At 71.1% G+C, this 56,149-nt stretch carries 53 protein-coding genes, 1 pseudogene and 1 riboswitch (1 of these 55 cut by a window edge); of the genes and pseudogenes, 36 read left to right on the forward strand and 18 right to left on the reverse strand.

Features of this window, described 5'->3' with window-relative positions; all coding sequences use genetic code 11:
- From IEY79_RS07035 to IEY79_RS07055, 5 genes are all read left to right on the forward strand, one after another.
- Positions 1-449: acyl-CoA carboxylase biotin carboxyl carrier protein subunit (locus IEY79_RS07035; protein ID WP_189106458.1), on the forward strand; the 449-nt coding region annotated here is incomplete at its 5' end.
- 184 nt (positions 450-633) lie between these two features.
- Positions 634-963 (forward strand): TcmI family type II polyketide cyclase, encoded by a 330-nt coding sequence (locus IEY79_RS07040; protein ID WP_189106459.1) that lies wholly within the window; start codon positions 634-636, stop codon positions 961-963.
- Positions 960-2,231, forward strand: coding sequence for a beta-ketoacyl-[acyl-carrier-protein] synthase family protein (locus tag IEY79_RS07045; protein WP_189106460.1), 1,272 nt, complete (start codon positions 960-962; stop codon positions 2,229-2,231). Before IEY79_RS07040 ends, IEY79_RS07045 begins: the two co-directional genes overlap by 4 nt.
- The gene (locus tag IEY79_RS07050; protein WP_189106461.1) at positions 2,228-3,442 is read left to right on the forward strand and encodes a ketosynthase chain-length factor; all 1,215 of its coding nucleotides are present in this window, start codon (positions 2,228-2,230) and stop codon (positions 3,440-3,442) included. The genes IEY79_RS07045 and IEY79_RS07050 overlap by 4 nt, the downstream gene beginning before the upstream one ends.
- 582 nt (positions 3,443-4,024) lie before the next feature.
- Positions 4,025-4,188, forward strand: a riboswitch (cyclic di-AMP (ydaO/yuaA leader).
- 4 nt (positions 4,189-4,192) lie between these two features.
- Positions 4,193-4,942: a transglycosylase SLT domain-containing protein gene (locus tag IEY79_RS07055; protein WP_189106462.1), complete on the forward strand. Its 750-nt coding sequence runs from the start codon at positions 4,193-4,195 to the stop codon at positions 4,940-4,942.
- A 114-nt stretch (positions 4,943-5,056) separates the two neighbouring features.
- Here the strand turns inward: IEY79_RS07055 and IEY79_RS07060 are convergent, their stop codons facing one another.
- The 5 genes from IEY79_RS07060 to IEY79_RS07080 all read right to left on the reverse strand — a co-directional run bounded on the left by IEY79_RS07060 (position 5,057) and on the right by IEY79_RS07080 (position 9,719).
- Entirely contained in the window at positions 5,057-5,974 is a 918-nt protein-coding gene (locus IEY79_RS07060; RefSeq protein ID WP_189106463.1) for an SRPBCC family protein, read from the reverse strand.
- A complete protein-coding gene (locus tag IEY79_RS07065; protein WP_189106464.1) occupies positions 5,971-6,288 on the reverse strand; it encodes an ArsR/SmtB family transcription factor in 318 nt (105 codons plus the stop codon). Before IEY79_RS07065 ends, IEY79_RS07060 begins: the two co-directional genes overlap by 4 nt.
- 37 nt (positions 6,289-6,325) lie before the next feature.
- Positions 6,326-7,171 carry an alpha/beta fold hydrolase gene (locus IEY79_RS07070; RefSeq protein ID WP_189106465.1) on the reverse strand — a complete coding sequence of 282 codons (846 nt, stop codon included), beginning with the start codon at positions 7,169-7,171 and terminating at the stop codon, positions 6,326-6,328.
- A gap of 32 nt (positions 7,172-7,203) precedes the next feature.
- Positions 7,204-8,481 (reverse strand): YeeE/YedE family protein, encoded by a 1,278-nt coding sequence (locus IEY79_RS07075; RefSeq protein WP_189106466.1) that lies wholly within the window; start codon positions 8,479-8,481, stop codon positions 7,204-7,206.
- A 260-nt stretch (positions 8,482-8,741) separates the two neighbouring features.
- Positions 8,742-9,719, reverse strand: coding sequence for an aminoglycoside phosphotransferase family protein (locus IEY79_RS07080; protein ID WP_189106467.1), 978 nt, complete (start codon positions 9,717-9,719; stop codon positions 8,742-8,744).
- 218 nt (positions 9,720-9,937) lie between these two features.
- On the opposite strand from IEY79_RS07080, the gene IEY79_RS07085 reads away from it, so the two are divergent.
- From IEY79_RS07085 to IEY79_RS07095, 3 genes are all read left to right on the forward strand, one after another.
- A complete protein-coding gene (locus IEY79_RS07085; RefSeq protein ID WP_189106468.1) occupies positions 9,938-10,462 on the forward strand; it encodes a hypothetical protein in 525 nt (174 codons plus the stop codon).
- 143 nt (positions 10,463-10,605) lie between these two features.
- Positions 10,606-11,235: a TetR/AcrR family transcriptional regulator gene (locus IEY79_RS07090; RefSeq protein ID WP_189106469.1), complete on the forward strand. Its 630-nt coding sequence runs from the start codon at positions 10,606-10,608 to the stop codon at positions 11,233-11,235.
- Complete coding sequence (locus IEY79_RS07095; RefSeq protein WP_189106470.1) at positions 11,232-12,179, forward strand: NAD-dependent epimerase/dehydratase family protein; 948 nt, start codon at positions 11,232-11,234, stop codon at positions 12,177-12,179. Before IEY79_RS07090 ends, IEY79_RS07095 begins: the two co-directional genes overlap by 4 nt.
- Here the strand turns inward: IEY79_RS07095 and IEY79_RS07100 are convergent.
- A complete protein-coding gene (locus IEY79_RS07100) occupies positions 12,167-12,745 on the reverse strand; it encodes a TetR/AcrR family transcriptional regulator (RefSeq protein WP_229700720.1) in 579 nt (192 codons plus the stop codon). The genes IEY79_RS07095 and IEY79_RS07100 overlap by 13 nt on opposite strands.
- A 175-nt stretch (positions 12,746-12,920) precedes the next feature.
- On the opposite strand from IEY79_RS07100, the gene IEY79_RS07105 reads away from it, so the two are divergent.
- From IEY79_RS07105 to argF, 11 genes are all read left to right on the forward strand, one after another.
- Complete coding sequence (locus tag IEY79_RS07105; protein WP_229700721.1) at positions 12,921-13,868, forward strand: SDR family NAD(P)-dependent oxidoreductase; 948 nt, start codon at positions 12,921-12,923, stop codon at positions 13,866-13,868.
- A gap of 119 nt (positions 13,869-13,987) precedes the next feature.
- Positions 13,988-16,417 (forward strand): ATP-binding cassette domain-containing protein, encoded by a 2,430-nt coding sequence (locus IEY79_RS07110; protein WP_189106471.1) that lies wholly within the window; start codon positions 13,988-13,990, stop codon positions 16,415-16,417.
- Between the two features lie 149 nt (positions 16,418-16,566).
- Positions 16,567-16,971 (forward strand): cell division protein SepF, encoded by a 405-nt coding sequence (locus IEY79_RS07115; RefSeq protein WP_189106472.1) that lies wholly within the window; start codon positions 16,567-16,569, stop codon positions 16,969-16,971.
- A gap of 25 nt (positions 16,972-16,996) precedes the next feature.
- On the forward strand, positions 16,997-17,335 hold the full coding sequence (locus IEY79_RS07120) for a nucleotide pyrophosphohydrolase (protein WP_189106473.1): 339 nt from the start codon (positions 16,997-16,999) through the stop codon (positions 17,333-17,335).
- A gap of 297 nt (positions 17,336-17,632) precedes the next feature.
- Positions 17,633-18,118, forward strand: a complete 486-nt coding sequence (locus tag IEY79_RS07125; protein ID WP_189106474.1) for a DUF6099 family protein — start codon at positions 17,633-17,635, stop codon at positions 18,116-18,118.
- Positions 18,119-18,233: 115 nt separating this feature from the next.
- The gene (locus tag IEY79_RS07130) at positions 18,234-19,184 is read left to right on the forward strand and encodes an LLM class F420-dependent oxidoreductase (protein ID WP_189106475.1); all 951 of its coding nucleotides are present in this window, start codon (positions 18,234-18,236) and stop codon (positions 19,182-19,184) included.
- A 37-nt stretch (positions 19,185-19,221) separates the two neighbouring features.
- Positions 19,222-20,166, forward strand: a complete 945-nt coding sequence (mmuM, locus tag IEY79_RS07135; RefSeq protein ID WP_189106476.1) for a homocysteine S-methyltransferase — start codon at positions 19,222-19,224, stop codon at positions 20,164-20,166.
- Positions 20,167-20,196: 30 nt separating this feature from the next.
- Entirely contained in the window at positions 20,197-21,702 is a 1,506-nt protein-coding gene (locus tag IEY79_RS07140; protein WP_189106477.1) for a 3' terminal RNA ribose 2'-O-methyltransferase Hen1, read from the forward strand.
- Positions 21,699-24,341 (forward strand): polynucleotide kinase-phosphatase, encoded by a 2,643-nt coding sequence (locus tag IEY79_RS07145; RefSeq protein WP_229700722.1) that lies wholly within the window; start codon positions 21,699-21,701, stop codon positions 24,339-24,341. Before IEY79_RS07140 ends, IEY79_RS07145 begins: the two co-directional genes overlap by 4 nt.
- Before the next feature lie 228 nt (positions 24,342-24,569).
- A complete protein-coding gene (locus tag IEY79_RS07150; protein WP_189106478.1) occupies positions 24,570-25,802 on the forward strand; it encodes an arginine deiminase in 1,233 nt (410 codons plus the stop codon).
- Between the two features lie 155 nt (positions 25,803-25,957).
- Positions 25,958-27,007 carry an ornithine carbamoyltransferase gene (gene argF, locus IEY79_RS07155; RefSeq protein WP_189106479.1) on the forward strand — a complete coding sequence of 350 codons (1,050 nt, stop codon included), beginning with the start codon at positions 25,958-25,960 and terminating at the stop codon, positions 27,005-27,007.
- Here argF and IEY79_RS07160 read toward each other — a convergent pair.
- Positions 26,996-27,412 (reverse strand): ATP-binding protein, encoded by a 417-nt coding sequence (locus IEY79_RS07160; RefSeq protein ID WP_229700723.1) that lies wholly within the window; start codon positions 27,410-27,412, stop codon positions 26,996-26,998. The genes argF and IEY79_RS07160 overlap by 12 nt on opposite strands.
- Before the next feature lie 366 nt (positions 27,413-27,778).
- Between IEY79_RS07160 and IEY79_RS07165 the strand changes: the two genes are divergently transcribed.
- Positions 27,779-28,606, forward strand: coding sequence for an enoyl-CoA hydratase family protein (locus IEY79_RS07165; RefSeq protein WP_189106480.1), 828 nt, complete (start codon positions 27,779-27,781; stop codon positions 28,604-28,606).
- Entirely contained in the window at positions 28,591-30,957 is a 2,367-nt protein-coding gene (locus IEY79_RS07170) for a bifunctional salicylyl-CoA 5-hydroxylase/oxidoreductase (RefSeq protein ID WP_229700724.1), read from the forward strand. The genes IEY79_RS07165 and IEY79_RS07170 overlap by 16 nt, the downstream gene beginning before the upstream one ends.
- Here the strand turns inward: IEY79_RS07170 and IEY79_RS07175 are convergent.
- From IEY79_RS07175 to IEY79_RS07185, 3 genes are read right to left on the reverse strand one after another with little or no spacing between them, the layout of a single operon-like run.
- Positions 30,944-31,408, reverse strand: coding sequence for a hypothetical protein (locus tag IEY79_RS07175; RefSeq protein WP_189106481.1), 465 nt, complete (start codon positions 31,406-31,408; stop codon positions 30,944-30,946). The genes IEY79_RS07170 and IEY79_RS07175 overlap by 14 nt on opposite strands.
- 43 nt (positions 31,409-31,451) lie before the next feature.
- The gene (locus IEY79_RS07180; protein ID WP_189106482.1) at positions 31,452-32,282 is read right to left on the reverse strand and encodes a PaaX family transcriptional regulator; all 831 of its coding nucleotides are present in this window, start codon (positions 32,280-32,282) and stop codon (positions 31,452-31,454) included.
- 43 nt (positions 32,283-32,325) lie between these two features.
- On the reverse strand, positions 32,326-33,978 hold the full coding sequence (locus IEY79_RS07185) for an AMP-binding protein (RefSeq protein WP_189106483.1): 1,653 nt from the start codon (positions 33,976-33,978) through the stop codon (positions 32,326-32,328).
- Positions 33,979-34,084: 106 nt separating this feature from the next.
- Between IEY79_RS07185 and IEY79_RS07190 the strand changes: the two genes are divergently transcribed.
- From IEY79_RS07190 to IEY79_RS07210, 5 genes are all read left to right on the forward strand, one after another.
- Entirely contained in the window at positions 34,085-35,206 is a 1,122-nt protein-coding gene (locus IEY79_RS07190) for an acyl-CoA dehydrogenase family protein (protein WP_189106484.1), read from the forward strand.
- Positions 35,203-35,622 (forward strand): RidA family protein, encoded by a 420-nt coding sequence (locus tag IEY79_RS07195; RefSeq protein WP_189106485.1) that lies wholly within the window; start codon positions 35,203-35,205, stop codon positions 35,620-35,622. The genes IEY79_RS07190 and IEY79_RS07195 overlap by 4 nt, the downstream gene beginning before the upstream one ends.
- A 129-nt stretch (positions 35,623-35,751) precedes the next feature.
- Positions 35,752-38,184 (forward strand): glycoside hydrolase family 2 protein, encoded by a 2,433-nt coding sequence (locus tag IEY79_RS07200; RefSeq protein WP_189106486.1) that lies wholly within the window; start codon positions 35,752-35,754, stop codon positions 38,182-38,184.
- Entirely contained in the window at positions 38,181-39,209 is a 1,029-nt protein-coding gene (locus tag IEY79_RS07205) for a LacI family DNA-binding transcriptional regulator (RefSeq protein WP_189106487.1), read from the forward strand. The genes IEY79_RS07200 and IEY79_RS07205 overlap by 4 nt, the downstream gene beginning before the upstream one ends.
- A gap of 62 nt (positions 39,210-39,271) precedes the next feature.
- Positions 39,272-40,273, forward strand: coding sequence for a glycoside hydrolase family 26 protein (locus IEY79_RS07210; protein WP_189106488.1), 1,002 nt, complete (start codon positions 39,272-39,274; stop codon positions 40,271-40,273).
- A gap of 146 nt (positions 40,274-40,419) precedes the next feature.
- On the opposite strand, the gene IEY79_RS07215 is transcribed toward IEY79_RS07210, so the two are convergent.
- Positions 40,420-40,815, reverse strand: coding sequence for a nitroreductase/quinone reductase family protein (locus tag IEY79_RS07215; RefSeq protein ID WP_189106489.1), 396 nt, complete (start codon positions 40,813-40,815; stop codon positions 40,420-40,422).
- Positions 40,816-40,953: 138 nt separating this feature from the next.
- Here IEY79_RS07215 and IEY79_RS07220 point away from each other — a divergent pair, with 138 nt between their 5' ends.
- The 3 genes from IEY79_RS07220 to IEY79_RS07230 all read left to right on the forward strand — a co-directional run bounded on the left by IEY79_RS07220 (position 40,954) and on the right by IEY79_RS07230 (position 43,842).
- Positions 40,954-42,402, forward strand: a complete 1,449-nt coding sequence (locus IEY79_RS07220; RefSeq protein WP_189106490.1) for an ABC transporter permease — start codon at positions 40,954-40,956, stop codon at positions 42,400-42,402.
- Positions 42,403-42,490: 88 nt separating this feature from the next.
- Positions 42,491-43,171 carry an ABC transporter ATP-binding protein gene (locus IEY79_RS07225; RefSeq protein WP_189106491.1) on the forward strand — a complete coding sequence of 227 codons (681 nt, stop codon included), beginning with the start codon at positions 42,491-42,493 and terminating at the stop codon, positions 43,169-43,171.
- A gap of 74 nt (positions 43,172-43,245) precedes the next feature.
- Entirely contained in the window at positions 43,246-43,842 is a 597-nt protein-coding gene (locus tag IEY79_RS07230) for a TetR/AcrR family transcriptional regulator (protein ID WP_189106492.1), read from the forward strand.
- Positions 43,843-43,878: 36 nt separating this feature from the next.
- Here IEY79_RS07230 and IEY79_RS07235 read toward each other — a convergent pair whose 3' ends face one another.
- Positions 43,879-44,964, reverse strand: a complete 1,086-nt coding sequence (locus tag IEY79_RS07235; protein WP_189106493.1) for a serine hydrolase domain-containing protein — start codon at positions 44,962-44,964, stop codon at positions 43,879-43,881.
- A gap of 347 nt (positions 44,965-45,311) precedes the next feature.
- Here IEY79_RS07235 and IEY79_RS07240 point away from each other — a divergent pair, with 347 nt between their 5' ends.
- The 3 genes from IEY79_RS07240 (at position 45,312) to IEY79_RS07250 (ending at position 47,967) form a co-directional block, all read left to right on the forward strand.
- Positions 45,312-46,691 carry a DUF2252 domain-containing protein gene (locus tag IEY79_RS07240; RefSeq protein WP_229700756.1) on the forward strand — a complete coding sequence of 460 codons (1,380 nt, stop codon included), beginning with the start codon at positions 45,312-45,314 and terminating at the stop codon, positions 46,689-46,691.
- Between the two features lie 331 nt (positions 46,692-47,022).
- Positions 47,023-47,604 (forward strand): TMEM165/GDT1 family protein, encoded by a 582-nt coding sequence (locus tag IEY79_RS07245; protein WP_189106495.1) that lies wholly within the window; start codon positions 47,023-47,025, stop codon positions 47,602-47,604.
- A gap of 162 nt (positions 47,605-47,766) precedes the next feature.
- Complete coding sequence (locus tag IEY79_RS07250; protein ID WP_189106496.1) at positions 47,767-47,967, forward strand: ferredoxin; 201 nt, start codon at positions 47,767-47,769, stop codon at positions 47,965-47,967.
- An 88-nt stretch (positions 47,968-48,055) separates the two neighbouring features.
- Here IEY79_RS07250 and IEY79_RS07255 read toward each other — a convergent pair.
- Both IEY79_RS07255 and IEY79_RS07260 read right to left on the reverse strand, forming a co-directional pair.
- Positions 48,056-48,688 (reverse strand): annotated as a pseudogene (locus IEY79_RS07255) (sensor histidine kinase); the annotation flags it as partial.
- A gap of 29 nt (positions 48,689-48,717) precedes the next feature.
- Complete coding sequence (locus IEY79_RS07260) at positions 48,718-49,410, reverse strand: TetR/AcrR family transcriptional regulator (protein ID WP_189106497.1); 693 nt, start codon at positions 49,408-49,410, stop codon at positions 48,718-48,720.
- Between the two features lie 112 nt (positions 49,411-49,522).
- On the opposite strand from IEY79_RS07260, the gene IEY79_RS07265 reads away from it, so the two are divergent.
- A complete protein-coding gene (locus tag IEY79_RS07265; protein WP_189106498.1) occupies positions 49,523-50,899 on the forward strand; it encodes a serine hydrolase domain-containing protein in 1,377 nt (458 codons plus the stop codon).
- An 85-nt stretch (positions 50,900-50,984) separates the two neighbouring features.
- Here IEY79_RS07265 and IEY79_RS07270 read toward each other — a convergent pair whose 3' ends face one another.
- Positions 50,985-52,850, reverse strand: a complete 1,866-nt coding sequence (locus IEY79_RS07270; RefSeq protein WP_189106499.1) for an APC family permease — start codon at positions 52,848-52,850, stop codon at positions 50,985-50,987.
- Positions 52,851-53,061: 211 nt separating this feature from the next.
- On the opposite strand from IEY79_RS07270, the gene IEY79_RS07275 reads away from it, so the two are divergent.
- From IEY79_RS07275 to IEY79_RS07285, 3 genes are all read left to right on the forward strand, one after another.
- Positions 53,062-53,628 carry a hypothetical protein gene (locus tag IEY79_RS07275; RefSeq protein ID WP_229700725.1) on the forward strand — a complete coding sequence of 189 codons (567 nt, stop codon included), beginning with the start codon at positions 53,062-53,064 and terminating at the stop codon, positions 53,626-53,628.
- Positions 53,629-53,678: 50 nt separating this feature from the next.
- The gene (locus IEY79_RS07280; RefSeq protein ID WP_189106500.1) at positions 53,679-54,221 is read left to right on the forward strand and encodes a DUF1707 SHOCT-like domain-containing protein; all 543 of its coding nucleotides are present in this window, start codon (positions 53,679-53,681) and stop codon (positions 54,219-54,221) included.
- Positions 54,222-54,374: 153 nt separating this feature from the next.
- Positions 54,375-54,818 carry an Asp23/Gls24 family envelope stress response protein gene (locus tag IEY79_RS07285; protein ID WP_189106501.1) on the forward strand — a complete coding sequence of 148 codons (444 nt, stop codon included), beginning with the start codon at positions 54,375-54,377 and terminating at the stop codon, positions 54,816-54,818.
- A gap of 15 nt (positions 54,819-54,833) precedes the next feature.
- Here IEY79_RS07285 and IEY79_RS07290 read toward each other — a convergent pair whose 3' ends face one another.
- The 3 genes from IEY79_RS07290 to IEY79_RS07300 all read right to left on the reverse strand — a co-directional run.
- Entirely contained in the window at positions 54,834-55,217 is a 384-nt protein-coding gene (locus IEY79_RS07290) for a gas vesicle protein K (RefSeq protein ID WP_189106502.1), read from the reverse strand.
- A 51-nt stretch (positions 55,218-55,268) separates the two neighbouring features.
- Positions 55,269-55,445, reverse strand: a complete 177-nt coding sequence (locus tag IEY79_RS07295) for a gas vesicle protein (RefSeq protein ID WP_189106788.1) — start codon at positions 55,443-55,445, stop codon at positions 55,269-55,271.
- 104 nt (positions 55,446-55,549) lie between these two features.
- Positions 55,550-56,149, reverse strand: the 3' portion of a protein-coding gene (locus tag IEY79_RS07300; RefSeq protein WP_189106503.1) for a GvpL/GvpF family gas vesicle protein. The gene runs 225 nt beyond the window's last position; 600 of the gene's 825 nt are visible here — the last part of the coding sequence; the start codon falls outside the window, past its right edge; the stop codon is at positions 55,550-55,552.

Below are 56,149 nucleotides of genomic sequence, written 5' to 3' on the forward strand. Positions count from 1 at the left end.
GGATCGAGACCGAGTTCGTCAACACCATCCCCGCCTTCACCACCCCCGGCGACACCGACACCGACGACACCGACGACGGACCCGGACGTGGCACCGTCGTTGTCGAAGTGGGCGGGAGGCGGCTGGAGGTCGTCATCCCCTCCTCACTGGGAATGAGCCTCAGCCGTACGGGAGTCGGCGCCGGCTCACTGCCCAGGCGACGGAGCACCCGGCGCTCCACCGCAGTGGCATCGGGCGACACCCTGGCCTCTCCCATGCAGGGCACGATCGTGAAGGTGGCGGTCGAGGAGGGCCAGCAGGTCGAGGAGGGCGCCCTCGTCGTCGTACTCGAAGCCATGAAGATGGAACAGCCCCTCAACGCCCACCGCTCCGGCACCGTCAAGGGCCTCACCGCCGAGATCGGCGCCTCACTCACCTCGGGCGCCACCATCTGTGAAATCAAGGACTGATCCGCACGGTAGAACCGGTCGGTCGCCGTTAGGAATCCGAATTCTGACGCGATCTGACCATTCCCTGACATCGGCCCCCCTTGAAGCCAACTCCCAAGGCGGAGACCCTTGTTCTGCTGTTCTGTATATTCCGCGCTCAGGGCTCTGCTGCCCGAGCAATTCGGTTGTGGAGGAGAGAAGTCAAATGCACAGCACCCTGATTGTGGCTCGGATGGACCCTGAGTCGAATGTCGATGTCGCGAAGCTCTTCACGAATTTCGACGCCACTGAGATGCCGCACCTCATGGGCACTCGGCGCCGCCAGCTGTTCTCCTACCGGGGCCTCTACTTCCACCTCCAGGACTTCGACGCCGACAACGGCGGCGAGTTGATCGAGCGCGCGAAGACCGACCCGCGCTTCGTCGGCATCAGCGAGGACCTGAAGCCCTTCATCGAGGCGTACGACCCCGCGACGTGGCGCTCACCCGCCGACGCGATGGCCACGCGCTTCTACAACTGGGAGGCGTCCGCGTGAGGGGCCGACGCGTCGTCATCACCGGCATCGAGGTCCTGGCGCCCGGCGGCATCGGGGCGAAGAGCTTCTGGAGCCTGCTGAGCGAGGGCCGCACAGCGACCAGGGGGATCACCTTCTTCGACCCGGCGCCGTTCCGCTCGCGGGTGGCGGCGGAGATCGACTTCGACCCGGAGGAGCACGGCCTGCGTCCGCAGGAGATCCGCCGTATGGACCGGGCCGCGCAGTTCGCCGTCGTCGCCGCGCGCGGCGCCGTCGAGGACAGCGGCATTGAGCTGGACGAGCTCGACCCGTACCGTATCGGCGTCACCATCGGCAGCGCCGTCGGCGCGACGATGGGCCTCGACGACGAGTACCGGGTCGTCAGCGACGGCGGCCGACTCGACCTCGTCGACCACCACTACGCCGTCCCCCACCTCTACAACCATCTGGTGCCCAGCTCCTTCGCGACCGAGGTCGCGTGGGCCGTCGGCGCCGAGGGGCCGAGCACCGTGGTCTCCACGGGCTGCACCTCCGGCATCGACTCGGTCGGCCACGCCGTCGAGCTGATCCGGGAGGGCACCGCCGACGTGGTGATCGCGGGTTCGTCCGACGCCCCCATCTCACCGATCACCATGGCCTGTTTCGACGCGATCAAGGCGACCACACCGCGCCACGACGAGCCGGAGCGCGCCTCGCGTCCCTTCGACAACACCCGTAACGGGTTCGTACTCGGTGAGGGCGCGGCGGTGTTCGTCCTGGAGGAGCTGGAGAGCGCGCGGCGACGGGGGGCGCACATCTACGCGGAGATCGCGGGATACGCCACGCGAAGCAACGCGTACCACATGACCGGTCTGCGCCCCGACGGCCTGGAGATGGCCGAGGCGATCCGGGTCGCGCTCGACGAGGCCCGGATGGATCCGACGGAGATCGACTACATCAACGCCCATGGCTCCGGTACGAAGCAGAACGACAGGCACGAGACCGCCGCGTTCAAGAAGAGCCTCGGCGATCACGCCTACCGGACCCCGGTGAGCTCCATCAAGTCGATGGTCGGGCACTCGCTCGGCGCCATCGGCTCGATCGAGATCGCCGCATCCGCCCTCGCGATGGAGCACAACGTGGTGCCGCCCACCGCGAATCTTCAGACACCGGACCCCGAGTGCGATCTCGACTATGTGCCGGTGACGGCTCGCGACCAGCTGACCGATGCGGTGCTCTCCGTCGGCAGTGGCTTCGGTGGATTCCAGAGCGCGATAGTGCTGGCCCGACCCGAGAGGAGCCCCGCATGACCACCTCGGTGGTAGTGACCGGTCTGGGCGTGGTGGCCCCCAACGGCCTTGGTGTACGGGAGTACTGGTCGGCGACGCGCGGTGGCAGGAGCGGCATCGGCCGCGTCACCCGCTTCGACCCGTCGCAGTACCCGTCCCGGCTCGCGGGCGAGATTCCCGCCTTCACGGCCAAGGACCATCTGCCGAGCAGGCTGCTCTCCCAGACCGACCGGATGACCAGGCTCGCCCTGGTGGCCACGGACTGGGCGCTCGCCGACGCCGGGGTGAAGCCGGAGGATCTGCCTGAGTTCGACATGGGCGTCATCACGGCCAGTTCGTCCGGCGGCTTCGAGTTCGGCCAGAACGAGCTCCAGAAGCTGTGGAGCAAGGGCAGTCAGCACGTCAGCGCGTACCAGTCCTTCGCCTGGTTCTACGCGGTCAACAGCGGCCAGATCTCGATCCGTAACGGTATGAAGGGCCCCAGCGGCGTGGTCGTCAGCGACCAGGCCGGCGGGCTCGACGCCATGGCGCAGGCGCGCAGGCAGATCCGTAAGGGCACCCGGCTCGTCGTCTCCGGCGCCGTCGACGCGTCGATCTGCCCCTGGGGCTGGGTCGCTCAGATCGCGGGCGGCCGGCTGAGCACGAGCGACGAACCCGCCCGCGCGTATGTGCCGTTCGACGCGGGAGCGCGGGGGCATGTGCCGGGGGAGGGCGGCGCGATCCTCATCCTGGAGGACGCCGTGGCCGCGCGCGGCCGTGGCGCGAAGATCTACGGCGAGATCTCCGGGTACGGCGCGACGATCGACCCCCGGCCGGGCAGCGACCGCGAGCCGGGACAGCGCAAGGCGATCGAACTCGCCCTGGCCGACGCGGGTGTGGAGCCCGGTGACGTCGACGTGGTGTTCGCCGACGCGGCGGCCGTGCCGGAGCTGGACCGTACGGAGGCCGAGGCGATCTCCGCGGTCTTCGGCCCGCGCGGCGTCCCGGTCACCGTTCCCAAGACGATGACCGGCCGGCTCTACTCCGGCGCGGCCCCGCTGGATGTCGCGGCGGCGCTGCTGGCCATCGAGGAGGGGCTGATCCCGCCCACGGTGAACGTCGAGCCGGCCCCCGAGCACGATCTGGACCTCGTCACGTCCCAGCCCCGCACCGCCGAGGTGCGGACCGCGCTGGTGCTGGCGCGGGGCCAGGGCGGATTCAACTCCGCGATGGTCGTTCGGGCCGTCGACTGATCCGGCCCCGCACCGCCCATGAGCAGCGCCGCCGACCCGTCCTCCCCTCGTCGGTAATGGCGGCGCTCGCCGGCCGTGCCGTTGTCGTGCCCCGTCCCCCGCGGCCGGCGTACGGCACGGCCGGCCCATCGGGAAAGGGAAGAGCCCTCATGGCATTCGCTCTCCGGAGTTCACTGAATTCAGTTGCGGTCGAAGGGTGTTGACAGCGAATTCACCATGAAGCGGATCAAGTGCTTCCACTTGGCTGGCCGAGAGAAAACGCGCATTTGTCCATTTTGTGGTGCGGGTTGTTATGGGTATTTCGCACCTAACTTGTCCGTTTCTGGGTGGTGTTGTGGCCGGGTGGTTGCACTGCGGGCCCGTGATGTGTGTCACAGCTTCGGCGGCCCGTGTGTCTCGCGGTCCCACCCCACCTCCCGTGCCGCAAAAGAAAGTTGAGTCCTGAACGGCCTCGCCGGAATTTGAATTGACCCGCCCCGGATCGGTGAATGGCGGGGCGCCGTGAATTCAGGACTTGTTTCGCCCGGACCTTCTCGCTTACGTTCTCGTCATTCCGGGCGGAACGCCGAATCCTGCCGCTGTCCGGAAACCGCACCCAACCACTCATGTACGGCAGGAGCGGGGGACCCAGGTAAGTCGCCGATTCGTTACCGCGGACCGGCTTGGGGTGAAGTCGCGCCCACAGCGCGGCCGGGCATCTCCCGCCCGAACCCGACAGCTCACCTCGCAGGCGACGGAGAGGATTTCGTCATGCCCGCAGAGGGTAAGCACCGCCGTTCCCGCACCAGTCCGCTCGCCCGCCGGCTCATCGCCGTCGGCACGGGTGGTGCCGCACTCGCCCTGCCCCTGGTGACCGCCACCACGGCGGGCGCCGCCCCCGCCCCGCAGCACGTCAAGGCCGCCCCGGCCGCCGTCCAGAAGGTGACCCACACGGTCGTCAAGGGCGAGTCACTGGCCAAGATCGCGAAGGCTCGTTCGGTGAGCGGCGGCTGGCAGGCGGTGTACAAGACCAACCGCGCCGCCGTCGGCGACAACCCCTCGCTCATCCACCCCGGCCTCAAGCTGAAGCTCGCCGGGAAGCCGAAGGCCGCCGGGTCGGCATCGACCGGAACCGCCTCGACCGAGAACGCGTCCGGGGGCAAGACCACCGAGGCCGTCGAGACCGCTGCCAAGACCTACACCAACGACCTCGACGGCTGGATCCGGGAGGCGCTGGACGTCATGGCGCAGAACGGCATACCCGGTTCGTACGACGGCATCCACCGCAACATCATGCGCGAGTCCGCGGGCAACCCCCAGGCCATCAACAACTGGGACTCCAACGCCGCGGCCGGCACCCCCTCGAAGGGCCTGCTCCAGGTCATCGACCCGACGTTCCAGGCGTACCACGTGCCCGGCACGTCGACCGACAGCTACGACCCGGTCGCCAACATCACCGCGGCGTGCAACTACGCGGCCGACCGTTACGGCTCGATCGACAACGTCAACGGTCCCTACTAGACCGACAGCGGCTGTCACCCACCGCCCGCCGGCCGGACCGCACCAGCGGCCCGGCCGGCGTCCGGCGTGCGGGGCGCTTGTGCGGTCAGCCCCGGGGTCCGGGCGGGGACACCGCTACGTGTGGGCCCCGCCCTCCGGTGCGGCCGTCAGGTCCGCCGCCAGTTCCTCCACGCGCGCCCGCCACGTCGTCAGCGCCGCATCCGTGTCGAAGTCGCGCGGGCCGGTCTGGGTGAGCACCAGCCGGGGCCCGTGACCCGTCCCCGTCCCCAGCTCCCAGCGGACCTCGCCCTCCGGGTGCCAGGCGTACGTGAGGAGTCCCGGCGCGCGTACCGCCGTGACCGGGCCCGCCGGGACCTTGGCGGCGGTGAAGCCCACAGGCGCCGGTGAACCCGTCAACGGCTCGACGCCGCCGGTCAGTCGGGCCCAGACCGTCTCGGCCGGGCGTACGAGCTGCCGCTCGAACCGGACCCGTCGCCCGCCGTCCCCGGTCTCCTCGACCCGGCCCCGCGTCAGCTCGTCGAACCGGGCCAGATACGCCTCGTGCAGCGCCCCGCGCGTGTCCTGCTCGACGTCGACGGGGCCGCCGTCCAGCACCTGCCCCAGCGCGGTGACGCAGATCTGCCAGCCGGACGCGAAGCTCGCCGCCCCGAACCGGTCGCCGAAGGTGTGTACGAGGAGGAGCCGCGAGCCGTCCCCGTCAGGGGTGATCTCCCAGCTCAGGTGGTCCTCGTCCCAGGTGAACGCGAAGAGGCGCGGCTCGTCGGCGTCGGTGACCCTCCCGGTCATGCCGGGGCCGGGGTCGCCGGGGAAGTGGAAGCCGATCTCGCCGCCCGGCCGCAGGTCGACGCTCACCTCGGAGGGAAACCACCGCGCGAGGTGGGCGGGCTGCGTGATCGCGTCCCAGACCCGCTGCGGCGGATGGGCGAGCTGTCGCTCCATGCGCAGCGCGGTCCGCCCGTCGCCCGCGCCGGAGAGGGAGGAGGAGAAGCCCTGCTCGTCGGGCGGGGCGGGGCCGTCGGGGTGCGGAGTCATGAGGAATCGTCCTCCATCGCGTCGAGATGCCGTTCGAGCGCGTCGAGCCTGCCGGTCCACAGATGCCGGTAGTGCGCGAGCCAGGCGTCGAGTTCTGCCAGGGGCTCCGGGGTCAGTTCGTACCACCGGCGCTGGGCGTCCTGCCGGACCCGCACCAGACCCGCGTCCCTCAGCACCCGCAGATGCTTGGACGTCCCGGGCTGGCTCAGGCCGAGCCGGTCGGTCAGCTCACCGACCAGATGCGGGCGCTCCAGGAGCAGATCGAGGATCTTGCGCCTGCTCGGCTCCGCGAGCACGTCGAACGGTATGGGCATGCCTCGACCATACCCATCCAGTTATATAACCGCAAGGTTATGTAAGGGGTGTGCTCAGCGCCATCAGCCAGTCCATCGCCGCCGGACACGTGTCGAGGACCGAGATGTGCCCGTCATCGGGCCGTACCCACAGCTCCGCCCGGGGGAGCCCGGCGAGCAGCCACCCGGCGTGCGCGGACGGCACGACCCGGTCGAGGCTGCCCTGCACGAGCAGTACGGGCGCGGCCACCTCCGCCAGGTCGAAGCCCCACGCGGTCGCGAAGGCCACGTCGTCGTCGATCAGCCCGTCCGGGCCTGCCTGCCCCGCCTTCACCGCGTCGGCGCCCAGCGACGACCACGCGCCCTCCAGCGCGGCGTAGTCGGCGGCGGTGAAGTTCGCGGGGTCGAACTCGTCCGTCGCGGCATACAGTTCGCGCGCCTCGCGCCCGTCGGCGGCCGCCCGCAGCCCGCCGGGCGACGCCATTCCCTCGTACCAGTCGAAGTCCTCCGTGTACGGCGCGAGGCCCGCGAGGCAGACCGCTCCCGTCACCCGGTCCGGCAGCAGCGCGGCGCACGCCAGCGCGTGCGGACCCCCACCGGACGCCCCCATCACCGCGAACGACCGCACGCCGAGCGTGTCAGCGATCCGGGCCACGTCGTCCGCCGCGGCGGCCACGTTCCGGCCCGGCCGCGGGTTCGAACCTCCGTAGCTGGGGCGGCCGTACGACACCAGCCGGATGCCGCGCTCGGCGGCCGCGCTGAGCAGCGGCCCCAGCGGGGCGCCGGTCTGCGGCGACCCGTGGTGCCAGACGACGGTCGGCCCGGGCCCGTCGACACCCTCACCGCTGTCGTACGTCCGCAGGGTGCGCCCGTCGCTCAGCTTCACGTCCTGTTCGATGACCACCGTCCCACCCTACGGCGCACGGCCCGCCCGGCTCAGCAGATCCCGTCCCCGGGCTTGGGGTTGCCCAGCGCGAACAGCGGGCGCAGCCGTATCCCCGCCCAGGTCCCCAGCAGCGCGGTGGCGCCCCAGATCCACCCGTGCAGACTGCCCGAAGCGATGCCGGCGAGGTAGGCGCCGATGTTGCAGCCGCCCGCCAGCCGGGCGCCGATCCCCATGAGTACCCCGCCGAGCACCGCGGCCACGGCGGTGCGGCCGGGGATGCCCCGGTGCAGCGCCCAGGTCCCGCCGAGCGAGGCGGCGACCGCCGCGCCGATCATGATGCCGATGTCGGTCAGGCTGTTCTTGTCCTTCAGCACGGGCCCGGCGAACATCTCGGCGTTGCCCGGCTGCTGCCAGAACGACCAGTTGGCGGGGTTGCCGCCGAGCGCGTCGACGACCCGCGATCCCCACAGGCTGAACGCACTCGTGACACCCCAGGGACCGCCGGACACCAGCAGTACCCCCGCGCCCAGCACGGCCAGCGCCAGCGCGCCGGCGACCAGCGGCCACGAGCCGCGCGGTACCCGGGCCGCGCCCTTGGCGCTGGGCGGGGTGCTGATGGGCGGCGGGTTGCGGCGGGCCTGGACGCGGCGGCTCACCAGCACGATGAGGCCCAGTACGGCGATCGTCACCGCCCACGAACCGAACCAGCCGACGTGGTCGGACAGCACCACCGGATCGAGCGCCGGCAGGTCCTTCCAGAGGTCGAACTGCCAGGCGGCGACGGTCGATCCGACGATGAACCCACCGAGCGTCAGCACGATGGACGACTGCCCCGAGCCCACGGCGAACAGCGTCCCCGAGGCGCACGCGCCACCGAGCTGCATACCGACGGCGAACACGAACGCCCCGACGAGCAGCCCGACACCGAGCGGCCCGGCCGACGGCGCGGGTACGGAGCCGAACAGCCCCGTGCCGCTGCCGATGATCAGCGCGAAGAGCGTGGCGGTGGTGCCGAGGAGCAGGGCGTGGGCGCGCAGCCCCTGCCCGTTGCCGACGGCGACCAACTGCCGCCAGGCGGAGGTGAATCCGAAGCGCGAGTGGAAGAGCGCGAGCCCGAGACCCAGCCCGAGCAGGAGGAGGGAGCCGGGCTTGGCGCCGTGCGTCGACCACACGTACGCGGTCAGCGCGACGGCCAGCAGCCCGGATATGACGAGCGGCACGCGACGCACGGGGGGCGCCGGCTCGGCCTCGGGGGCGGGTGAGGAGGTCGGGGAGGGAACGAGCAGCGCGGCGGGGATCGCCCGGCGCGGGGGAGCGGTGGTGGTCACGACTGTTCTCCGAAGTCGGCGGACGGCGGCGGGGTTCGGGGGCTCGGGGTTCGACTCAGGAACAACAGAGGTTGTCGTCGACGCACCACACCGAGTTCGCGAAGCACGCGAGACAGAGGAGACGGGCGGGTGCGGACATGGCGGCGAGACTAGCGCGAGCACTCGATTCCATGCACACGTATCTCACGGATCGGACAGTGCGTCCATGATCCGGATTTGCTACCGCGCCTGACACGGCCCGCGGGGGCCGCTGACGGCGCTCAGGGCCGGCGCGGACGGCGAAGGGTCAGCCACCGCAGCGACGCGAGGCCGAGCGCCGTCATCATGCGCTCCAGTCGCGGATCCGTACCCGGATCCGCCGAATCCATCGAGCACGCCGCCGCCAGCAGAAACCCCGCCTGCGCCGAGATGAGCACGTCCACCGCCGCCGGATCGACACCGCGCAGCAGCGGATGACGCGCGGCGTACGGCTCCGGGTCGAGCCCGCTCAGCGCAACGCTGCCGAGCAGCATCACCAGATCCGCGTACGCGGGCCCCGTCCACGCGTGCGGCCAGTCCACCACCACGACACGCTCCTCCGTAAGAAGGACGTTGAACGGATACAGATCCCCGTGCGTCAGCGTCTCCCCGGCGATCACCTCCGGCAGCCGCGTCTCCAGAGCGAGATGGCGATCCAACTCGCCCGCCGCGTCCGGAGCGACCACGCCCAGCTTCGCCAGCGACCGAGGGCTGTCCGCCAGTCGCCCCCAACCCCCCAACCGGGCACCCGCGCCGGGGGAGTCGAGACCCGGCGAAGGCGTCAGCCCCTCCGCGAGACCGGTCAACGCGTGGAGCACCCGCTCCAACTCGTCCCCCCGCCAAGGCTGTACGGGCAACGCCCCCTCCACGTCCTCGAACACGAGCGCCACCCACCCCCGATCGTCGTAGGACCCCAGCAGCCTCGGGACGGGAACCCCGTACGGCAGCCCGCCGTTCACCACGACCTCGCGCCGGTGGAACGCCGCCACACCCGGCGCCGCCCCCGCGTCGACGGCCTTGGCGAACGCCCTGCGCCCGTCGGCCAACTCCAGCCGCGCCGCGAGCCCGTCGGAGAATCCGCCCGGCCGGCTCCCCGCCTCGACCACCCGCCCCCCGAGCACGTCCTCGATGCCCGCCCGCACGGACGAGGGGAGCGCATGCCACGGCAGGCGCCGGCTGCCGGTGGACTCGGGCGCGGACGCGTTGTCATGGGTCGTCATGTGTCTCCTGAGGTCGAAATGGAGTCGAGGCGTGAATTCCGTTTACCCGCCCGAAATAAATCCCGTGAAGCCGTGCAACCCTCGGGCAAGATCCCGTGTCTGCCTATGTGTTCGGAAGTAATTCCAGCAGACAGCATCGGGCCCAATAGCCGAGCGGTAGCCGCCACTGGCGGGCCCGTGGGTTTACTGCGCCCTTGTGCTCAGAGAAAGGTGTTCTTATGCGCTACACCAAGCGCGCGGTCGTGGCTGCCGCCTGCGCATTCGCACTGATCCCGGCGGGCGCGGCGTTCGCGGGAGACGGCCCGGCACCGCAGCCGTCGAAGTCCGCCAAGGCGAAGTCCACCGCGCCCAGCGAGGCGGGAAACCCGGCGAGCGCGAAAGCGCGGGTGGCGGGAGTCTGTGCCGACGCGTACCAGGTCGGAAAGACAGCTTACATCGACAGGGCCGGTGCGCACATCGCCTCGGTGAAGCAGTTCTACTCGAAGTCCTGCAACGAGAATTACGGATATCTCTGGGTCTGGGATTCATTCCGTAACGTCAACAAGGATTACGACGTGAGCGTCGCGGTCTACAGCTACACCAAGGACGACTACTTCGGCGGGCAGGAGTGGACCGACCACAACGCCCAGGAGTTCTGGTCCCTGGGCGCCGACACGGTGAAGGACTGCACCTCGGCGGTCGGCTCCCTCCGCCGTGCGGGCGATCCGCTCGCGGGCCAGGCGGCCAGCCAGAAGATGTGCTGAGGCGGTTCTGACGCGGATGGGGTGGCCCGGGAACGCTCGGGGCCGCCCCATCAACGCGTCGGTGTACGTACCGACTCCGCACGAGGGGACCTGAGGCGCTACGGTGGAAAGCAAGTACTTACTTGCCGCCTTCTGGAGCGCCGATGCCGGACACCCGCTCGCGGATACTGAGCGAGGCGATGCGCCTGTTCGGAGAGCTCGGCTACACCGGCACCACGATCGCGAAGATCGAGGCGGCGGCCGGCCTCTCCCCGGGGTCGGGCGCGCTGTACAAGCACTTCCGCAGCAAGAAGGACATCCTGAGCGTCGGGATTCGTGAGCGCATCCGTACGAAGGACGCGCTCACCACGCTCCTCAGTACGGAGGACCCGGCACCCGCGACCGCTTCGGCGACCCCGCGCGCGCTGCTGCGCGCCGTCGCCAGGTCCGGGCTCGAACGGCTGGCGTACGAGCGGGACGTGAACCGCATCCTGGTCCGGGACCTGGCCGCGTTCCCGGAACTGCTGGAGGAGTTCCGTACCGCCGAGGTCGCGCGGAACCACGCCGCGCTCACCCAACTCCTCGAAGCCCAGGCGCAGTCCCACGCCTCCGCCGCCGACTGGTCCGCCGTCGCCGCGATCCTCCAGGACGCCCTCTCGCACTACTGGCTGATGGCCGACATCTACGGCGGCGTCCATCCGACCGGCGTCACCGAGAACGCCTATCTGGACACGCTCACCGACCTGGCTCTCGCCCTCATCCCCACCCCGCCTCTTCCGAAGGAGGAGTCATGAAGGTTCTCCTCGCCGGAGCCTCCGGCACCCTCGGCCACTTCCTCGTACCCCAGCTCATGGCGGCGGGACATGAGGTCATCGCCGTCACCCGCTTCCCGGAGTCCGCCGAGCGGCTCAGGCGGGGTGGCGCGAGCGCCGTGCTGGCGGATGTGCTCGACCGGAGCGCGCTGCTGGCCGCTCTGGAGGGACTGAGCGCGGACGCCGTCGTCCATGAGCTCACGGCGCTGACCAAGGCGCCGCTGCGCTACGCCGACCTGGAGCCGACCAACCGGCTTCGGGTGGAGGGGACCCGTAACCTCCTGGACGCGGGACGGCAGATGGGCGCGACCCGCTTTGTGACGCAGTCGATGTTCCTCGGGTACGGCTTCCGGGACCTGGGGTCCGAACCGCTCACGGAGGACGCGCCGTTCGCCGTGCCCACGGGTGCCAAGACGGATCCGGTGCTCGCGGCGCTGAAGTCCACCGAGGACCAGGTGCTCGGTGCCGGGCCGGGGATCGCGGGCACGGCCCTGCGCTACGGCCTCTTCTACGGAGGCGACAGCGAACTCTTCGCCGCGATGATGAGCAGGCGCCGCCTCCCGGTGCCGTTCGGGCGCACGGGGACCCTCGCGCTGATCCACCACAAGGACGCGGCGTCGGCGACCGTCGCCGCGCTGGAGCGGGGAGCCGGCGGGCGGGTCTACAACGTCGTGGACAACACGCCCGCCACGTGGCGCGAGTTGATGGAGGAGATCGCCCGTACGACCCGTACCCCCGGGCCGATCGTCCTGCCCGCCGCACTGATCCGGCTCGCCGCGCCGTACATCGGCCAGGTGATGACCCGCATCAACGTGCGGGTCTCCAACGAGCGGGCCCGTACGGAGCTTGGCTGGACGCCGCGCTTCCCGGGATACCGGGAAGGTCTGGCGGCCAACATGGCCACCGCCGGCGGTCACGGCGTGTAGCGCAGACCGTCCAGCAGCAGGTCGAGCAGGCGCCCGGCCTGCTCGCGCATGTTCTTGTCACCCGCGGCGAGGGCGACGCCGCTGACGCTGACCAGGATGTCGTCGGCGTCGACATCCTTACGGAGGGTGCCGTCCGCGGCCCCGGCGTCGAGCAGCAGCCTGATCGCGGAGCCGAGCAGCTCGCGGCTCCGCGCGTAGGGGTTTCCGCCGGAGGCGATGACCGCGCGCAGCGCGTCGGCCATGCCTGACTTGGCGATCATGAAGTCGATGTAGCGGTCCATCCACGCCCGTGTCGCCTCGACCGGGGCCAGCTCGTCGAGGAGCGCGGGCGCGGCGTCGCAGACGGCCGTCAGCTCGTTGCGGTAGACCGCCTCGACCAGCGCTTCGCGGGTGGGGAAGTGCCGGTAGAGCGTGCCGATGCCGACCCCGGCGTCCTTGGCGATCGCGTCCAGGGTCGGGCCTCCGGCCCCGTCGCTCTCCGACAGCAGTCGCATCGCCGAGGCGAGGACGAGCTCGCGATTGCGCCGGGCATCGGCGCGCAAAGGCCGGTCGGCGCTGGCTGCCACGAGGTCCTCCCTGTCTCCGACGGCTGGTCGCCCGTCTCCGTAATCCCGGCTCGAACGTAGCCCAGGGTCGGGCTCGCTTGTCAAACGGAGCCTCCTCCGATTAGCGTGATGGCGAACGGAGGATCCTCCGTTTAAGTGTACGGCCGAGCGCCGTACCGGCCGTACCGAGCCATGTATGAAGAGGACCGTCATGACGCACCCCGACCGGATCATCACCCCGTTCAACCGCGAGACCACCGCCACCGAGGTCATCGACGGCATCGACCTGACCGGCAAGCGCGCCGTCGTCACCGGCGGCGCCTCCGGTATCGGTGTTGAGACCGCCCGCGCGCTGGCGTCCGCGGGCGCCGACGTCACGCTCGCCGTACGCGACATCGCGGCCGGGGAGCGCACGGCCGCCGACATCACCGCCACGACCGGCAACCCCCTCGTGTCGGTCGCCCCGATCGAACTGGCCGACCGTTCGTCGGTCGCGGCGTTCGCCGAGGCCTGGGAGGGGCCGCTGCACATCCTCGTCAACAACGCGGGTGTCATGGCGGAGCCGCTGAACCGCACCCCCGAGGGCTGGGAGCACCAGTTCGCCACGAACCACCTGGGCCACTTCGGGCTGGCGCTCGGACTGCGTGACGCGCTGGCCCAGGCGGGCAACGCGCGCATCGTGTCGGTGAGTTCGAGCGCCCACCTGCGCTCGCCCGTCGTCTTCGACGACATCCACTTCGCCAACCGCGAGTACGAGCCGTGGTCGGCGTACGGCCAGTCCAAGACCGCCAACATCCTCTTCGCCGTCGAGGCCACCAAGCGCTGGGCCGCGGACGGGATCACCGCCAACGCCCTGATGCCGGGCGGTATCCGCACCAATCTCCAGCGCCACCAGAACGGGAACCCCGACTTCGAGAGGCTGGTCGAGGGCGCCAGGTGGAAGACCGCCGAGCAGGGCGCCGCCACCTCGGTCCTCGTCGCGGTCTCACCGCTCCTGAAGGGCATCGGCGGCCGGTACTTCGAGGACGTCACCGAGGCCGGGCCGAACGTGCCGCCGGCCGGTGACGGCGTCGCCGACTACGCCCTGGACCCGGAGGCCGCGGCCCGGCTGTGGGAGGCGTCGCGGGAGATGCTCGCGAGCTGAGGCGGTCCACCGCACGGTCCGCACACCGGATCAGGAACCGGTCAGGATCGGAGAAGCGCCCATCATCCGGCCGCACTAGCGTGAGGGCAAGACGAACGCGCCTCACGGACGGAGCGACGATGAGCAGGAACACGGGGACGGACGCACGGGCGAAGTCCGGGACGGACGCGCCCCACGCCGTCGGCAGCCACGGAGTGATCCGGGTGCACGGCGCGCGGGTGAACAACCTCAAGGACGTCAGCGTCGAGATCCCGAAACGCCGGCTGACGGTCTTCACCGGTGTCTCCGGCTCGGGCAAGAGCTCCCTCGTCTTCGGCACCGTCGCCGCCGAGTCCCAGCGGCTGATCAACGAGACGTACAGCACCTTCGTGCAGGGCTTCATGCCCACGCAGGCGCGGCCGGAGGTGGACGTACTCGAAGGGCTGACGACCGCGATCATCGTCGATCAGCAGCGGATGGGTGCCGACCCGCGCTCCACGGTCGGCACCGCCACTGACGCCAACGCGATGCTCCGCATCCTCTTCAGCCGGCTCGGCAAGCCCCACATCGGCGCGCCCGGCGCGTTCGCCTTCAACGTCGCCTCCGTCCGGGCGAGCGGTGCGATCACGGTCGAACGCGGCAACCGCAAGACCGTGAAGGCGACCTTCAACCGCACCGGCGGCATGTGCACCCGCTGCGAGGGACGGGGGGCGGTCTCGGACATCGACCTCGCCCAGCTCTACGACGACACGAAGTCGCTCGCCGAGGGCGCGTTCACCATCCCCGGCTGGAAGTCGGACAGCTTCTTCACCGTGCGCCTCTACGCGGAGTCGGGGCTCCTCGATCCGCACAAGCCGATCCGTAAGTTCACGAAGCAGGAGATGCGGGACTTCCTCTACCGGGAGCCGACCAAGGTCAAGGTCGAGGGCGTGAACCTCACCTTCGAGGGACTGATCCCCAAGATCCAGAAGTCGTTCCTCTCCAAGGACCGGGAGGCGATGCAGCCGCACATCCGGGACTTCGTGGACCGGGCGGTCACCTTCACCACCTGCCCCGAGTGCGACGGCACCCGGCTCAGCGAGGAGGCGAGATCCTCGAAGATCGAGGGCATCAGCATCGCCGACGCCTGCGCCATGCAGATCAGCGACCTCGCGGAGTGGGTACGCGCCCTGGACGAACCGTCGGTCGCGCCGCTGCTGGAGTCGCTGGGCGGCACGCTCGACTCGTTCGTCGAGATCGGACTCGGCTATCTCGGCCTCGACCGCGCCTCGGGCACCCTGTCGGGCGGCGAGGCGCAGCGCGTCAAGATGATCCGCCACCTCGGCTCCTCGCTCACCGATGTCACCTACGTCTTCGACGAGCCGACGATCGGGCTCCACCCCCACGACATCAGCCGGATGAACGACCTGCTGCTGCGGCTGCGCGACAAGGGCAACACGGTGCTCGTCGTGGAGCACAAGCCGGAGACCATCGCGATCGCCGACCATGTCGTCGACCTCGGCCCAGGGGCCGGCTCGGAGGGCGGCACCGTCTGCTTCGAGGGGACCGTCGACGGGCTGCGGGGTGCGGGGACCATCACCGGCCGCCACTTCGACGACCGGGCCGCCCTCAAGGACACGGTGCGCCAACCCACCGGCGCACTGGAGATCCGCGGGGCGACGACCCACAACCTGCGCTCCGTCGACGTCGACATCCCGCTCGGTGTGCTGACGGTCGTCACCGGCGTCGCGGGCTCCGGCAAGAGCTCGCTCGTGCACGGGTCACTGGTCAACGGCGCGCGGGGCCCGGCGGGCGCGGGCGACCCGGGTGTGGTCTCCGTCGGGCAGGGCGCGATCCGCGGCTCGCGGCGGAGCAACCCCGCGACGTACACCGGACTCCTCGACCCGATCCGCAAGGCGTTCGCCAAGGCCAACGGTGTGAAACCGGCGCTGTTCAGCGCCAACTCCGAAGGCGCCTGCCCCAACTGCAACGGCGCCGGCGTCGTCTACACCGACCTCGCCATGATGGCGGGCGTCGCCACCGTCTGCGAGGAGTGCGAGGGCAAGCGGTTCCAGGCGTCGGTGCTGGACCACCACCTCGGCGGACGCGACATCAGCGAGGTGCTCGCCATGTCGGTCGCCCGGGCCGAGGAGTTCTTCGGCTCCGGCGAGGCGCACACACCGGCCGCGCACCGCGTCCTCGGCCGGCTCGACGACGTCGGACTCGGCTACCTCACCATCGGCCAGCCCCTCACCACCCTCTCCGGCGGCGAGCGGCAGCGGCTCAAGCTGGCCACACACATGGCGGACAAGGGCGGTGTCTACGTCCTCGACGAGCCGACCGCCGGCCTGCATCTCGCCGACGTCGAGCAACTGCTCGGCCTGCTCGACCGGCTCGTCGAGTCCGGCAAGTCGGTCATCGTCGTCGAACACCACCAGGCGGTGATGGCACACGCCGACTGGATCATCGACCTCGGCCCCGGCGCCGGCCACGACGGCGGCCGGATCGTCTTCGAGGGCACACCCGCCGACCTCGTGGCGGACCGCTCCACCCTCACCGGCCGGCACCTCGCGGCGTACGTCGGCGCCTGACCTGCCTTCCCGCGGCTTCCTCCGGCCGGCGCCCCGCTGACCGGCCTTCCACGTTCCTCGCGCAACTGGCCCGTGTCGCTGTTGGGCCGAACGGGTGAGGAGCGGGAGTATGGCCGGATGAAGACACAGCACGCGGGCGGGGTGATCCGGTGAGCAGATACGGCGGGTACGACAGGTACGACGCCACCGACGAGCAGTGGGAGGGCCTGGCTCAGGTCGTCCCACTGCGGGGCCGCAACGAATGGCCCTCACGCGTCGACCATCGCGCGATCCCGGACGAGTACGAGGCCGAGCAGCGGCGATTCGTCGTCCTGCGGGTGCGGGTGTTCGCCGACGCGCGTGAGGTCGCGGAGTATCTGATCGCGCAGATCCCGGTGCTCCTCGACCTGACCGGCGCGGACACGGACGTGGCCAAGCGGATCCTGGACTTCAGCAGCGGTGTCGTATTCGGGCTCGGCAGCGGAATGCACCGGGTCGAGCGCAACGTCTTCCTCCTCGCGCCCGTCGGCACCGAGGTCGAGGGCATCGCGGCGGCGGCGGCCCAGCAGCCGTGACGGGAACCCTGATACATCTGGGTCCGTGACCGAACAACTTGATGTACGGAAATTGCAGCGCCGGCTGGTGGAGTTCGCGGCGGCGCGTGAGTGGGAGCCGTACCACACACCGAAGAACCTGGCCGCGGCGCTGAGCGTCGAGGCCTCCGAACTGCTGGAGATCTTCCAGTGGTTGACCCCCGAGCAGTCGGCGCGGGTGATGGAGGACCCCGAGTCGGCGCATCGCGTGCGGGACGAGGTCGCGGATGTGCTGGCGTATCTGCTCCAGTTCTGCGACGTGTTGGGGGTCGACGCGCTGAGCGCGCTCGCCGAGAAGATCGACCGGAATGAGCTGCGCTTCCCGCGGAGCGCCCCCGGCGCCTGATCCCGCATCTCCGTCGTCGTCGCGGTCGTCAAGGTCCTCGCGGTCCTCGTCGTCCTCGTCGTCGTACGGGGCTCCGTACGACTCCGCGTCCGGGTCCGGGCCCGCGTCCACATCAGACCGACTCGTCACTCTGCGGAGTGGCCGAGTTATCCACAACTGGCTTCCTGTCCACAGATTTCCGAATTCCTCTGGTCTTTCTGTTGCCGACACCTCACTCTGGGTAATGAGTAAGTGGGCAGGGTGTTCGACAGACGGGGACAGCCGGACAGTTCGGACAGACGGAGACGGGGATGGCGGATGGACGCGGAGAGGCTCATCGCGGCCGGCCGGGTTGCCTTGGCCCGGAGCGGTGCGGCGTTGGACGTCGTGGCAGAGGCCTGGCAGGCACAGGCTCTCGCCCAGGCGATAGGGGACCAACTGGCCCTGCACGGACCGAAGGAGCTGAGGACGGAAGCACGGGACCTCGCTGAGACGGGCGCGCGAGGCGGCGCGTCACCCGACCACCCCTCGCTGCGCGCCGGGGGGATACGGGCGGCACAGCTCACGTCGGTGACGGACGCGCGCAGTGCGCTGACGGGTCTGGGCATGCTCCTCGGCGAGGCGGGGATCGCGCTGGTCTCGGTGGCCTGCGGGACGGACGAGGAGGGGTTGTACTGGCAGTGCATCGAGGCGATCGACGCGGCCGACGAATCGAACGACCGGGTGCACGGAATGCTGCGAAAGCTCACCATGCGGGACGAGATCCGTGAGCGGGGCTGGGAGACGGAGAAGGAGATGGGGTGAGCCGACGGCAGAGCAGACCGCTGAGAACATGGCTGACAACACGGCTGAGAGGGGAATGCCGGGGCCCCGGCGAGGAGGCGCCGCCGACGGGGGCTCGAAGGTGCAGGATGGATGCATGGATCTTCGAATCTTCACCGAGCCCCAGCAAGGGGCGAGCTACGAGACGCTGCTGACCGTCGCCAAAGCGACGGAAGACCTTGGCTTCGACGCCTTTTTCCGCTCCGACCACTATCTGCGGATGGGCTCCGCCGACGGTCTTCCCGGCCCCACCGATGCCTGGATCACACTGGCCGGTCTCGCGCGCGAGACCAAGCGGATCAGGCTCGGCACCCTCATGACGGCAGGCACCTTCCGGCTGCCGGGCGTGCTCGCCATCCAGGTCGCCCAGGTCGACCAGATGTCGGGCGGCCGGATCGAACTGGGCCTGGGCGCGGGCTGGTTCGAGGAGGAGCACAAGGCGTACGGCATTCCGTTCCCCGCGGAGAAGTTCGCCCGCCTGGAGGAGCAGCTGGCCATCGTCACGGGACTGTGGGGCACACCGCCCGGCGAGAAGTTCTCCTACGACGGGTCGTACTACCAACTGGCCGACTCACCCGCTCTGCCCAAGCCGGCCCAGGCCAAGATCCCGATGCTCATCGGCGGACACGGCGCGACGCGCACCCCGCGCCTCGCGGCGCAGTACGCCGACGAGTTCAACATCCCGTTCGCCTCGATCGGCGACAGCGAGAGGCAGTTCGGCCGCGTACGGGAGGCGGCGGACAAGGCCGGACGGAAGGCCGACGACCTGGTGTACTCGACCGCGCTGGTCGCCTGCGTGGGCAGGACCGACGCGGAGGTGGCCCGCCGGGCCGCGTCCATCGGACGGGAGGTGGAGGAACTGAAGGCGAACGGACTCGCGGGCTCGCCCGCCGAGGTTGTCGACAAGATCGGCCGGTACGGGGCGATCGGCGCGTCACGCATCTACTGCCAGATGCTGGATCTCGACGATCTCGACCACCTGGAACTGCTCTCCTCCCAGGTCCAGTCCCAACTGGGCAGCAGCCTGATCGAGCACTCCGCACGCTGAGCGGACCGGTCCGCCGGCCGAGGACGAGGAGGTGTCCGTGAAGCCCGCCCGCACACTCGCCGCCGCGCTCGCCGAGGGCAGCCTTGTCCTCGACGGCGGGCTCTCCGACCAACTCCGGGCGCAGGGCTGCGACTTGTCCGGCGAGCTGTGGTCGGCGCGGCTCCTGGACGACGGTCCGGAGCAGATCGAGGCGGCACACGCCGCCTACGTACGGGCCGGCGCTCAGGTGCTGATCACCGGCAGCTACCAGGCGACGTACGAGGGCTTCGCCCGCCGGGGCATCGGCCGGGCCCGGGCGTCCCGGCTGCTGGCCGACAGCGTGACCCTGGCCCGGCGGGCGGGGGCCGAGGTGGCACGGGAGATCTGGGTGGCGGCCTCGGTCGGCCCGTACGGGGCGATGCTCGCGGACGGCAGTGAGTACCGGGGACGGTACGGGCTGTCGGTCCGGGAGTTGGAACGCTTCCACCGCCCGAGGATCGAGACGCTGGCGGCGGCGGGTCCGGACGTCCTGGCGCTGGAGACGGTGCCGGACACCGACGAGGCGGAGGCGCTGCTCAGAGCGGCGGAGGGGTGCGGAGTCCCGGTCTGGCTCTCGTACACGATCGCGGGCGACCGCACGCGTGCGGGCCAGCCACTGGCCGAGGCGTTCGCCCTGGCGGCGGGCAGGGACGAGGTGATCGCGGTGGGCGTCAACTGCTGCGACCCGTCGGACGCGGCCGGCGCGGTCGCACTCGCGGCGTCGATCACCCATGAACCGGTGGTGGTCTACCCGAACAGCGGGGAGGCGTGGGACGCGAAAACGAAGGGGTGGGTGGGGGAGGGGAGGGGGGAGGGCCCCCTCCCTGCGGCCCGGCTCCACACCTGGCGGGCGGCCGGGGCCCGGCTCCTCGGCGGCTGCTGCCGCGTAGGCCCGGATCGCATCGCGGAGGTCGCGACCCTGCTGCGCGCGGAGAGGGACGGCTCCGCCGAAACTCCCTCGTAGCCGCTGGTCGTACGGGCCATACTCGGTCAGGTGTTCCTGACGATCAGTACTACCGGCACCCCTGAACGCCCCGCCACCGACCTCGGGTTTCTGCTGCACAAGCATCCCGACAGGGCGCAGACGTTCTCGACCTCGCACGGCATCGCGCACGTCCTCTATCCCGAGGCGTCCGCCGAGCGCTGCACGGCGGCGCTTCTGCTGGAGGTCGATCCGGTGGCTCTCGTCCGGCGGGGCAAGGGCAAAGGACGCGGCGGTGCGCCCGACGCGGCGCTCGCGCAGTACGTCAACGACCGTCCGTACGCCGCCTCCTCGCTGCTCGCCGTCGCGCTCAGCACCGTCTTCAAGAGCGCGCTGCGCGGTGTGTGCAAAGCGCTGCCCGAGCGCGCCGCCGAGCCCCTGCCCCTGCGGATCGAGCTGCCCGCCGTGCCCGCGCGTGGCGGCGCCGACCTCGTCCGTGGTCTCTTCGAGCCGCTGGGGTGGACGACGGTCGACGCGCGGCCGGTGGCGTTGGACGAGACGTTTCCCGCGTGGGGTGACTCGCGTTACGTGACGCTGGTACTGGAGGGGGAGCTGCGACTCGCCGACGCGCTGCGGCAGTTGTATGTGCTTCTGCCGGTGCTCGACGACGCCAAGCACTACTGGGTCGCGCCCGACGAGGTCGAGAAGCTGCTGCGGGCCGGTGACGGCTGGCTCGCGGATCACCCGGAGCGGCGGCTCATCACCAGCCGCTATCTGACCCGCCGTTGGGGGCTGACCCGGGAGGCCACCGAACGGCTCGAACTCGTCCGCCTCGCCGAGGCCGACGACGTCGGCGTCGAGGCGATCGACAACGCCGTCGAGGACCCGGCACCGGACGAGGAGACGGAGGAGACCGCGAAGGTCGAGAGGACCGTCTCGCTCGCCGAGCAGCGCCGTGACGCGATTCTCACCGCCCTGCGCGACGCGGGCGCCGCCAGCGTGCTCGACCTCGGCTGCGGCCAGGGCCAGCTCGTACAGGCGCTGTTGAAGGACGTGCGTTTCACCAGGGTCGTCGGCGTCGACGTGTCCGTCCGCGCGCTCACCGTCGCCGCCCGCCGGCTCAAGGTGGAGCGGATGAGCGAGCGCCAGGCCGAGCGCGTCGCGCTGATGCAGGGCTCGCTGACGTACACGGACAAACGGCTCAAGGGTTACGACGCCGCCGTCCTCAGCGAGGTGATCGAGCACCTGGACCTGCCGAGGCTGCCCGCGTTGGAGCACGCGGTGTTCGGTACGGCCCGGCCCGCGACCGTGGTCGTGACGACGCCGAACGTCGAGTACAACGTCCGCTGGGAGACGCTGCCCGCGGGGCACGTCCGCCACCGCGACCACCGCTTCGAGTGGACACGCGCGGAGTTCCGCGCCTGGGCTTCGAGGGTGGCGTCGCTCCACGGGTACGCCGTGCGCCACCTGCCGGTGGGACCGGACGACCCCGAGGTGGGCCCGCCCACCCAGATGGCGGTGTTCACCGTCGCCGACAGCGCGAAGACCACGACCGTGAAGGAGGAGAAGGCCGCATGACCGACAACATGACCGACAACGAGACCACCGGGACCGACGAGACCCGCACCCTCCCCGTCACCGACCTCTCCCTCGTCGTTTTGATCGGCGCCACCGGCTCCGGCAAGTCGACCTTCGCGCGCGCCCACTTCAAGCCCACCGAGGTCATCTCCTCCGACTTCTGCCGCGGCCTCGTCGCCGACGACGAGAACGACCAGAGCGCCAGCGGCGACGCCTTCGACGTACTCCACTACATCGCCGGCAAGCGCCTCGCCGCCGGCCGGCGCACCGTGGTCGACGCCACCAACGTCCAGCCGGAGAGCCGCCGGCAGCTCGTGCGGCTCGCCAGGGAACACGACGTCCTGCCCATCGCGATCGTCCTCGATCTCCCCGAGGCGGTCTGCGCCGAACGCAACGCCGTGCGCCCCGACCGCGCCGGCATGCCCCGCCATGTCATCAAGCGCCACCAGCGGGAGCTGCGCCGTTCGCTCCGGGGGCTCGAACGCGAGGGCTTCCGCAAAGTCCACATCCTGCGCGGCGTCGAGGAGGTCGAGCGCGCCGAGGTCGTCACCGAGCGCCGCTACAACGACCTCACCCACCTCACCGGCCCCTTCGACATCATCGGCGACATCCACGGCTGCCGCTCCGAGCTGGACACCCTGCTGTCCCGGCTCGGTTACGCGGACGGCGACGGCGCGCACCCCGAAGGCCGTACGGCGGTCTTCGTCGGCGACCTCGTCGACCGGGGCCCCGACAGCCCCGGCGTGCTGCGCCGCGTGATGCGCATGGTCGGCGCGGGCAACGCGCTCTGTGTGCCGGGCAACCACGAGAACAAGCTCGGCCGCTGGCTCAAGGGCCGCAAGGTCCAGCTGACCCACGGACTCGCCGAGACCGTCGAGCAGTTGGGGAAGGAGGACGACGCCTTCCGCGAGGAGGTACGGGCCTTCATCGACGGTCTCGTCTCCCACTACGTCCTGGACGGCGGCAAGCTGGTCGTCTGCCACGCCGGTCTGCCGGAGAAGTACCACGGCCGCACCTCGGGCCGGGTCCGTTCACATGCCCTGTACGGCGACACGACCGGCGAGACGGACGAGTTCGGTCTGCCCGTCCGCTACCCGTGGGCCGAGGACTACCGGGGCCGGGCGGCGGTCGTGTACGGGCACACCCCCGTACCGAACACCTCCTGGATCAACAACACCATCTGCCTGGACACCGGCGCGGTCTTCGGCGGCAGGATGACGGCGTTGCGCTGGCCCGAGCGTGAACTGGTCGACGTACCGGCGGAGCGCGTCTGGTACGAGCCGGCGAAGCCGCTGCACACGGCGGCGCCCGGCAGCCGTGAGGGCCGGCCGCTCGACCTCGCCGACGTGCACGGCCGGCGTGTGGTGGAGACCCGTCACATGGGCCGGCTCGCGGTGCGCGAGGAGAACGCGGCGGCCGCCCTTGAGGTGATGAGCCGCTTCGCGGTCGACCCGCGCCTGCTCGCCTATCTGCCGCCGACCATGGCGCCCACGGCGACGTCACGCGAGGACGGCTTTCTGGAGCACCCGGCGGAGGCGTTCGCGCAGTACCGAGACGACGGCGTGGCGCGAGTCGTGTGCGAGGAGAAGCACATGGGCTCGCGCGCGGTGGCGCTGGTCTGCCGCGACGCGGCCGTGGCGCGCGAGCGCTTCGGTATCGGCGGGACCGACGCGGGCGCCGTAGCCGTGACCGGCACTGGCACTGGCACTGGCACCGACGGTCGCGGTGGTGCGCCGACCGGCGCGCTGCACACCCGCACCGGGCGGCCCTTCTTCGACGACCCGGCGGTCACCGAGGAGATCCTGGGCCGCCTCCGTACGGCCATCGGCGCCGCCGGCCTCTGGGACGAGCTCGAAACGGACTGGCTGCTGCTCGACGCCGAGCTGATGCCCTGGTCGCTGAAGGCCACCGGTCTGCTGCGTACCCAGTACGCGGCGGTGGGAGCTGCGGCGGGTGCCGCCTTCCCGGCCGTGACGAGCGCGCTCGAAGCGGCTGTCGGCCGGGGCGTCGACGTGGGTGCGCTGCTGACCGGCCAGCGGGAACGGGCGGCGGACGCGACGGCGTTCACCGAGGCGTACCGCCGCTACTGCTGGGAGACGGACGGCCTGGAGGGCGTACGGCTCGCGCCGTTCCAGATCCTCGCCGTGCGGGGCCGCAGCCTGGCCTCCGTACCGCACGACCGGCAGCTGGCCTGGCTCGACCGCCTGACCGAGCACGACCCGACGGGTCTGCTGCAGGTCACCCGGCGGCTGGTCGTGGACACGGCCGACGAGGCGTCGGTGCGGTCCGGGGTCGACTGGTGGCTGGAGATGACCGGGCGCGGCGGCGAGGGCATGGTCGTCAAGCCGCTCCAGGCGCTCGCACGGGACGCCAAGGGGCGCCTGGTGCAGCCGGGCATCAAGGTGCGCGGGCGGGAGTATCTGCGGATCATCTACGGCCCCGAGTACACCCGGCCGGAGAATCTGGAGCGGCTGCGCGGGCGGTTCCTGGGGCACAAGAGGTCGTTGGCGCTGCGGGAGTACGCGCTCGGGCTCGAAGCGCTGGACCGGCTGGCGGGGGACGAACCGCTGTGGCGCGTCCACGAGGCGGTGTTCGCGGTGCTCGCCCTGGAGTCGGAGCCGGTCGACCCCCGCCTCTAGGGTCTGTCGTGTGGATCAGGCCGGATCAGGGAGCGGGGTCTGGTGCGTGCGATCGCAAGGCGGAGGAGGGAGGCATGGCGGAGCCATGCCGACCGACGACAACGCGGCGAGCGCGCGTGCCAGGGACCGCGAGCCCGGCAAGATCCACACGACAGACCCTAGTGCGCGGCCGCCCGGTCTCTGAGTCATTCGCAGCGTGAAAGCCCCCCGATCCGCGAGGATGGGGTTATGGGATTCCACGTCGACTCCGAGACCGGGCGGCTGCGCCGCGTCATACTGCACCGCCCTGACCTGGAGCTCAAGCGGCTCACGCCCAGCAACAAGGACACGCTGCTCTTCGACGACGTGCTCTGGGTGCGCCGCGCCCGCGAGGAGCACGACGGTTTCGCCGACGTTCTGCGTGACCGGGGGGTCAAGGTCCATCTCTTCGGTGACCTGCTGCGCGAGTCCCTCGACCTCCCGGCGGCACGCGCGCTCGTCCTGGACCGCGTCTTCGACGAGAAGGAGTACGGCCCGCTCGCCACCGACCATCTGCGCGCGGTCTTCGACTCGCTGCCGACGGACGATCTCGCGGAGGCGCTGGTCGGCGGGATGACCAAGCGGGAGTTCCTGGACAGCCACGCCGAACCGACCTCTGTCCGCTTCCATGTCATGGACCTGGACGACTTCCTGCTCGACCCGCTGCCGAACCACATCTTCACCCGCGACACCTCCGCCTGGATCTACGACGGCGTCTCCATCAACGCGATGCGCTGGCCGGCCAGGCAGCGCGAGACCGTCCATTTCGAGGCGATCTACAAGCACCACCCCCTCTTCACCGGACCCGATGCCGGTCCCTTCCACCACTGGTCGGAGGGGCAGGGCGACTATCCGTCCACCATCGAGGGCGGCGACGTCCTGGTCATCGGTGAGGGCGCCGTGCTGATCGGGATGAGCGAGCGCACCACGCCGCAGGCCGTCGAGATGCTGGCGCGCGGGATGTTCGAGGCCGGCTCGGCCAGGACGATCGTGGCCCTGGACATGCCGAAGCGGCGCGCTTTCATGCATCTCGACACGGTGATGACGATGGTCGACCGCGATGTCTTCACGCAGTACGCGGGCCTCGGCATGCTCCGCTCGTACACGATCGAGCCGGGCGCGGGCGGGAATGAACTCAAGGTGACCGACCATCCGCCGGAGCACATGCACCGGGCGATCGCCGCCGCCCTGGGTCTGGACAGGGTCCGTGTCCTGACGGCGACGCAGGACGTGCACGCGGCCGAGCGTGAGCAGTGGGACGACGGCTGCAACGTGCTGGCCGTCGAGCCGGGCGTGGTCGTGGCGTACGAGCGCAACGCGACGACCAACACGTTTCTGCGCAAGCAGGGGATCGAGGTGATCGAGATCCGTGGCAGTGAGCTGGGCCGGGGGCGGGGCGGGCCGCGCTGTATGAGCTGCCCGATCGAACGGGAAGCCGTCTGAGCGAAAGGAGGCGCTGTCTGAGCGGACGGGACGCCGGGCCTCACTCAGGGGGCACCAAGACCCTCTGTATATCAATACGGCATGGCGTATATAGTTCCAAGGTCTCTGTATCGGTCCCGTACAGGTCCCCGTATTCGCGAAGCAGGAGCAGCCCCATGGCGATACAACTCGCAGGCCGCCACTTCCTCAAGGAGCTCGACTTCACCGCCGAGGAGTTCCGTGGGCTGGTCGAGCTGGCCGCCGGGCTCAAGGCCGCGAAGAAGGCGGGCAACGAGGTCCAGCTCCTGCGCGGCAAGAACATCGCCCTCATCTTCGAGAAGGCCTCCACCCGCACCCGCTGCGCCTTCGAGGTGGCCGCCGCCGACCAGGGCGCCTCCACGACGTACATCGACCCGGCCGGCTCGCACATCGGGAAGAAGGAGTCCGCGAAGGACACCGCCCGCGTGCTCGGCCGGATGTTCGACGGGATCGAGTTCCGCGGGGACGCGCAGTCGACCGTCGAGGAACTGGCCGCCCACGCCGGCGTGCCCGTCTTCAACGGGCTCACCGCCGACTGGCACCCCACCCAGATGCTCGCCGACGTGCTCACCATGACCGAGCACACCGACAAGCCGCTGGACCGGATCGTCTTCGCCTACCTCGGCGACGCCCGCTACAACATGGGCAACTCCTACCTCGTCACCGGCGCGCTGCTGGGCATGGACGTACGGATCGTCGGGCCCCGCGCCTACTGGCCGGCGGACGACGTCGTCGCCGTGGCGCGCAAGGCCGCCGAGGTCAGCGGCGCCCGCATCACGCTCACCGAGTCCATCGCCGAGGGTGTCGGCGGCGCCGACTTCGTGGCCACGGACGTGTGGGTGTCGATGGGGGAGCCGCAGGAGGTCTGGGACGAGCGCATCGCGGCCCTCGGGCCGTACAGCGTGACCATGGACGTCCTGACCGCGACGGGGAATCCGGACGTGAGGTTCCTGCACTGCCTCCCGGCCTTCCACGACCTGGGGACCGTCGTCGGGTGGGAGATCCACGAACGCCACGGGCTCACGGAGCTCGAAGTGACGGACGAGGTCTTCGAGTCCGCGCACTCCGTGGTCTTCGACGAGGCGGAGAACCGGCTGCACACCATCAAGGCCGTGCTCGTCGCGACGCTGGCCCCGGATCTCGCGCCCGTGCCCGCTCCGGTCGCACCGGGTGGCTCAGCGCGTTGACAGGGTGAACCAGACCGCCTTGCCCTGATCCGTCGGGCGGTGACCGCAGTCGGCGCTCAGCGTACGGATCAGGACCAGTCCCCGTCCGTGCTCCTGCCAGGGGTCCGGCATATGGCCGGGCACCGGCGTCGACAGGTCGCCCGGCGGGCCCGGGTCGCCGTCGTGGACCTCGATCTGACAGCCCGAGGGCAGCAGCTCGACCACCAGCTCTATGGGCACGGCCGGATTCGTGTGCTCGACGGCGTTGGCGACCAGCTCCGCCGTCAGCAGCTCCGCCGTGTCGCTGTCCGCCGTCGGCCCGATGTCGGTGAGAGCCGTACGGATCAGGGCACGCGCCATCGGCACAGCCGCCGCGCTGTGCGGCAGCGTGAGGCGCCAGAGGGCGGTGTCCGGTCTTTCGGGCAAGGCGGGGATTCCGTTCGAGGTGCTGTGGAGATGCCACCAGGTCCGGTGCCGGAAGTCGGGGAGTCTCCCGGCGCGGGTGGGCCTTGGGTCAGCTTTACGGAGCGTAAACAGGTTCACAAGGGGCAGCGGACTGCCGGAAATGGGACCTCCGCCACATATCACCCGGGACCTTTGGCGGCGGCGACGAGACCTGTACGGCTCCTGTACGGAAGCCGTACGGGCTCCGTACGGCGTGCCGCGCACCTTATCGCGTACTCGTGACGGCAGTCACGGGCAAGTGATACCTTGCTTGCGAGGGTCCGCCCCCGGCGTCCCGCCGCTCCGGGCGACCGGCACACAGCATCGAGCTGAAGGAGGCCGCACCCCATGAGCCCGTTCTCCGGCTCCACCCCCCGCACCGAGGAGTGGCGCCATCTGCGGCTGACGCGCGAGGACGGCGTCGCGACCGTCACCCTCGCCCGCCCCGACAAGCTCAACGCCCTCACCTTCGGCGCCTACGCCGACCTGCGCGACCTGCTCGCCGAGCTGTCCAGGGAGCGGTCCGTCCGCGCCCTCGTGCTGGCGGGCGAGGGGCGCGGCTTCTGCTCGGGCGGTGACGTGGACGAGATCATCGGTGCCACGCTCTCCATGGACACCGCCCAGCTCCTCGACTTCAACCGGATGACCGGCCAGGTGGTCAGGGCCGTACGCGAATGCCCGTTCCCGGTGATCGCCGCCGTCCACGGGGTCGCCGCGGGTGCCGGTGCGGTCCTGGCGCTGGCCGCCGACTTCCGGCTCGCCGACCCCACCGCGCGCTTCGCCTTCCTCTTCACCCGCGTCGGTCTCTCCGGCGGCGACATGGGCGCGGCCTATCTGCTGCCGCGCGTCGTCGGGCTCGGACACGCCACCCGGCTGCTGATGCTGGGCGAGCCCGTGCGTGCGCCCGAGGCCGAACGGATCGGCCTCATCAGCGAGTTGACCGACGAGGGCGCCGCCGACAGCCGCGCCGCGGAACTCGCCCGCCGGCTCGCCGACGGCCCGGCCCTCGCGTACGCGCAGACCAAGGCGCTGCTCACGGCCGAGCTCGACATGCCGCTCGCCGCGTCCGTCGAACTGGACGCCGCCACGCAGGCGTTGCTCATGAACGGCGAGGACTACGCGGAGTTCCACGCCGCATTCACGGAGAAGCGGCCCCCCAAGTGGCAGGGCCGCTGACCGTGTCGGCGCCGCTGAACCCGCCCGCCGACAACCCGCTGAGGATCGCCGTCATCGGCGGCGGACCCGGCGGGCTGTACGCCGCCGTCCTGCTCAAACGGCTCGATCCGCGCCGCGAGATAACCGTGTGGGAGCGCAACGCCCCCGACGACACCTTCGGTTTCGGCGTCGTCCTCTCCGACGAGACCCTCGGCGGAATCCAGCACGCCGACCCCACCGTCCACAGTGCCCTCCAGGACGAGTTCGTGCGCTGGGACGACATCGACATCGTCCACCGGGGCCGCGCCCTGACCTCCGGCGGTCACGGCTTCGCCGCCCTGGGCCGCCGCCGGCTCTTGGAAATCCTCCACGAGCGCTGCGCGTCACTGGGCGTACGGCTCCGCTTCCGCACCCAGGCACCGCCCGCCGCCGAACTGGCCGCCGCCCACGACCTGGTGATCGCCGCCGACGGTGTCAACAGCCGCACCCGCGAGACCCACGCCGATGTCTTCCGGCCCACCGTCACCACCGAACGCTGCCGCTACATCTGGCTGGCCGCCGATTTCGCCTTCGACGCGTTCCGCTTCGAGATCGCCGAGACCGAGCACGGCGTGATGCAGCTGCACGGCTATCCGTTCTCGACCGACGCCAGCACCGTCATCGTCGAGATGCGTGAAGAGGTCTGGTACGCCGCCGGGTTCGACACACTCGACGAGGGGCAGTCCACCGAGCGGTGCGCGAAGATCTTCGCCGACGCGCTCGGCGGCCGGGCGCTGCGCGCCAACAAGTCGTCCTGGACGGCGTTCCGTACGGTCGTGAACGAACGCTGGAGCCACGGCAACACCGTCCTCATCGGCGACGCCGCCCACACCGCGCACTTCTCCATCGGCTCCGGCACGAAGCTCGCCGTCGAGGACGCCCTCGCGCTCGCCGCGTGCGTCGAGGAGCGGCGGAAATCCGGGGGACCGGACGACCTGCCTGCCGCGCTCGCCGCGTACGAGGCCGAGCGACGGCCCGTCGTGGAGTCCACGCAGCGCGCGGCGGCGGCGAGTCTGCGCTGGTTCGAGGAGCTGGCCACCTACACGGACCAGCCGGCCCGGCAGTTCGCGTTCGGCCTCCTCACCCGCAGTCGCCGCGTCACGCACGACAATCTGCGGCTGCGCGACGCGGGATTCACCGGCGCGGTGGAGGAGGACTTCGGCTGTGAACCCGGTACGCCCCCGATGTTCACCCCCTTCCGGCTGCGGGGACTGACGCTGCGCAACCGGGTGGTCGTCTCGGCCATGGACATGTATGTCGCCGATGAGGGTGTGCCGGGCGACTTCCACCTCGTGCACCTCGGGGCCCGGGCCCTCGGCGGGGCGGGTCTCGTCATGACCGAGATGGTGTGTGTCAGCCCGGAGGGCAGGATCACCCCGGGTTGCACCGGGCTCTGGACCGACGCACAGGGCGCCGCCTGGCGGCGGGTGACGGACTTCGTCCACAACGGGGCACCGGGCGCCCCCGATTCACCTCATGCGTCCGGCGCCGCGATCGGCGTTCAGCTCGGCCACTCGGGCCGCAAGGGCTCCACCCGCCTCATGTGGGAGGGCATGGACCAGCCGCTGCCGGACGGCAACTGGCCGCTGTCCGCCGCCTCGGCCCTGCCGTATCTCCCCGGCGTCAGCCAGGTCCCGCACGCGCTCGACCGGGCCGGACTGACCGCGATCCGCGAGCAGTTCGCGTCCGCGACCCGGCGCGCCGCGGGTGCGGGCTTCGACCTGCTCGAACTCCACTGCGCCCATGGGTATCTGCTTTCCGGTTTCCTCTCCCCGCTGACCAACACGCGGACCGACGCGTACGGCGGCGACCTCGCGGGACGGCTGCGCTATCCACTCGAAGTCTTCGACGCCGTAAGGGAGTTGTGGCCGGACGAGAGGCCGATGACGGTACGGATCTCCGCCACCGACTGGGCCGCGGGCGGCAACACCGCCGAGGAGGCGGTCGAGATCGCCCGCGCGTTCGCCGCGCACGGCGCCGACGCGATCGACGTGTCGACCGGGCAGGTCGTCCCCGGGGAACGCCCCGAGTTCGGCCGCTCCTACCAGACGCCGTTCGCCGACCGGATCCGTAACACCCTCTCGGTGCCGGTGGTCGCCGTCGGCGCCATCTCGTCGTGGGACGACGTCAATTCGCTGCTGCTGGCCGGCCGCGCCGATCTGTGCGCGCTGGCCCGCCCCCACCTCTACGACCCGCACTGGACCCTGCACGCTGCGGCCGACCAGGGCTACAGCGGTCCGGCCGCGCCATGGCCGCCGCCGTACCGGGCGGGCAGCCGCACACCCCCGACGGGCCGCACGGACGGCCCGAAACCGAGGCTCACCCTGACGTGACCGGGCCCGGGGCGCCGTCCTCGCCCCGCGCGCCGTTCAGGCACTCGTGGCACAGGCAGCCCTCCGGGTGCGGCGCACCGGCGAAGGCCTCACTCCGGTACGTCGCCGCCAGCCGTTCCAGACCGGTGGCCCGCCGCCGCACACATTCCTCGTCATGCCCCTCGGGCCGGGCGCGGCGCAGCACGGCGGGGGAGTGCACGAGCTTCGCCCGGAAGGTGTGCAGATGCCGGGTCGGGGTGGCGATGGTGATCCAGTGACCGGTGTTGCGTGCCTGGCCGATCGCGGTCACTTCCATGTTGCCCATGCCGGGGTAGTCGAGGACGACGAAGACCCGGGCGCCGCCCTTGTACGCCTTCGTACCGGGCCGCAACTCCTGGCCGCCGTCGCCGTAACGGCGCCACCGCACGACGTTGGCGACGACCATCCACTGCGGTTCCGGTGCCCCGTCCATGATCCCGATAATGGCCGCGCCCGGCCCCGCGAGTCATCTCATTTCATGCGGGGCGTACGAACTCGGCGCCCGCGTCGCGCAGTTGGGCGTGCAGTGCGCTGAAGACCTCCACCGAACGTCCGCCCGGCCACCCCCTCGGCAGCAGCTCCACCGGCAACCCTGGGTCCGCGTAGGGGAGTTGGCGCCAGGAGTCGAGCGCCAGCGAGTAGTCCCGGTAGGCGTCCTCGGCGGAGCCGGCGCCGGGTCCGTCCGGCGGACCGTGCGTCTCCCACCGCCGCAGCACCGGCTCGTGCGCCTTCAGGAACTCCGTGTGCAGCGCGGCGATCTCCCCGAGGTCCCACCACCGCCCCACCGCCTCGGCCGTCGCCGCGAAACCCAGGTGCTCGCCGCGGAACAGGTCGACGTACGGATCGAGCCGCAGCCGCTCCAGCACGTGCCGCGTCTCCTCGTACAGATGGCCCGGCGCGATCCACACACCCGGCGCGGCGGTCCCGAAGCCCAGCCGGGCCAGCCGGGATCGCAGTTGATGACGCTTGTGCCGCTCGGCCTCCGGGACGGAGAACACCGCCAGCACCCAGCCGTCCGACAGCCGGGGCACGGGACGGCCGTAGATACGCCGGTCCCCGTCGTCGAGAAGCTGCCGCGCGTCGGCCGAGAGCGCGTAACCCGCCGCGCCCTCCGGCGTGCGCTCGGCGATCAGCAGCCCCCGGCGCTTGAGCCGCGACACCGACGACCGCACCGACGGCGCGTCGACCCCGAGCGCGCCGAGCAGCCGGACCAGCTCGGCAACGGCGAGGGGGGCGCCGTCCGGCATCCGGCCGTACGCGCCGTAGAGGGTGACGATCAGGGATCGCGGGGTGTGCTGCTCGGCCACGTGATCACTCTAGGGGGTGGACAGGGCGGCCCCTGAGCGATGTTCAGGAACCCGGCCGGAGCCGGAAGCGCTGGAGTTTGCCTGTCGGTGTACGGGGGAGCGCGTCCAGGAACTCGAAGACGCGCGGGCATTTGTACGGCACGAGCCGCGTCGTGACGAACGCGCGGAGCGCTTCCTCCGTCTCCTCGCCGGGCCGGGCCCCCTCCCGGAGCACTATGTACGCCGCCACTATCTGGCCCCGCAACTCGTCGGGATGTCCCACCACCGCCGCCTCCGCCACGTCGGGGTGCGCCAGCAGCGCCTCCTCGACCTGGGGGCCCGCGATGTTGTACCCGGCCGAGATGATCATGTCGTCCGCGCGTGCGACATAGCGGAAGTAGCCGTCCGGCTCCCGCACATAGGTGTCGCCCGTGAGGTTCCAGCCGTCGCGTACGTAGACGGACTGGCGCGGATCGGCGAGATAGCGGCAGCCCACCGGGCCCCGGACGGCGAGCAGCCCGGGCTCCCCGTCGGGCAGCGGGTCGCCGCATTCGTCGACGACACGCGCCTGCCAGCCGGGCACCGGCACGCCCGTCGTGCCCGGTCTGACCGCGTCGTCGGCGGCCGAGATGAAGATGTGCAGCAGCTCGGTGGCGCCGATGCCGTTGATGACGCGGATCCCGGTCCGGTCGTACCAGTCCTGCCAGGTGGCGGCGGGCAGATTCTCCCCCGCCGACACACAGCGGCGCAGCCCGGAGATGTCGTACGCGCCCCCTCCCGCCCCGTCCGCCGCGCCCAGCTCGGTGAGCATCACGCGGTACGCCGTCGGCGCCGTGAACAGCACCGACACCCCGCGCTCGGCGACAGCCCCCAACAGCTGCCTGGGACCCGCGTGTTCGAGCAGCAGCGTCGACGCGCCCGCCCGCATCGGGAAGACCACCAGGCCGCCGAGCCCGAAGGTGAAGCCGAGCGGCGGACTGCCGGCGAACACGTCGTCCGGCTCCGGGCGCAGCACATGGCGCGAGAACGTGTCGGCTATGGAGAGGACGTCGCGGTGGAAGTGCATACAGCCCTTGGGCCGCCCCGTCGTCCCCGAGGTGAAGGCGATGAGGGCGACATCGTCGGCGGCGGTCTCCACCGCCTCGTACCGGTCCGGTTTCCGCTCCGCCAGCCGTAGCAGATCGTCCGGCGCGTCCCCTCCGTACGTCGTGACGCGCAGCCCCGGCACCTCCGCCTCGACCAGGTCGTCCACCGACCTGATGTCGCAGAGCGCGTGTGTGGCCCGCGCGATCTCGCACATCGTGGCCAGCTCGCGGGCCCGCTGCTGGGCGAGGACCGTCACCGCCACCGCGCCCGCCTTCAGGACGGCGAGCCAGCACGCCGCCAGCCAGGGCGTCGTCGGGCCGCGCAGCAGGACCCGGTTGCCCGGCACCACACCCAGGTCGCAGGTCAGGACATGGGCGATCCGGTCGACGTGGCCGCGCAGTTGGCCGTACGACCAGGTGTCGCCCGACGGGAGATGGAAGACGGGGCGGCCGGCGCCGAAGCGCTCCACGGTGCGGTCGAGCAGTTCGACGGCGCAGTTGAGCCGGTCGGGCCCGCGCAGACCGGGCGGGTCGAAGACGAGTTCCGGCCACTGCTCGGGCGGGGGCAGATGGTCGCGCGGAAAAGTGTCGCGGTGCGCCGAGGGTGTCAGAACCGCCGGTGTCAGCTCCATCGTTCGCCCCCTCGTGGGGTGGCTTGGTGGCCTTGTGCTTCGAGCGTATCGTGTAGGTGACGGCAGTCAACAGTCCGCGATAGACGCGATTCAAGTGAGGGCCCGGATGCCCGTATTCTCGCTCGATCCGGCACAAAAGCACTGGTGCGACGAGCTGCGCGCCGTCGCCGCCGACCGCCTGCGCCCGCTCGCCGAGAAGGGCGGGCCGGGCCGGATCAACCGCCCGCTCGTCGCCGCTCTCGGTGAGCTGGGGCTCCTCGACCGCATGCTGACCGCGGGAGCGCTCGACCTCTGTCTGCTGCGCGAATCCCTGGCCCACGGCTGTACGGAGGCGGAGACCGCGCTCGCCCTCCAGGGGCTCGGCAGTTACCCGATCGTCCAGTCCGGCACCGACGGACAACGGGCGCGCTGGCTGCCCGAGGTGGCCGCGGGCCGCGCCGTGGCCGCGTTCGCGCTGAGCGAGCCGGGCGCCGGGTCCGACGCGGCGGCGCTCGCGCTCACCGCCGTCCCGCGGGAGGGTCCGGACGGCCCCGGCTGGCTGCTCACCGGCGAGAAGCGCTGGATCTCCAACGCGCCCGAGGCCGACTTCTACACCGTCTTCGCCCGTACGACCGCGGGCGCCGGCGCGCGCGGTGTCACCGCGTTCCTCGTCCCCGCCGACCGGCCCGGACTGACCGGCACACCGATCGAGATGCTCTCGCCGCACCCCATCGGCGCCCTGGCCTTCGACTCCGTACCGGTGAGCGCCGCCGATGTCCTGGGTGAGGTGGACCGGGGCTTCCGTGTCGCCATGGACACCCTCAATCTCTTCCGCCCGAGCGTCGGCGCGTTCGCGGTCGGCATGGCGGGCGCCGCCCTGGAGGCGACCCTCGCCCACACCGCGGACCGCACGGCGTTCGGCGGCCCGCTCAAGGACCTCCAGTCCGTCTCCCACCAGGTCGCGGAGATGGCGACGCGTACGGAGGCGGCCCGGCTGCTGGTGTACGCGGCGGCGGAGGCGTACGACTCGGGGGCGCCGGACGTGCCGCGCCGGTCGGCGATGGCGAAGCTGTTCGCGACGGAGACCGCGCAGTACGTCGTCGACGCCGCCGTCCAGCTCCACGGCGCACGCGCCCTGCAACGCGGGCATCTGCTGGAACACCTCTACCGGGAGGTCCGCGCGCCCCGTATCTACGAGGGCGCGACCGAGGTCCAACGCACCATCATCGCGAAGGAGTTGTACGGATGAGTCTGCAGCGGACCAACCCGGCCGAACTCGCGCCGCCCTCCGGCTTCTCGCACGCGGTGAGCGTGACGGCGACGGACGGCCGGCTGGTCTTCCTGGCCGGCCAGACCGCGCTCGACGGGGCGGGCACGATCGTGGGGGAGACCCTGGTCGAGCAGTTCGAGACCGCCCTCGGCAACCTCCTCGCCGCGCTGGCCGCGACAGGCGGCGCCCCGGCGCATCTCGCGCGTGTCACCGTCTACGCCACCGACATCGCGGACTACCGCGCCCACGCCGCCGAACTGGGCCGGGTGTGGAAGCGCCTCGCGGGCCGCGACTACCCGGCGATGGCGGTGATCGGTACGGTCCGGCTCTGGGACGAGAGCGCGCTGGTGGAGCTGGACGGCATCGCGATGGTCCCCGCCGAATCGGCGAGTTGAGTAAAAGTTAAGTAATCTTCGCCCAACTCCCTTACCCGCAAAGCGGAAATATGCTTGACCGGTCTATGGACCGGGCCACGTGACCGCCTCTACGTTGAACGGCACGCCGTGCGAGAACGGAGCATCCGCATGAAGGACGTCACCCCCCTGACCGAGGGCTGGACGCTGCGCCACGAGCGGACCGACATACCCGCGGCGGTCCCCGGCTGCGTCCACACCGACCTGCTCGCCGCCGGGCTGATCGAGGACCCGTTCGTCTCCCGGAACGAGACGGCCGTGGCCTGGGTGGGCCGTACCGACTGGCGTTACGACACCGTGCTCGCCCCTCGCGACACCGCACATGAGCGCACCGACCTCGTCTTCGACGGCCTCGACACCGTCGCCACCATCAGCGTCGGCGGCACCCCCATCGCCAACACCCGCAACATGCACCGGAGTTACCGCTTCGACGTCACCGACCGGCTGGATCCCGCCGTCCCGACACCGCTCTCCGTGGATTTCACCTCCGCCTACACCGAGGCCGAGGCGGTCCGCGCGCTGGTGGGCGAGCGGCCCAACGCCTATCCCGAACCGTTCCAGTACATCCGCAAGATGGCCTGCTCCTTCGGCTGGGACTGGGGACCGACCCTCGTCACCGCCGGCATGTGGAAGCCCGTCCGCCTGGAGCACTGGTCCACCGCCCGGCTCGCCACCGTCCGCCCGCTCGTGACCGCCGACGGCGCGACCGGCCGCGCCGAACTGCGTGTCGATGTCGAGCGGACCCCCACCTGCGGGATCCTCACCGCCCGTGCCCGAGTCGGCGACCACACCGCATCCGTCGACTTCGACGGCCCGCACGCCACCCTCACCGTCGAAGTCCCCGACGCCGCGCTGTGGTGGCCCCGCGGTTACGGAGAACAGAGCCTGTACCGGGCGGAGTTGGAGCTGCTCGACACCGACGGGACGGTCCTCGACCGCTGGGAGCGCCGGATCGGATTCCGTACGGTCACCCTCGACACCGGCCCCGACGCGCACGGCACCGCCTTCACCCTGGCCGTCAACGGTGAGCCGCTCTTCGCACGCGGCGTCAACTGGATCCCCGACGACGTCTTCCCCTCCCGCGTCACTCCCGACCGCTACCGCGCCCGCCTCACCCAGGCCGCCGAAGCGGGCGTCAACCTCGTACGGGTCTGGGGCGGCGGCATCTACGAGAGCGACGACTTCTACGACGTCTGCGATGAACTCGGCCTGATGGTCTGGCAGGACTTCCTCTTCGCCTGCGCCGCCTACCCCGAAGAGCGGCCGCTGCGCTCGGAGATCGAGGCCGAGGCCCGGGAGAACGTCACCCGTCTCATGCCGCACGCCTCCCTCGTCCTGTGGAACGGCAACAACGAGAACCTGTGGGGCTTCCGCGACTGGGACTGGGAGCCCGAGCTCAACGGCGACTCCTGGGGCGAGGGCTACTACCTGGGCCTGCTGCCCCGCGTCGTCGCCGAGACCGACCCCACCCGGCCCTACTGGGCGGGCAGCCCCTGGTCCGGCTCCTGGGACCACCACCCCAACGACCCCGCGCACGGCACCGCGCACTCCTGGGACGTGTGGAACCGCACCGACTACACCGACTACCTCGACGCCGTCCCCCGCTTCGTCGCCGAGTTCGGCTGGCAGGCACCGCCCGCCCACGCCACCCTGCGGCGCGCGCTGCCGGGAGAGGAACTGTCCGCCACCTCGCCCGGCATGCTCCACCACCAGAAGGCCCACGACGGCAACGGCAAACTGGAGCGGGGCCTGGCCCACCACTTCGCCGTGCCCGGGGCGGGGCCGGAGAACTTCGACCGCTGGCACTACCTCACCCAGCTCAACCAGGCCCGCGCCATCGCCACCGGCATCGAACACTGGCGCTCCCACTGGCCGGTGTGCGCGGGCACCGTCCTCTGGCAGCTCAACGACTGCTGGCCGGTGACCTCCTGGGCCGCCGTCGACGGCGACGGACGCCTCAAGCCGCTGTACCACACACTGCGGCGGCTGTACGCGGACCGGCTGCTCACCCTGCCGACCCGCGACGGCCGGCCGGCCGTCGTCGCCGACAACCAGTCGCCGGCACCCTGGGACGCGGAGGTACGGCTGCGCCGCATGGCCGCCGACGGCCGGACCCTCGCCGAGACGACGGTGACGGCGCGCGCCGGGGCGCGCTCGGTCGCGGTCGCGACGGTGCCCGACGACCTGCTGCCGGACGCCGGTTCCGCGAAGGAGTTCCTGGTCGCCGACGCGGGTGGGCTGCGGGCGGTCCACTTCCCCGTACGCGACCGGGAGTTCGCCTTCCCCGCCCCGCGCTACGACGTGGAGACCGTCCCCCACGGCGAGGGGGCCGGTGCCGTGGACGTCGTCGTCACCGCCCGTACGCTGCTGCGCGATCTGCTGCTCCAGGCCGACCGGCTCGCCCCCACCGCCGTCGCCGACCAGGGGCTGCTCACACTGCTGCCCGGCGAGAGCGTCACCATCCACGTACGCGGCTGGGACGGCGACGGGGCCGGCTCGCCCGCCACCGTCCGGGCCGCGCTGTTCATGGTGGAGCCGGCGTGAGCGCGGCCGGGCGGCGGCCGACCATCAGGGACGTCGCCGCCCGCGCCGGCGTCTCGCGCGCCGCCGTCTCCCTCGCCTTCAACGACAAGCCGGGCGTGTCCGAGACCACACGGGCGCACATCCTTGAGACCGCCAGGCAGCTGGGCTGGGAGCCCAACCGCTCGGCCCGCGCCCGAGGCCCCCGGGGCACCGGAACCGTAGGTCTCGCGATCTGCCGCCCGGCCCGCCAACTGGGCCTGGAACCCTTCTACATGGACTTCATCTCCGGCATCGACAGCGTCCTCACCGAGCACTCCGGTGCCCTGCTGCTGCGTCTGGTGCGGGACACGGACGAGGAGATCGAACTCCAGCACCACTGGTGGAGATCGGGCCAGGTCGCCGGCTCCGTACTGGTCGACCTCCGGCGCGACGACCCGCGCGTCCCCGCCCTCGCCAGGCTCGGCATGCCGGTGGTCGCCGTCGGCCACCCGTCGCTCGCCGGGCCGTTCACGGCCCGGTGGACGGACGACGGTACGGCCGTCACCGAGGCCGTCCGCTACCTCGCCGCTCTCGGCCACCGCTCCATCGCCCGCGTCGGCGGACCGGCGGAGCTGGGTCACAGCGCCCTGCGCCGGGAGGCGTTCACGGCGGCCATGGCCGAACTCGGCCTGCCCGAGGGGCGGCAGAGCGCCACCGACTACTCCGGGGGCGCGGGCGCCCATGCCACCCGCTCGCTGCTCGCCTCCGCCGGGCGCCCCACGGCGATCATGTACGACAACGACCTCATGGCCGTCGCCGGACTGTCCGTCGCCGCCGAGATGGGGCTCCGGGTCCCGGCGGACGTCTCCCTGCTGGCCTGGGACGACTCGCAGCTGTGCCGGCTCACACACCCCTCGCTGTCCGCGATGAGCCATGACATCCACGCGTTCGGCGCCGAGGTGGCGCGGGCGATGCACGACGTCATCGGCGGCAAGCGCGTCTCCGCCCGGCCGGTCCCCACCCCGACCCTGACCCCACGCGGCTCCACCGGCCCACCGTCCCCGTAACCCCGCTTCGACGACCAGCGCGCCCCCGCAACCCCCCACCGAAGAGGAAGGTTCGCTTCGCCATGCGCGGAAACCGATCCCGGCTCGTCACCGTCGCCACGGCGGCACTCACCACGATGGTCATGTCCCTCACCGCCGCGCCCGCCCCCGCCCGGGCGTTCCCGGCCACCCCCAAGCAGGAGGTGCTGAACTACCTCAAATCCATTGCCGGTTCAGGCGTCGTCTCCGGCCAGCACAACAAGGAACCCGCCTCCGCCCCCGGCCGCTACACCCAGCTGGTGAAAGACATCACCGGCCAGTACCCGGGCCTGTGGGGCGGCGATCTCATGTTCCGCGCCGATGACGTCGCCAACCGGCAGCGCGTCATCGACCAGGCGAAGACCGAATGGGCCAACGGCTCACTCGTCACGCTGACATGGCATGTCTGCCCGCCGACCGCCGGCAGCTCGTGCGAGTTCGAGGGCGGCGTCAAGTCCAGGATCTCCAAGGAGGAGTTCGAGGCGACGGTGACCGACGGCACCGCCCTCAACACCGCGTGGAAGCGCCGCCTGGACGAGGTCGTCCCGTACCTCCGGCAGCTCAAGGACGCGGGCGTACCCGTACTGTTCCGCCCGCTCCACGAGATGAACGAGTCCTGGAACTGGTGGGGTGAGCGCCCCGGACCGAACGGCGGCGCCCGGCTCTACCGGATCACCCGCGACCACCTCGCCGGCAAGGGCCTCGACAACCTGCTCTGGGTCTGGAACGTCCAGGACAACCCGGCGGGCGGCTGGAGTTCGTACTACCCGGGTGACGACTACGTCGACGTGGTGTCGCTGGACGTCTGGTACAAGGGCCACCCCAGCGCCTCCGACCACCAGCAGCTCCGGACGATCGCGGGCGCCAAGCCGATCGCGATCGCCGAGATGGGCAAGATCCCCAATGCCGCGCTGCTCGACAGCCAGACACGCTGGTCGTACTTCATGCTCTGGTCCGAGCAGCTTCAGGGCAACAACTCCAACGCCGAGATCCAGGCCGGCTACTTCCACCCACGCGTCCTGAACCAGGGCGAGGTGGCGCCCTGAGGTCTGTTTCAGAAGTCCCCTCCGGCCCACCGCGCATGGCGCGCGCTCCCTGCGTTGTCGAAAGTCGCCCGAGTACGCCCGGTACGAGAGCGATCCTCTCGTTCCCCGGCGCCTCCCGGGCGACGGGCAGGGGACGGCCGCCCAGGTCAGCTGTCCAGATCGACGCGCACCGTCAGCAGGTTCGTGCCCACCAGCCGCACCATCGCGCTGTTGCCCTTCGGCAGGCTCTTGAGCCGCGCTCGCGGGTCGTCCTCCGGCACGGGGTGGGCGGTCCCGGTGTGCCATGTGCCCTTGATCCGGACGCGGACCCTCGGGTCGGCCATGATGTTCCGTACGTAGTGCGACTTGTCGCCGTACTCCGACACCAGCCAGAACTCCTGGCCGACCCGGGTCCCGCCGACCGGGGTCCGCCGGGGCTGTCCGGACGTACGGCCCGTGGTCTCCAGCAGCACCTGCCGCGGCATCCGCCTGGAGAGCGGATTGGCGACCCACCTCTGCAACGTCGTGACGGCCCGGTGCTTGATCTCGTCGTAGCGCGACATCCGTGACTCTCCCGTGTTCGATCGTCTCTCGGCCGTGTCCGCCGTTCGCGGGCCGCGGCCCGCTGTGGTGACGGCTTCTCATCCTTCTCTTACGCCGCTCATATGCTGTCATCACGCGCCGTACATATTTTTCGGGCCATGTTCCTCACCTACCTCAGGCGCGAACTGCGCCGCCGCCGAAAGGCCGCGCTCCTCGTCGCCTCGGGGCTCGCACTCGGTATCGCGCTGGTCATCGTCGTCAACTCCGTCTCCTCGGGCATGCAACAGGCCCAGGGGAAGGTGCTGGAGTCGCTGTACGGACTCGGCACGGACATGACCGTCACCAAGGCGGCCCCGCCCGCGTCCGAGGGCGGGCGCGCGGGGCCCCGCTTCAAATTCGACGCGCAGGACGGCGACGAGACGCAGAGCAGCGACATCGTCATGCCGCAGGGCTTCCAGACCCTCGCGTCCAGCACGGTGGACGAGGTCGCCGGCCAGTCCGGCGTGTCCGACGCCGTGGGCGGCCTCAGCCTCTCGGTCCTCAAGGTCGACGGGGAGTTCAAGCCGGGTGAGTTCAAGCCGAAGGAGGGCGGCGCGAGCGGTGGGGGCGGTGGCGGCGGCGGACCGCAGGGTGAAGTACGGGGCGGGGGAGCCGCGTTCGACGTCAACTCCTACACCGTCTACGGGACCGACACCGCGCGGCAGGACCTCGGCCCGCTGACCTCCTCCAAGATCACCGACGGCCGCACGTTCAGGGCGACCGAGACCGATGCCAGGGTGGCCGTCGCGGACTCGGCGTACGCGAAGGAGAAGAAGTACGAGGTCGGCACCGAAGTCACCGTCAAGGGAACGAAGTTCGAGATCGTCGGCATCGCCACCGCCGACAGCGGTGACGCGGCCGCGAATCTGTACGTCCCGCTGAAGCAGGCGCAGACCTTGTCCGACTCCGAGGACAAGGTCACCACGGTCTACGTCCAGGCCGACGACTCGCAGCGGATCGACGCCGTCAAGTCGGCCATCCAGAAGAACATCCCGGGAACCACCGTCACCACGTCCGCCGACCTCGCCGACACCGTCTCCGGCTCCCTCTCCACGGCGTCCGGCCTCGCCGCCAACGTCGGCAAGTGGCTCTCCCTCGCCGTCCTCATCGCCGCCTTCGTCGTCGCGGGACTGCTCACCATGTCGGCCGTAGGCCGCCGCGTACAGGAATTCGGCACGCTCAAGGCCCTCGGCTGGAAGAGCGGGCGCGTCACCCGGCAGGTCGTGGGCGAGGCGATGGTCAACGGCCTGGTCGGCGGAGTGCTCGGCATCGCCGTCGGCGTGGCCGGTGCCTACGCGCTGACCGCCGTCAGCCCGTCCCTGACCGCCGAACTCGGCGCCATGGGCGGCGGCCCCGGTGGCGGTGGCGGCGGCCTCCGTACGGGCGGCGGCCCGGGCGGGCAGGCCGCCGACAAGGCCGTCGAAATCGCCCTTTCCGCTCCCGTCTCCACCGCCACGATCGCCCTGGCGGTCGGCCTCGCGGTGACCGGAGGCCTGATCGCCGGCGCCTTCGGCGGCTGGCGCGCCTCCCGGCTCCGGCCCGCCGACGCGCTGCGCCGTGTCGAGTAGCGAGCGCCCTGCACCCGGCACCGAGCCGGTCAGCCGTCAGTCGTCAGCAGTCAGTGCTCAGCAGAGCCAGCAGCCCAGGAGTCGCACCATGTATGAACTCAGCGGCGTCACCAAGCGGTACCGCAGAGGCAAGGACACCGTCGACGCGCTCGCCGCGGTCGACCTGACCATCGGGGAGGGGGACCGGCTCGTCATCAAGGGCCCCACCGGCGGCGGCAAGTCCACCCTCCTCCAGATGCTCGGCGGGCTCGACCGCCCCACCGCCGGCAGCGTCATGCTCGACGGCACCGACCTCGCCCGGCTCGGCGAGGCCGGACTCACCGCCGTACGCGGCCGGACCATCGGCTTCGTCTTCCAGAGCTTCAACCTCATCCCCACCCTCTCGGCCCAGGAGAACGTCGAGACGGCGCTCGTCCCGCTCGGTACGAAGGCCAAGGAGCGCCGCGACCGGGCGGCCGAGGCCCTGCGCTCGGTCGGACTGGGGGAGCGCCTGAACCATGTGCCCTCCGAGTTGTCCGGCGGTCAGCAGCAGCGGGTGGCCATCGCGCGGGCGCTGGTGAAGCGGCCGAAGGTGCTGCTCGCCGACGAACCCACCGGCAATCTCGACGAGTCCATGCGCGACGAGATCATGGATCTGCTCGAAGGGCTCTGGAAGGAGCATGGGCTCACCTTCGTGATGGTCACCCACGACAGCGCCATCGCCCGCCGTGCGACCCGTCTGGCCACCATCAGGCGCGGGAGGATCACCATCACCGAACGCCCGGATTAGCCCGGATACGGCCCGCCGTTCCCCGGACCTCTAGGTTGTGACCAGGGTTCCCGGGAACGGCGAGAGGTGGGCGCATGGCGCGGGCCGGGCTGACGGCGCAGCTGGTGACGGTGGCGGGCGCCGAGCTGGCGGACGAGGTCGGGCTCGACCGGATCTCCATGTCGCGGGTGGCTCGGCGGCTCGGCGTGACGGACGCGAGCCTCTACGCGCATGTCCGTGGTCTGGAGGATCTGCGCGGCCGGATCGCGCTGCTGGCGGCGGACGAGAAGAGCATCCGTATCGCGGAAGCGACGGCCGGGCGGGCGGGCAAGGACGCGCTGGTCGCGTACGCCGACGCCTGGCGGGAGTACGCCCACAGGCACCCGGGCCGCTACACCGCGACCCAGGCCGCGATCCGGATCGATCCCGGGCTGGCGGCGGAGGCGGCCGGACCCCGGCGGGCGGTCGAGCTGGCGTACGGCATGCTGCGCGGCTACGGGCTGGCCGAGCCCGGCCTCACCGACGCGGTGCGGCTGCTGCGCAGTACGTTCCACGGGTTCGTCGCCCTGGAGGCGGCGGGCGGGTTCGCGCACGCGCGTGCGCCGCAGGACTCCTGGGTCCGCGCCCTCGACGCCCTGCACATCCTTCTCGTTCACTGGCCCTCGTCCAGTGAACGGGAGGACGGCTCCTGACCGCCCCGGCCGTCGGGGGAGGAGCGGTCGGCCGGCTCATCCCAGGCTCAGGTCGTCGCCCAGCGCCGCCGCGATCTCGGCGGCCCGCGAGAGGTCGTCCAGCCGGCGGGTCAGGAACGCGCACGAGTGGCCGTGCCTGACCGACCACCACGCCGCCGAACCGCCCAGCCCGCCCTTCGCGATCTTCCCGTCGTCACGTATGAGCCCCAGTGTCCAGCCGACGGTGGTCGCGAAGACCTCGTCGTGCCGGCGGACCTGAGGAGCCAGATACGCGGCGTGGAGTTCGCTGCCGAGCAGCCGGTGGACCGGCCCGTCCATGCGCGTGAGGCCGGCGAAGAACTCCGCCACGGAAGTCGCGGTGGCGTGCAGGTTGGCCGCGCCGAAGACCGACTGCCGCCAGGCGGTCGAGTTCATCCGCTCCATGTCCAGGAGACCCGCCGGGATGGTCAACCACGGCTCCTGGGGCAGCTGTTGGGCCCACCCGGGAGCGGCCGGCTCAAGATCGGCGACCCGGTGCAGTTCACCGTCGGGTACGCCGAACCAGCCGTCCAGCCCCAGCGCGGGCCGTACGACATCGGCGAACATCCGCTCCAGCGTGACGCCCGCCCCGGCCCGCAGCACCCCGTCGATCAGATGCCCGTAGGTCAGGGCGTGCTCGCCCAGCGACGTACCCGGGACGTACTCCGGAGCGGACTCGGCCAGGATCTCCCGCAGCCGGGCGCCGTCCAGCAGATCCGTCCCCGCGGCCGCCACCGGGAACCGGGCCTGGCCCGCCTGGTGGGTGAGGACATGGCGCAGGGTGGTCCGCTCCTTCCCCGCGACCGCGTACCCCGGCCAGTACCGCCCGATCGGTTCGTCCAGCGTCAGCGCGCCGTCCCGGACCGCCACCAGGGCCGCGAGCGCGGCGAACGGTTTCGAGACCGAGTAGGGCTGGACCAGCGTGTCGGCCCGCCAGGGCCGCTGCCGCGCGGTGTCGGCCCAGCCGCCGCTGAGCCGGACGACCTCCTCGCCGTCCCGCCACACCGACAGACCGGCCCCGGTCTCCCGGCCGTCGTCCACCATCCTCCGGAAGACCTGACGGACCGTCTCATAACCCTCGGCGACATGTCCTTCGACGTTCATCCCGATTCCCCTCCGTGACGCGGCGGACGTCCCGACCACGCCGAAGACTATACCCGTGGGGGGTATGTGGAGAAGGGTCGTACGGGCGGAGGGCCCGTGCACCGGGCGGGCGTGCCGGGCCGGGGCGGGCGGCGTCCGCTGAGCCGGCTCAGTGGCCGGGCACCGCAGGGCCTGACGGCGTGCGGCCGGCGGGGCCGACATGCGGGTGGCCGACGCGCGCCGGATAGTGGGTGGGTGGGGCCGGCTCTCGGGGTGGAGGCGCATCGATGACCAGGCGCGGCAGGGACTCCGGCAGGAGCGGCGACACGAACCCCGGAACGGGCGCGCGGCGGGCCGCCGCCACCCACATGTCGCCCCGGGAGCGGGCGGAGCGGGGCAGGGCGGCCCGGAAACGGGCGCCGAGGTCCAGCCACGCGGAGTTCGATGCGGCCCGCGCCAGGCCCGATCCGGTGGCGGTCGTCGACGCCCAGTCGCGGACGCGGGTGCCGGAGCTGGTGCCCATCCGGTACGGGCGTATGACCGAGTCGCCCTTCCGCTTCTACCGGGGCGCCGCCGCGATCATGGCCGGTGACCTGGCGACCACCCCGGTTTCCGGCATCAGGGCCCAGCTCTGCGGGGACGCGCATCTGCTGAACTTCCGGCTACTCGGCTCACCCGAGCGGCGGCTGGTGTTCGACATCAACGACTTCGACGAGACACTGCCGGGCCCCTGGGAGTGGGACGTCAAACGACTGGCGGCGAGCCTGGTGATCGCCGGCCGGGAGAACGGTTACTCCGCGAAGGAGCGGTCGGTGATCGTACGGGCCGCCGTACGGTCCTACCGCGAGCGCATGCGCGTGTTCGCCGGGATGGGCAATCTCGACGTCTGGTACACCCGCGCCGACATGGAGGAACTCCGGCCGCTGGCCGATCGCAGGCTCGGAGCGAAGGGCCGGGACCGGCTGTCGGGGATGATGACGAAGGCGCGTACCCGCGACAGCCTCCATGCCTTCGAGAAGCTGACGCGGCCGCGTGACGGGGAGCGCCGGTTCGCCCCCGATCCGCCGCTGGTCGTGCCGGTCGACGACCTGCTGCGGGGGCGGCAGCGCGACACTTTCGTGACCGAGCTCCACAAGCTGGTCGACCGGTACGGGCGGAGCCTGTCCACCGAGCGCCGGCAGCTGCTGCGGCAGTACCGCGTGGTCGACATCGCCCGCAAGGTCGTCGGCGTGGGCAGCGTGGGCACACGCTGCTGGATCCTGCTCCTGCTGGGCAAGGACGACAAGGATCCGCTGATCCTCCAGGCCAAGGAGGCGGACCACTCCGTACTGGCCCGGTACACCGGCGAGAGCGAGTACAACAACCAGGGCCAGCGGGTCGTCGCGGGCCAGCGGCTCATGCAGGCGGTGGGCGACGTCTTCCTGGGGTGGGACCGGGTACGGGGGCTCGACGGCAGACAACGAGACTTCTACGTACGGCAGTTGCACGACTGGAAAGGCATCCTGGTCCCTCAGGACATGGTCCCCAACGGCATGAGGGTCTTCGCCGAGCTCTGCGGCGCGACACTCGCCCGCGCCCACGCCCGCTCGGGCGACCGGATCGCGATCGCCGCGTATCTCGGCGGCGGCCCGGTCTTCGACAACGCGCTGTCCGACTTCGCCGAGAGCTACGCCGACCAGAACGAGCGTGACCACGCGGCCCTGGTGTCCGCGGTGAAGGCGGGACGGGTCACGGCACAGGCCGCGTAGCCGGGCCGTACGACGATCTGCGGGGAAGGCGAGAAATGGCCGAGCAGGCGCGGTTCCGGGGCAGCCTGTTCCGTCGCCGCGACGGCTGTTACGGTGGGTCGCAGCGAAGGGGAGTAGTCCCGAGAACCGCTGGTCGACACACTGGACACCTCAGGGCGTCCCGGCCACCGGGCCACCGCGTCTCACGCGGGGCGGACGAGACCTTCGACCAAGGCATGATTCGGCCCGCGCTTCTGTGCGGGTCGCCCGTCGTGCCGGGTCGAGTGGTTCCTCCCGTCGCCTTCTGGGTGCCGTACGAGCTCACGGCCCGGCCCCAGCAGAAAGCAAGGGAATGACTTTCGACCCCCTGGCGATCATCACCGCCTTCGGGCTCATCTTCCTCGCGGAGCTCCCCGACAAGACCATGTTCGCCTCACTGGCCATGGGCACCCGGATGCGGCCGCTGTACGTCTGGTTCGGCACCTCCACCGCGTTCATCGTGCACGTCGCCATCGCCGTGGGCGCCGGCAGCCTGCTGGGCCTTCTCCCGGAGATCGCCGTCAAGCTCGTCTCGGCCGCCCTGTTCGCGTTCGGCGCCGTCGTTCTGCTGCGCAGCGGGGGCGACGACGACGAGGACGGCGCGGGCAAGACCGTCACGGGCTTCTGGCCCGTCTACACCACCGCCTTCATGGCCGTCTTCATCAGCGAGTGGGGCGACCTCACCCAGATCACCACCGCCAACCTGGCCGCGAGCAACGGCTGGCTGCCCACCGCGATCGGCTCGGTCCTCGCGTTGATGTCGGTCTCCGCGCTCGCCCTGCTGGCGGGCCGCTTCATCGCCCAGCGGGTACCGCTGAAGACCGTTCAGCGCATCGGCGCCCTGTGCATGACCGGGCTCGCGATCTGGACGCTCGTCGAGGCCCTCACCCTCTGACGGGCGGCGGGAGACGGGTGGCGGGGCGGCAGGTGACCGGCCACCGGAGCGACACGGGACCCGACCCGGGCGTAGCGGGTGGCTGGTGCGCGGTGCCCGTGAAAGGGTGATCCTCTTCGCGTGTCGCCGCTCACAACTCATCGTCTGGAAAAGGGGATCCGAATGAAAATCACCGTGAACGAGGACCTGTGCTGTGGCGCCGGCCAGTGCGTCGTGCTCGCGCCCGAGGTCTTCGACCAGCGCGACGAGGACGCGATCGTCATGCTGCTGGAGGCCCAGCCCGGGGAGCAGCTGCACGCGGCTGTCCGTGAGGCCGCGTCCGGCTGTCCTTCGGCCGCCATCACCGTGATCGACAACTCGTAGCCGTACCGCCCGCGCTGGAGGCGGAGTCGTAGCGGGTGGCACTCCGACGGAGACCGCCCCCTGCCACGGCTCCGCCTCCGCGCCGCGGTCAGGAAGTCGCCGTGGCCGGCAGATCGGGCCGCGCCGGCGGGTGACCGGCGGCGGACCGCAGCGTCAGCACCATGGTGAAGCCGCCACCCGGGGTGTCCTCGGCGGCGAGCGTGCCCCCCATCGCCTCCGCGAAGCCCCGGGCGACCGCGAGACCGAGCCCGACACCGGCACCCCGCGGGGCGTCCCCGTACCGCTGGAAGGGCGCGAAGATCCGGTCCTTCGCGTCGTCCGGGACCCCGGGCCCCCGGTCCACCACACGGACCTCGACCCGGTCGGCGATCGCGCTGGCGGAGACGAGCACCTGCTCGTCCCAGGGGCTGTACTTGACGGCGTTCTCGACGATGTTGGCCACCGTGCGCTCCAGCAGGCCCGGATCGACGGCGACCATCGGTACGTCCTCCGGGATGTCCAGCACGACACTGCCCTCCGGCACACCCCCGAGAGCCATCGGGACCACCTCGTCCAGGTCGATCTCACGGATCAACGTGGTCACCGTGCCGGTCTGCAGCCGGGACATGTCGAGAAGATTCCCGATCAGATTGTCGAGACGGTCGGCGCCCTCCTCGATACCGGCGAGGAGTTCGTCGTGGTCCTCGTCGGACCACTCGACGTCGTCGGAGCGCAGCGACCGGCCGCTTTCCCCGCGGCTGCCGGCCCCGGCTACCGGCCCGGCCGTTTGGCGGCGGCGAGGCGGGCCTCGAAGCCGTCGAGGATGGCCTGAAGGCCGAACTCGAAGCTGTTGTCCGGAGCGGCGGCGTAGTCGGCGGCCGCCGGGGTGTCCAGGCGCTCGCGCAGGAGCGGGAACCGCATCGCGATCTCGGCGCTCCGCGCCAGGGTGTCGGCCAACTGCCGTTCGGCGTCACCGTCGTTCTTCCGCAGCCGCCGGGTCAGCGAGACCTGGGAGGCCGGTCCGAGGGCGCTGCCGAGCACGAACATGAGCACCGTGGCGGCCGCCCGGTCCGCGTCGGCGGGCGCGAAGCCCGCCTTCTCGTAGATGCCGAGGCTGTGGTTGTCACTGCGGGCCATGCCGGGGCCGTAGACGAGATGGCTGCCGAAGGCCTGCACGAACCACGGGTGCCGGGTGAGCAGCGCGTGCATGCCGGTGGCCTGCGCGGTGGCGGCCGTGCGCCAGTCGGTCGAGTCGAGATCGGGCAGTTCGACCTCGTCGTAGAGGGCGTCGACCGCCAGCCGGACCAGCTCGTCCTTGGTCTTCACGTGCCAGTAGACCGCCGTGGCCGCCGAGTTGAGCCGGCCGCCAAGGCTGCGCATGTTGAGGCCGTCCAGGCCCTCCTCGTCCAGCAGCTCGATGGCCGCGCGCACGATCCGGTCCGGGGTCAGCGTGTTCCGAGGCATGGCGCCCAGTCTACTTGAACTAAGTTCATTCACCGCTTGCGCGGGGGTGGAAGGCGATCTACGCTCCTACTTGTACTTAGTTCAAGTGCAGCGAAACGGGAGGGGAACAGAGATGTCGCAGGACAAGCTGTCGGAGTTCGTCGAGGCCAGTGCCAAGGAGTTCGATGTCCCGGGCGTATCCGTCGGGGTGCTGATGGACGGCCGGGAGAGCTACGCCTCCCACGGTGTGACCAGCGTCGGCCACCCGCTGCCGGTGGACGAGAAGACGCTGTTCCATCTGGCGTCGGTGACGAAGACGTTCACCTCGACCGCGATGATGCGCCTGGTCGCCGAGGGGAAGGTCGACCTCGACGCACCGGTGCGCCGCTACGTTCCCGAGCTGAAGCTCTCGGACGAGGAGGCGGCGGAGCGGATCACCGTGCTCAACCTGCTCAACCACACCGCGGGCCTCGACTGGAACCTCATCGACACCGGCGAGGGCGACAGCTCCCTGCCCGGCTTCGTGGCGAGGATGTCGGAGCTGACGCTGATCGCGCCTCCCGGTACCCGCGCCTCGTACAGCCAGGCCGGGTACAACCTGGCGGGGCGGATCATCGAGAAGGTCACGGGCCTGCCCTTCGAGCAGGCCGTGGCGTCCCTGGTGCTGAAGCCGGCGGGGCTGTCGGACACCGTCTTCGGGCTGGACGACGTGATGGTGCGCAAGTTCGCCGTCGGATACAACCGGGGCGAGGACGGCGAACTGCGCGTCGCCCAGCCGTGGAAGGCGTTCCGCGAGGGAGCGCGCGGCGACAACCCCGGCGGGGGCATCGCCTCCACGGTGAGCGACCTCCTGCGCTGGGCCCGTTTCCAACTCGGTGACGGTGAGGGTGTGTTGCCCGCCGAGACGCTGCACCGCATGCGGGAGAAGACGGTCGAGCTGCGCGCCAGCACGCTCGGTGACGCCTTCGGCATCTGCTGGTTCCTGCGCGACGTGGACGGCGTCCGCACGATCGGCCACGGCGGTTCGGGCAACGGCCAGTTCGCCGAACTGCTCATCGTGCCCGAACGTAACTTCGCGGTCGTCTCGCTTGCCAACGGCGGCCCCGACGGCTACCCGTTCAACCAGTCCGTCCTGCAATGGGCCCTCACCCACTACCTCGGCGTGGTCGACCGGGCCCCCGAGCCGGTCCCGTACGAGGAGAAGCGGGCCCGCGAGGCCGTCGGCCACTACGAGATCGACGCCATGAACCTCGACATCGCCACGGACGGTTCCCGGCTCACCCTCGCGGTCGGGATCAAGCCGGAGATCCGCGCGGCGTCGGACGCCGACATGCCGCCGGACTACCCGGCGGCGGAGATCGGCTTCCTGCCCGGCGACGGCGACGAGTACATCGTCACCGAGGGCGGACTGAAGGGGCAGCGCGGCTACTTCAGCCGCGACGCGGACGGCGCGGCCGTGGGCGTCGACCTGGCGGGCCGGCTCTTCGGCCGGACCCCGGCGGCATCCTGACCGGGAGCGGTCGGTCGGCCTCCCCCGTCGACCGCCCACGCTCAGCCGCGCACCTCCGGCCGCCCGCGCGCTCAGGGGCCCGCGCTCAGCGGCCGTCGTCCAGCCGGAAGCGCAGCCGGCAGATCACCGCGTCGGTGTCGCGGCGGACCGCGTGGGCGACCACGGCGCCGCGCTGGTTCTGGAGCACCCGCTGCCACAGCCGGGCCGGTTCGACCTCGGGGATCAGTACGGTGATCCGGGTGTCCGGCTCGGCGGCCGCCAGTTCGCCCACGTACGCGGCGACCGGGCGTCCGACCGTCCGCCGGGCCGAGTCCACCCGGACCAGCGGCACACCCGGGTCCCACAGCGCCCAGTCCCGTACCAGCGCCTCCGTCCGCGCGCGGTCCTCGGGGTCCGGGTGGCAGACCGTCACCGCACGCACCTCGTCGCCCAGAGACGCGGCAGCGGTCAGGGCCTCGCTGGTCAGCCGCGTCAGTGAGCCGACCGGGACCAGGACCAGCGAGTGGCCGCGGCGCGGCGGCGCGGGGATGGCCCCGACCCCGAGGCGCTCGCCGATCCTCGCGTACGCGCGGTGTACGCACTCGAACCCGGCGACCAGCAACGGCAGTGCCACGACGATCAGCCAGGCGCCGTCGTGGAACTTGGTCGCGGTGACGACGATCGCGCTGGCACCGGTGAGCAGCGCACCCACCCCGTTGAGGAGCGCCTTGCCCGCCCAGCGCGGGCCCCTGACGGCGCGCCAGTGGATCACCATTCCGGTCTGGGCGATGGTGAAGCCGACGAAGACCCCGATCGCGAAGAGCGGAACGAGCGTGTTGGTGTCACCGCCCGAGAAGACGAGAAGCGCGGCGGAGACGGCCGCGAGGGTCAGCACACCGTGGCGGTGCACCTGCCGGTCGGCCTTCAACCCGAAGACATGGGGCAGGTAGTTGTCCCTGGCCAGCAGCTTGAGCAGGACAGGCAGGCCGCCGAAGGAGGTGTTGGCGGACAGGGCCAGCAGCACCACGGTCGCGAACTGGACGACGTAGAAGGCCGGATTGTGACCGAACGAGGCGTCCGCCAGCTGGGCGAGAACCGTGACACCCTCGACCGGCTGGAGCCCGAAGCGGGAGATCAGCACGGACAGACCGATCAGCATCACGCCCAGCACGGCACCGAGAGCGATCTCCGCGTGCTGCGCGCGGCGGGCCGCCGGGGCGCGGAAGGACGGGACGGCGTTCGCGATGGCCTCGACACCCGTCAACGCCGAGCACCCGGACGCGAACGCCTTCAGCAGGAGCAGCGCGCCCACGGTGGTCGCGTTGTCGGCGAGTGCGGAGGCGTGTCCGGCGGAGGCCTCCGTGCCGGCCGGGGAGTCGCGGAACAGGCCGACCGTGATGAGGACGAGGATCGAGCCGACGAAGACGGCCGTCGGCACGATGAACGCGCGCGCCGAGTCCACGATGCCGCGCAGGTTCACGGCCGTGACCAGCACCAGCACCCCGAGACACAGCCACACCCGGCTGCCGTAGAGCCCCGGGAAGGCGGAGGTCAGCGCGGCCACCCCCGCCGTGACCGCGACCGCCACGTTGAGCACGTAGTCCAGGACCAGGGAGGCGGCGGCGACCAGACTCGTACGCCGGCCCAGATACGCCTTGCCGACCGCGTAGCTGCCACCGCCGTCCGGGAAGGCGGCGATCACCTGACGGTACGAGGCGACCAGGACCGCGAGCAGTCCGGCGATGGCGAGGGTGACGGGAAGGGCGAAGCCGAGCCCGTAACCTCCCGCCGCGGCCAGGACCAGCACGATGGCCTCGGGGCCGTACGCCACCGAGGCCATCGCGTCGAGAGAGAGCGCGGCCAGGCCCGTGACAGCGGTGAGCTTGTGGCGGGCTCCGGTGGGATCCGGTGGTTCCTCTTCGCCGGGCGTGGCGCCGGGCGTGGTGCCCTTCTCGACGGACAGGACGGACATGTGAGCGGTCTCCTTCGTCTCAGGTCCGCTCAGGGTGTGGCCGCACCCGGTTGCCGCAGGCCGCCGCCGGCACGTTCTTGGCGCGAACGAGCCCCGACCTCACGCCTTCTTGATGCGGCCCGTCAGGAGGCTGTATGGGTTCCCGGGGGCCCGCGTCAGCGATACGTCAACGGGTCCGCCACACGCCGCCGGCGTTCCTAACCTCGGCTGCATGAAACGTCCTGCTGCACGATTTCCGGCCACACCGGGGCGTGACACCGGCGGTGCCGGGCCCGCCGGGGACTCCGGCTGCGACGAGAACTGGGCCGGCGAGCGCCGGTTCGCGATCCGCTGCTCCGCCCTGCTGCTCGCGCTGTTCCTGGTGGTCGACGGCGGCTCGGGCCACCTCACCGCCCTGCGCGCCGTCGTCTGGACCGCGCTCACCGTCCTGCTGTTCGTCGTACTCCTGCCGGCACGCGTCAGCGCCGGAGAGGACTGGATCGCCTCGCGCGAACTGCTGCGCGAGCGGACCGTACGCACCGACCGGCTCGTCTCCGTGCGCTGGTCCGACGGTGTCGCCCAACGGCTGGTCCTGCGCGACCTGGACGGCGACAGCGTCGAGGTGGACCCGCGGGTGCTCGTCGCCAACCCGCGGCTGTGGCACCTGCTGGACCGGGGCGCCCGCACCTCCCTGGGCCGGGGAACACTGCTGTACGGGGCCACCGAGATGCGGCAACTGGCACAGCGCGTCGAGCGCGACGCGGCCAAGACCGTCTTCAAGGTCTCCGGCCTGATCTGATCTCGTCCCGGGGCCCATGACCGGCACGGTCCCGGCATTAGAGTGAACGGGTGACTTCCCTGCCGGAGAACCGGCCGCCACGGATCAGTGAAGACGACCGCGACACGGCCGTGCGGCGCCTCCAGGAGGCGTACGCCGAAGGCCACATCTCGCACGAGGAGATGGACGGACTCCTCAACCAGGCGCTCACCGCCCGGACGCACGACGGACTCGCGCATGCTCTGGCCTCCCTCCCCGCGGAGAAGCCGGCCACCACGTCCACGATCGCCGTCCACGGCGGACGGATCCGGCGGCGCGGCCCCTGGCGCGTCCCCCGGACGCTCAAGGTCGAGTCCGCCTACGGCAATGTGCGCCTCGACCTGTCCCGGGCGGTCATCGAGTATCCGGTGATCGACATCGAGCTGCAGCTCGGCACCGGCAAGGCCAAGATCACTGTCCCGCGCGACGCCGTCGTGGAGTTCGAGAACGTGGGCACGGGGTGGAAGGACACGCACTACAAGCCCGCGCGCCGCTCCCGCCCCGGCGGACCGACGATCCGGATCTCCGGAACCATGGGCTTCGGCCGGCTGAAGATCCGCCACGCACACCGCTGAGCGGAGCGGGGCGCGGTGGCTCCGGCTCACCCGAATGGCGTGATGGAGATGCGCGGAGCACAGTGGATAGGGGGTACGGCCGTCCCGGGGAATCCGCGGCGGCTGTGAAATCGCTCGCGACATCGCTCCCTATCGCAGGAAGATGAGTCGGTCATGGCAGTCAAAGAAGCCTCGTCAACAACAGCAATGTCCAACGGTCACCACCACCACGGTGACATCAAGGGAACGACGACGATCGCTGACTCGGTCGTCGCCTCGATAGCCGGTATCGCCACCCGTGACGCGTCCGGGGTCTACGCGATGGGCGGCAGTATGACCCGGACCCTGGGAGCCGCGCGGGACAAGATGGTCCGGTCCGACGACGCGACCCGCGGGGTGCAGGTCGAGGTAGGTGAGAAGCAGGCCGCGGTGGATGTCGACGTCGTGGTGGAGTACGGGTATCCGATCACCAGGACCACCGAGGAGATCCGGTCGGGCATCGCCGACGCGGTCGAGACCATGACCGGCCTCGAGGTCGCCGAGGTGAACATCGACGTCCTCGACGTACACCTGCCGGATTCGGACGACGAGGGCGGCGGATCGCCCCGCGCGCGGTGAGCGGGAGTCTCCGGCTCAACCGGAATCGCGGGGTAGCAGCGACCCGAGCGGGCCGAGGTCCAGATTCAGGTCCTCCATCGTGAGGTCGTAACGCTCACAGAGTTCCGCCATGCGGTCCTGGAGGATCATCAGCGTCATTCCGATGCGTTCCTCCTGGTCCTCGCGGAGATCGCCCTGGTCCACCCGGTGCAGCGCGGTGCGCTCCATCAGCTGGCGCAGCAGTTCGACAATGGTGAGAACGAGCTTGATCAGGTCTCGTTCCACCGTGTCCGGATCCGTCTCCAGGCGCTGGGCGACTCCGCGTCCGGGGCGCGGCTCGTCCGGGCCTGTCGGTACGAGATCGAAGGCGCGGGCCGCCGCCTGCGCCACGTCCCTGAACTTGGTGTCGTCGTCAGCCATGGTGTGCCTCCTTGTGCGTGCCGGGACGGCCCCCGGCGCACCCGGGCCCGCTCACCACGGCGCGGGCTCGTCGGGCGTGATGGAGCGGATGACCGCCCGCAGATTGATGTGCACCAGATCCACATCGGCGACGGACAGCACGAGATCGCCCGTGAGGACGGCGCCCCCGGTGAGGAGGCGGTCGAGGAGATCGATGAGCGCGACCTGGCGCCCCGCGAGGGATTCGATGGAGTCGTCACCGGAGTCGCGGGAGTCGCCGACCGGCGCGCCGGAATTCCTCGTAGGAGTCCCGGCGAACCCGACGCTCGGCAGCGCGGTGCTCAGCTCACCGTTCACCGGGGACCCCCGTCCGTGCCTTCGCCTTCGGGTGCCTGTGGCGGTGTCGCGAAGGAGTACGGCGCCCAGGGGCCGGTGATCTCGACCCGTACGCCCGGCGTTCCCTCACCGAGCCCCGTCAGCGCGCCACGGAAGTCGGCGACGTGCGCGGCCGGCACCAGATACGCCTCGTTGGCGATGTTCTCGCCGGCCCCCTGGGCGAGATCGCCCTGCTGGGGGCGGTGCGCCACACGGCCGCCGACGAGGCCCGCCACGCGTACGGGGATCTCCGCGGCGATGGCTCCGGCGGCGGCGTAGGAGTCCCGGTGGCTGCGCCGCTGCGCGCGGCGCTGTCGCAGATAGGCCCGCCCGGGGCTCATCGCGGGCTCCTCCTCCGGTTCGGCCGTGACGACGGCCTCACGCGGGTCCGCGTAGACTTTCACGCCGAGTTCGACGTGGTCTTCGAGCCGGGAGAGAAGGTCACGGAACTCCTCCTCCCGCTCGGCCAGCATCGCCGTCACGCGCGCGTCGTCCAGATACACCGTCGCGAGCCGCATGGGCAGGACCGTCGCGCTCTCGTAGGCGGCCTCGACCACGGCGTGGTGCGTGCGGGCCAG

The organism is Streptomyces camponoticapitis, assembly GCF_014646115.1.
Classification (GTDB): domain Bacteria; phylum Actinomycetota; class Actinomycetes; order Streptomycetales; family Streptomycetaceae; genus Streptomyces; species Streptomyces camponoticapitis.

Bases quoted from the DNA above. Each gene is read 5' to 3' on its own strand.
- IEY79_RS07040 (WP_189106459.1), top strand. From the start codon at position 634: ATGCACAGCACCCTGATTGTGGCTCGGATGGACCCTGAGTCGAATGTC.
- IEY79_RS07050 (WP_189106461.1), top strand. From the start codon at position 2,228: ATGACCACCTCGGTGGTAGTGACCGGTCTGGGCGTGGTGGCCCCCAAC.
- IEY79_RS07055 (WP_189106462.1), top strand. From the start codon at position 4,193: ATGCCCGCAGAGGGTAAGCACCGCCGTTCCCGCACCAGTCCGCTCGCC.
- IEY79_RS07060 (WP_189106463.1), bottom strand. From the start codon at position 5,974: ATGACTCCGCACCCCGACGGCCCCGCCCCGCCCGACGAGCAGGGCTTC.
- IEY79_RS07065 (WP_189106464.1), bottom strand. From the start codon at position 6,288: ATGCCCATACCGTTCGACGTGCTCGCGGAGCCGAGCAGGCGCAAGATC.
- IEY79_RS07080 (WP_189106467.1), bottom strand. From the start codon at position 9,719: ATGACGACCCATGACAACGCGTCCGCGCCCGAGTCCACCGGCAGCCGG.
- IEY79_RS07085 (WP_189106468.1), top strand. From the start codon at position 9,938: ATGCGCTACACCAAGCGCGCGGTCGTGGCTGCCGCCTGCGCATTCGCA.
- IEY79_RS07090 (WP_189106469.1), top strand. From the start codon at position 10,606: ATGCCGGACACCCGCTCGCGGATACTGAGCGAGGCGATGCGCCTGTTC.
- IEY79_RS07095 (WP_189106470.1), top strand. From the start codon at position 11,232: ATGAAGGTTCTCCTCGCCGGAGCCTCCGGCACCCTCGGCCACTTCCTC.
- IEY79_RS07105 (WP_229700721.1), top strand. From the start codon at position 12,921: ATGAAGAGGACCGTCATGACGCACCCCGACCGGATCATCACCCCGTTC.
- IEY79_RS07110 (WP_189106471.1), top strand. From the start codon at position 13,988: ATGAGCAGGAACACGGGGACGGACGCACGGGCGAAGTCCGGGACGGAC.
- IEY79_RS07125 (WP_189106474.1), top strand. From the start codon at position 17,633: ATGGACGCGGAGAGGCTCATCGCGGCCGGCCGGGTTGCCTTGGCCCGG.
- IEY79_RS07130 (WP_189106475.1), top strand. From the start codon at position 18,234: ATGGATCTTCGAATCTTCACCGAGCCCCAGCAAGGGGCGAGCTACGAG.
- IEY79_RS07145 (WP_229700722.1), top strand. From the start codon at position 21,699: ATGACCGACAACATGACCGACAACGAGACCACCGGGACCGACGAGACC.
- IEY79_RS07150 (WP_189106478.1), top strand. From the start codon at position 24,570: ATGGGATTCCACGTCGACTCCGAGACCGGGCGGCTGCGCCGCGTCATA.
- argF (WP_189106479.1), top strand. From the start codon at position 25,958: ATGGCGATACAACTCGCAGGCCGCCACTTCCTCAAGGAGCTCGACTTC.
- IEY79_RS07165 (WP_189106480.1), top strand. From the start codon at position 27,779: ATGAGCCCGTTCTCCGGCTCCACCCCCCGCACCGAGGAGTGGCGCCAT.
- IEY79_RS07175 (WP_189106481.1), bottom strand. From the start codon at position 31,408: ATGGACGGGGCACCGGAACCGCAGTGGATGGTCGTCGCCAACGTCGTG.
- IEY79_RS07185 (WP_189106483.1), bottom strand. From the start codon at position 33,978: ATGGAGCTGACACCGGCGGTTCTGACACCCTCGGCGCACCGCGACACT.
- IEY79_RS07190 (WP_189106484.1), top strand. From the start codon at position 34,085: ATGCCCGTATTCTCGCTCGATCCGGCACAAAAGCACTGGTGCGACGAG.
- IEY79_RS07195 (WP_189106485.1), top strand. From the start codon at position 35,203: ATGAGTCTGCAGCGGACCAACCCGGCCGAACTCGCGCCGCCCTCCGGC.
- IEY79_RS07200 (WP_189106486.1), top strand. From the start codon at position 35,752: ATGAAGGACGTCACCCCCCTGACCGAGGGCTGGACGCTGCGCCACGAG.
- IEY79_RS07210 (WP_189106488.1), top strand. From the start codon at position 39,272: ATGCGCGGAAACCGATCCCGGCTCGTCACCGTCGCCACGGCGGCACTC.
- IEY79_RS07215 (WP_189106489.1), bottom strand. From the start codon at position 40,815: ATGTCGCGCTACGACGAGATCAAGCACCGGGCCGTCACGACGTTGCAG.
- IEY79_RS07220 (WP_189106490.1), top strand. From the start codon at position 40,954: ATGTTCCTCACCTACCTCAGGCGCGAACTGCGCCGCCGCCGAAAGGCC.
- IEY79_RS07225 (WP_189106491.1), top strand. From the start codon at position 42,491: ATGTATGAACTCAGCGGCGTCACCAAGCGGTACCGCAGAGGCAAGGAC.
- IEY79_RS07230 (WP_189106492.1), top strand. From the start codon at position 43,246: ATGGCGCGGGCCGGGCTGACGGCGCAGCTGGTGACGGTGGCGGGCGCC.
- IEY79_RS07235 (WP_189106493.1), bottom strand. From the start codon at position 44,964: ATGAACGTCGAAGGACATGTCGCCGAGGGTTATGAGACGGTCCGTCAG.
- IEY79_RS07240 (WP_229700756.1), top strand. From the start codon at position 45,312: ATGTCGCCCCGGGAGCGGGCGGAGCGGGGCAGGGCGGCCCGGAAACGG.
- IEY79_RS07245 (WP_189106495.1), top strand. From the start codon at position 47,023: ATGACTTTCGACCCCCTGGCGATCATCACCGCCTTCGGGCTCATCTTC.
- IEY79_RS07250 (WP_189106496.1), top strand. From the start codon at position 47,767: ATGAAAATCACCGTGAACGAGGACCTGTGCTGTGGCGCCGGCCAGTGC.
- IEY79_RS07260 (WP_189106497.1), bottom strand. From the start codon at position 49,410: ATGCCTCGGAACACGCTGACCCCGGACCGGATCGTGCGCGCGGCCATC.
- IEY79_RS07265 (WP_189106498.1), top strand. From the start codon at position 49,523: ATGTCGCAGGACAAGCTGTCGGAGTTCGTCGAGGCCAGTGCCAAGGAG.
- IEY79_RS07270 (WP_189106499.1), bottom strand. From the start codon at position 52,850: ATGTCCGTCCTGTCCGTCGAGAAGGGCACCACGCCCGGCGCCACGCCC.
- IEY79_RS07275 (WP_229700725.1), top strand. From the start codon at position 53,062: ATGAAACGTCCTGCTGCACGATTTCCGGCCACACCGGGGCGTGACACC.
- IEY79_RS07285 (WP_189106501.1), top strand. From the start codon at position 54,375: ATGGCAGTCAAAGAAGCCTCGTCAACAACAGCAATGTCCAACGGTCAC.
- IEY79_RS07290 (WP_189106502.1), bottom strand. From the start codon at position 55,217: ATGGCTGACGACGACACCAAGTTCAGGGACGTGGCGCAGGCGGCGGCC.